Source organism: Streptomyces sp. NPDC007205, from assembly GCF_040634095.1.
GTDB lineage: Bacteria > Actinomycetota > Actinomycetes > Streptomycetales > Streptomycetaceae > Streptomyces.
In genome coordinates this window covers 285,928-342,820 of the sequence record NZ_JBEYEW010000004.1, presented here as the reverse complement: position 1 = coordinate 342,820, position 56,893 = coordinate 285,928, and the positions used below count along the sequence as shown (strand labels likewise).

At 71.2% G+C, this 56,893-nt stretch carries 52 protein-coding genes and 1 tRNA gene (2 of these 53 running past the window's edge); 25 read left to right on the top strand and 28 right to left on the bottom strand.

Annotated elements, in window-relative coordinates; translation table 11 throughout:
* Positions 1–409, top strand: partial view of a Bro-N domain-containing protein gene (locus tag ABZ624_RS10285; RefSeq protein ID WP_360084810.1) — the end only. Its footprint begins 590 nt before the window's first position; the window shows 409 of its 999 coding nt (coding positions 591–999); its start codon lies off the left edge, out of view; the stop codon is at positions 407–409.
* A gap of 89 nt (positions 410–498) precedes the next feature.
* Here ABZ624_RS10285 and ABZ624_RS10280 read toward each other — a convergent pair whose 3' ends face one another.
* Genes ABZ624_RS10280 through pdhA (ABZ624_RS10270) form a run of 3 tightly spaced genes read right to left on the bottom strand, consistent with a single transcriptional unit; the run spans position 499 to position 4,085 of the window.
* On the bottom strand, positions 499–1,887 hold the full coding sequence (locus ABZ624_RS10280; protein ID WP_360084807.1) for a dihydrolipoamide acetyltransferase family protein: 1,389 nt from the start codon (positions 1,885–1,887) through the stop codon (positions 499–501).
* Positions 1,888–1,897: 10 nt separating this feature from the next.
* Positions 1,898–2,875, bottom strand: coding sequence for an alpha-ketoacid dehydrogenase subunit beta (locus ABZ624_RS10275; RefSeq protein WP_360084804.1), 978 nt, complete (start codon positions 2,873–2,875; stop codon positions 1,898–1,900).
* A 1-nt stretch (position 2,876) separates the two neighbouring features.
* Complete coding sequence (pdhA, locus tag ABZ624_RS10270; protein ID WP_360084801.1) at positions 2,877–4,085, bottom strand: pyruvate dehydrogenase (acetyl-transferring) E1 component subunit alpha; 1,209 nt, start codon at positions 4,083–4,085, stop codon at positions 2,877–2,879.
* 308 nt (positions 4,086–4,393) lie between these two features.
* Here pdhA (ABZ624_RS10270) and ABZ624_RS10265 point away from each other — a divergent pair, with 308 nt between their 5' ends.
* Complete coding sequence (locus ABZ624_RS10265; RefSeq protein WP_360084798.1) at positions 4,394–4,564, top strand: hypothetical protein; 171 nt, start codon at positions 4,394–4,396, stop codon at positions 4,562–4,564.
* Positions 4,565–4,656: 92 nt separating this feature from the next.
* Entirely contained in the window at positions 4,657–5,700 is a 1,044-nt protein-coding gene (locus ABZ624_RS10260; RefSeq protein WP_360084795.1) for a phosphotransferase, read from the top strand.
* Positions 5,701–5,807: 107 nt separating this feature from the next.
* On the opposite strand, the gene ABZ624_RS10255 is transcribed toward ABZ624_RS10260, so the two are convergent.
* A complete protein-coding gene (locus ABZ624_RS10255) occupies positions 5,808–7,463 on the bottom strand; it encodes a protein kinase (RefSeq protein ID WP_360084792.1) in 1,656 nt (551 codons plus the stop codon).
* Positions 7,464–7,806: 343 nt separating this feature from the next.
* Between ABZ624_RS10255 and ABZ624_RS10250 the strand changes: the two genes are divergently transcribed.
* Positions 7,807–9,432, top strand: coding sequence for a protein kinase (locus ABZ624_RS10250; protein ID WP_360084789.1), 1,626 nt, complete (start codon positions 7,807–7,809; stop codon positions 9,430–9,432).
* Between the two features lie 107 nt (positions 9,433–9,539).
* Here ABZ624_RS10250 and ABZ624_RS10245 read toward each other — a convergent pair whose 3' ends face one another.
* The gene (locus ABZ624_RS10245) at positions 9,540–10,085 is read right to left on the bottom strand and encodes a bacterial proteasome activator family protein (RefSeq protein ID WP_360084786.1); all 546 of its coding nucleotides are present in this window, start codon (positions 10,083–10,085) and stop codon (positions 9,540–9,542) included.
* A gap of 175 nt (positions 10,086–10,260) precedes the next feature.
* Between ABZ624_RS10245 and ABZ624_RS10240 the strand changes: the two genes are divergently transcribed.
* The gene (locus ABZ624_RS10240; RefSeq protein WP_360084783.1) at positions 10,261–10,953 is read left to right on the top strand and encodes a hypothetical protein; all 693 of its coding nucleotides are present in this window, start codon (positions 10,261–10,263) and stop codon (positions 10,951–10,953) included.
* A 73-nt stretch (positions 10,954–11,026) separates the two neighbouring features.
* Here ABZ624_RS10240 and ABZ624_RS10235 read toward each other — a convergent pair whose 3' ends face one another.
* From ABZ624_RS10235 to pdhA (ABZ624_RS10210), 6 genes are all read right to left on the bottom strand, one after another.
* A complete protein-coding gene (locus ABZ624_RS10235; protein WP_360084780.1) occupies positions 11,027–12,007 on the bottom strand; it encodes an NAD(P)H-quinone oxidoreductase in 981 nt (326 codons plus the stop codon).
* Positions 12,008–12,076: 69 nt separating this feature from the next.
* Positions 12,077–13,435, bottom strand: coding sequence for a molybdopterin molybdotransferase MoeA (locus ABZ624_RS10230; protein ID WP_360084777.1), 1,359 nt, complete (start codon positions 13,433–13,435; stop codon positions 12,077–12,079).
* Positions 13,435–14,334, bottom strand: a complete 900-nt coding sequence (locus ABZ624_RS10225) for an NTP transferase domain-containing protein (RefSeq protein WP_360084775.1) — start codon at positions 14,332–14,334, stop codon at positions 13,435–13,437. The genes ABZ624_RS10230 and ABZ624_RS10225 overlap by 1 nt, the downstream gene beginning before the upstream one ends.
* 94 nt (positions 14,335–14,428) lie before the next feature.
* Complete coding sequence (locus ABZ624_RS10220) at positions 14,429–15,799, bottom strand: dihydrolipoamide acetyltransferase family protein (RefSeq protein ID WP_360084772.1); 1,371 nt, start codon at positions 15,797–15,799, stop codon at positions 14,429–14,431.
* The gene (locus ABZ624_RS10215) at positions 15,799–16,803 is read right to left on the bottom strand and encodes an alpha-ketoacid dehydrogenase subunit beta (RefSeq protein WP_360084769.1); all 1,005 of its coding nucleotides are present in this window, start codon (positions 16,801–16,803) and stop codon (positions 15,799–15,801) included. Before ABZ624_RS10215 ends, ABZ624_RS10220 begins: the two co-directional genes overlap by 1 nt.
* Positions 16,800–17,954, bottom strand: a complete 1,155-nt coding sequence (pdhA, locus tag ABZ624_RS10210) for a pyruvate dehydrogenase (acetyl-transferring) E1 component subunit alpha (protein WP_360084766.1) — start codon at positions 17,952–17,954, stop codon at positions 16,800–16,802. Before pdhA (ABZ624_RS10210) ends, ABZ624_RS10215 begins: the two co-directional genes overlap by 4 nt.
* Positions 17,955–18,144: 190 nt before the next feature.
* Between pdhA (ABZ624_RS10210) and ABZ624_RS10205 the strand changes: the two genes are divergently transcribed.
* Entirely contained in the window at positions 18,145–18,627 is a 483-nt protein-coding gene (locus tag ABZ624_RS10205) for an Lrp/AsnC family transcriptional regulator (RefSeq protein ID WP_360085205.1), read from the top strand.
* A 93-nt stretch (positions 18,628–18,720) separates the two neighbouring features.
* On the opposite strand, the gene ABZ624_RS10200 is transcribed toward ABZ624_RS10205, so the two are convergent.
* Both ABZ624_RS10200 and ABZ624_RS10195 read right to left on the bottom strand, forming a co-directional pair.
* Positions 18,721–19,308, bottom strand: a complete 588-nt coding sequence (locus tag ABZ624_RS10200; protein WP_360084763.1) for a TetR/AcrR family transcriptional regulator — start codon at positions 19,306–19,308, stop codon at positions 18,721–18,723.
* Positions 19,305–20,822, bottom strand: a complete 1,518-nt coding sequence (locus ABZ624_RS10195; protein ID WP_360084760.1) for a 3-hydroxyacyl-CoA dehydrogenase — start codon at positions 20,820–20,822, stop codon at positions 19,305–19,307. Before ABZ624_RS10195 ends, ABZ624_RS10200 begins: the two co-directional genes overlap by 4 nt.
* A 160-nt stretch (positions 20,823–20,982) precedes the next feature.
* On the opposite strand from ABZ624_RS10195, the gene paaN reads away from it, so the two are divergent.
* Positions 20,983–22,674 carry a phenylacetic acid degradation protein PaaN gene (gene paaN, locus ABZ624_RS10190; protein ID WP_360084757.1) on the top strand — a complete coding sequence of 564 codons (1,692 nt, stop codon included), beginning with the start codon at positions 20,983–20,985 and terminating at the stop codon, positions 22,672–22,674.
* Here the strand turns inward: paaN and ABZ624_RS10185 are convergent.
* From ABZ624_RS10185 to ABZ624_RS10175, 3 genes are read right to left on the bottom strand one after another with little or no spacing between them, the layout of a single operon-like run.
* A complete protein-coding gene (locus ABZ624_RS10185) occupies positions 22,671–23,426 on the bottom strand; it encodes a TrmH family RNA methyltransferase (protein ID WP_360084754.1) in 756 nt (251 codons plus the stop codon). The genes paaN and ABZ624_RS10185 overlap by 4 nt on opposite strands.
* Positions 23,423–24,730, bottom strand: a complete 1,308-nt coding sequence (locus ABZ624_RS10180; protein WP_360084751.1) for an HTTM domain-containing protein — start codon at positions 24,728–24,730, stop codon at positions 23,423–23,425. The genes ABZ624_RS10185 and ABZ624_RS10180 overlap by 4 nt, the downstream gene beginning before the upstream one ends.
* Complete coding sequence (locus ABZ624_RS10175; RefSeq protein ID WP_360084748.1) at positions 24,727–25,791, bottom strand: DUF5819 family protein; 1,065 nt, start codon at positions 25,789–25,791, stop codon at positions 24,727–24,729. The genes ABZ624_RS10180 and ABZ624_RS10175 overlap by 4 nt, the downstream gene beginning before the upstream one ends.
* Positions 25,792–26,162: 371 nt before the next feature.
* Here ABZ624_RS10175 and paaA point away from each other — a divergent pair, with 371 nt between their 5' ends.
* From paaA to ABZ624_RS10145, 6 genes are all read left to right on the top strand, one after another.
* Positions 26,163–27,200 carry a 1,2-phenylacetyl-CoA epoxidase subunit PaaA gene (gene paaA / locus ABZ624_RS10170; protein ID WP_360084745.1) on the top strand — a complete coding sequence of 346 codons (1,038 nt, stop codon included), beginning with the start codon at positions 26,163–26,165 and terminating at the stop codon, positions 27,198–27,200.
* Positions 27,197–27,484 carry a 1,2-phenylacetyl-CoA epoxidase subunit PaaB gene (gene paaB / locus ABZ624_RS10165; protein WP_014673816.1) on the top strand — a complete coding sequence of 96 codons (288 nt, stop codon included), beginning with the start codon at positions 27,197–27,199 and terminating at the stop codon, positions 27,482–27,484. The genes paaA and paaB overlap by 4 nt, the downstream gene beginning before the upstream one ends.
* Complete coding sequence (paaC, locus tag ABZ624_RS10160) at positions 27,481–28,212, top strand: 1,2-phenylacetyl-CoA epoxidase subunit PaaC (RefSeq protein WP_360084742.1); 732 nt, start codon at positions 27,481–27,483, stop codon at positions 28,210–28,212. Before paaB ends, paaC begins: the two co-directional genes overlap by 4 nt.
* Positions 28,206–28,733 (top strand): 1,2-phenylacetyl-CoA epoxidase subunit PaaD, encoded by a 528-nt coding sequence (paaD, locus tag ABZ624_RS10155; protein WP_360084739.1) that lies wholly within the window; start codon positions 28,206–28,208, stop codon positions 28,731–28,733. Before paaC ends, paaD begins: the two co-directional genes overlap by 7 nt.
* Positions 28,733–29,797, top strand: coding sequence for a 2Fe-2S iron-sulfur cluster-binding protein (locus ABZ624_RS10150; RefSeq protein WP_360084736.1), 1,065 nt, complete (start codon positions 28,733–28,735; stop codon positions 29,795–29,797). The genes paaD and ABZ624_RS10150 overlap by 1 nt, the downstream gene beginning before the upstream one ends.
* A 178-nt stretch (positions 29,798–29,975) precedes the next feature.
* Positions 29,976–31,118, top strand: coding sequence for an acyl-CoA dehydrogenase family protein (locus tag ABZ624_RS10145; protein ID WP_360084733.1), 1,143 nt, complete (start codon positions 29,976–29,978; stop codon positions 31,116–31,118).
* Positions 31,119–31,354: 236 nt separating this feature from the next.
* Here ABZ624_RS10145 and ABZ624_RS10140 read toward each other — a convergent pair whose 3' ends face one another.
* The 4 genes from ABZ624_RS10140 to ABZ624_RS10125 all read right to left on the bottom strand — a co-directional run bounded on the left by ABZ624_RS10140 (position 31,355) and on the right by ABZ624_RS10125 (position 34,884).
* The gene (locus ABZ624_RS10140; protein WP_360085202.1) at positions 31,355–31,684 is read right to left on the bottom strand and encodes a rhodanese-like domain-containing protein; all 330 of its coding nucleotides are present in this window, start codon (positions 31,682–31,684) and stop codon (positions 31,355–31,357) included.
* 69 nt (positions 31,685–31,753) lie between these two features.
* The gene (locus ABZ624_RS10135) at positions 31,754–32,563 is read right to left on the bottom strand and encodes a hypothetical protein (RefSeq protein WP_360084730.1); all 810 of its coding nucleotides are present in this window, start codon (positions 32,561–32,563) and stop codon (positions 31,754–31,756) included.
* 77 nt (positions 32,564–32,640) lie between these two features.
* Positions 32,641–34,065 (bottom strand): DUF2252 domain-containing protein, encoded by a 1,425-nt coding sequence (locus ABZ624_RS10130; RefSeq protein ID WP_360084727.1) that lies wholly within the window; start codon positions 34,063–34,065, stop codon positions 32,641–32,643.
* 735 nt (positions 34,066–34,800) lie between these two features.
* Positions 34,801–34,884: transfer RNA gene (locus ABZ624_RS10125), tRNA-Leu, on the bottom strand.
* A gap of 504 nt (positions 34,885–35,388) precedes the next feature.
* Here ABZ624_RS10125 and ABZ624_RS10120 point away from each other — a divergent pair.
* From ABZ624_RS10120 to pknB, 6 genes are all read left to right on the top strand, one after another.
* Positions 35,389–36,258 (top strand): DUF3662 and FHA domain-containing protein, encoded by an 870-nt coding sequence (locus ABZ624_RS10120; protein WP_360084724.1) that lies wholly within the window; start codon positions 35,389–35,391, stop codon positions 36,256–36,258.
* A gap of 10 nt (positions 36,259–36,268) precedes the next feature.
* Entirely contained in the window at positions 36,269–36,799 is a 531-nt protein-coding gene (locus ABZ624_RS10115) for an FHA domain-containing protein (RefSeq protein ID WP_360084721.1), read from the top strand.
* Between the two features lie 132 nt (positions 36,800–36,931).
* The gene (locus tag ABZ624_RS10110) at positions 36,932–38,485 is read left to right on the top strand and encodes a Stp1/IreP family PP2C-type Ser/Thr phosphatase (RefSeq protein WP_360084718.1); all 1,554 of its coding nucleotides are present in this window, start codon (positions 36,932–36,934) and stop codon (positions 38,483–38,485) included.
* A gap of 27 nt (positions 38,486–38,512) precedes the next feature.
* A complete protein-coding gene (locus ABZ624_RS10105; protein WP_360084715.1) occupies positions 38,513–39,982 on the top strand; it encodes an FtsW/RodA/SpoVE family cell cycle protein in 1,470 nt (489 codons plus the stop codon).
* A 115-nt stretch (positions 39,983–40,097) separates the two neighbouring features.
* Positions 40,098–41,576 (top strand): penicillin-binding protein 2, encoded by a 1,479-nt coding sequence (locus ABZ624_RS10100; RefSeq protein WP_360084712.1) that lies wholly within the window; start codon positions 40,098–40,100, stop codon positions 41,574–41,576.
* Positions 41,577–41,782: 206 nt separating this feature from the next.
* Positions 41,783–43,768: a Stk1 family PASTA domain-containing Ser/Thr kinase gene (pknB, locus tag ABZ624_RS10095; RefSeq protein ID WP_360084709.1), complete on the top strand. Its 1,986-nt coding sequence runs from the start codon at positions 41,783–41,785 to the stop codon at positions 43,766–43,768.
* Between the two features lie 82 nt (positions 43,769–43,850).
* On the opposite strand, the gene ABZ624_RS10090 is transcribed toward pknB, so the two are convergent.
* Genes ABZ624_RS10090 through ABZ624_RS10065 form a run of 6 tightly spaced genes read right to left on the bottom strand, consistent with a single transcriptional unit; the run spans position 43,851 to position 48,060 of the window.
* Entirely contained in the window at positions 43,851–44,606 is a 756-nt protein-coding gene (locus ABZ624_RS10090) for a class E sortase (protein WP_360084706.1), read from the bottom strand.
* A gap of 37 nt (positions 44,607–44,643) precedes the next feature.
* Positions 44,644–45,735, bottom strand: coding sequence for a class E sortase (locus ABZ624_RS10085; protein WP_360084703.1), 1,092 nt, complete (start codon positions 45,733–45,735; stop codon positions 44,644–44,646).
* Positions 45,732–46,370: an aminodeoxychorismate/anthranilate synthase component II gene (locus ABZ624_RS10080; protein ID WP_360084700.1), complete on the bottom strand. Its 639-nt coding sequence runs from the start codon at positions 46,368–46,370 to the stop codon at positions 45,732–45,734. The genes ABZ624_RS10085 and ABZ624_RS10080 overlap by 4 nt, the downstream gene beginning before the upstream one ends.
* Positions 46,367–46,528 (bottom strand): hypothetical protein, encoded by a 162-nt coding sequence (locus ABZ624_RS10075; RefSeq protein ID WP_360084697.1) that lies wholly within the window; start codon positions 46,526–46,528, stop codon positions 46,367–46,369. Before ABZ624_RS10075 ends, ABZ624_RS10080 begins: the two co-directional genes overlap by 4 nt.
* Positions 46,529–46,580: 52 nt before the next feature.
* A complete protein-coding gene (locus tag ABZ624_RS10070; protein WP_360084694.1) occupies positions 46,581–47,246 on the bottom strand; it encodes a class E sortase in 666 nt (221 codons plus the stop codon).
* A 25-nt stretch (positions 47,247–47,271) separates the two neighbouring features.
* Complete coding sequence (locus ABZ624_RS10065; protein ID WP_360084691.1) at positions 47,272–48,060, bottom strand: DUF881 domain-containing protein; 789 nt, start codon at positions 48,058–48,060, stop codon at positions 47,272–47,274.
* Positions 48,061–48,162: 102 nt separating this feature from the next.
* Between ABZ624_RS10065 and crgA the strand changes: the two genes are divergently transcribed.
* On the top strand, positions 48,163–48,417 hold the full coding sequence (gene crgA, locus ABZ624_RS10060) for a cell division protein CrgA (RefSeq protein WP_360084689.1): 255 nt from the start codon (positions 48,163–48,165) through the stop codon (positions 48,415–48,417).
* A 243-nt stretch (positions 48,418–48,660) separates the two neighbouring features.
* Here crgA and ABZ624_RS10055 read toward each other — a convergent pair whose 3' ends face one another.
* Complete coding sequence (locus tag ABZ624_RS10055) at positions 48,661–49,548, bottom strand: rhomboid family intramembrane serine protease (protein WP_360084687.1); 888 nt, start codon at positions 49,546–49,548, stop codon at positions 48,661–48,663.
* A 144-nt stretch (positions 49,549–49,692) separates the two neighbouring features.
* Positions 49,693–50,223 (bottom strand): peptidylprolyl isomerase, encoded by a 531-nt coding sequence (locus ABZ624_RS10050; RefSeq protein WP_360084685.1) that lies wholly within the window; start codon positions 50,221–50,223, stop codon positions 49,693–49,695.
* 277 nt (positions 50,224–50,500) lie between these two features.
* Here ABZ624_RS10050 and ABZ624_RS10045 point away from each other — a divergent pair, with 277 nt between their 5' ends.
* The 5 genes from ABZ624_RS10045 to ABZ624_RS10025 form a co-directional block, all read left to right on the top strand.
* Positions 50,501–51,202 (top strand): DUF5324 family protein, encoded by a 702-nt coding sequence (locus ABZ624_RS10045; protein WP_360084682.1) that lies wholly within the window; start codon positions 50,501–50,503, stop codon positions 51,200–51,202.
* Between the two features lie 224 nt (positions 51,203–51,426).
* On the top strand, positions 51,427–52,035 hold the full coding sequence (locus ABZ624_RS10040; RefSeq protein WP_360084680.1) for a hypothetical protein: 609 nt from the start codon (positions 51,427–51,429) through the stop codon (positions 52,033–52,035).
* 108 nt (positions 52,036–52,143) lie between these two features.
* Complete coding sequence (locus ABZ624_RS10035; protein ID WP_360084677.1) at positions 52,144–55,590, top strand: CHAT domain-containing protein; 3,447 nt, start codon at positions 52,144–52,146, stop codon at positions 55,588–55,590.
* On the top strand, positions 55,587–56,282 hold the full coding sequence (locus ABZ624_RS10030; RefSeq protein ID WP_360084674.1) for a hypothetical protein: 696 nt from the start codon (positions 55,587–55,589) through the stop codon (positions 56,280–56,282). The genes ABZ624_RS10035 and ABZ624_RS10030 overlap by 4 nt, the downstream gene beginning before the upstream one ends.
* Positions 56,282–56,893, top strand: the 5' portion of a protein-coding gene (locus ABZ624_RS10025) for an RES family NAD+ phosphorylase (RefSeq protein WP_360084671.1). It continues 66 nt past the right edge of the window; the window shows 612 of its 678 coding nt (coding positions 1–612); the start codon lies at positions 56,282–56,284; its stop codon lies off the right edge, out of view. The genes ABZ624_RS10030 and ABZ624_RS10025 overlap by 1 nt, the downstream gene beginning before the upstream one ends.

The following is a 56,893-nucleotide window of genomic DNA, read 5'->3' as shown; positions in this document are numbered from 1 at the left end:
ACTGACCCTGCAGCGGGAGATGCTGGCCACCCAGAAAGCCACCCTCGCCGTGCAGCAGGCCATGGTCCGGGCGATGGAACGGATCGCGGACCGGCTCGACGCCCTGGTGCCGGGCCGCTGGACGCCTGGTGAGCGCGGCAGGGAACTGCCCACCACGGCCTCCGTACTGGCCGACTGGCGGCAACGTCTCTCCGTGACAGAGGACGTGTGGGCCGTGGCCGTAGTGATCGCCCCCGTTCTCGTCGAAACGGGCGAGCTGCGAGAGCCGCTGGAATCCATCGCGGCCCGTACGGGACTCTCCGTGCACCGCGTCAACGAATGTCTGCGTCTGCTGCGCAAACACGCCTGCATCCGATCGCGCGGCGGAGCCGAGGACGGAGCGCCGGTGTACGTGCTCCACCAGGCCTGAGAGCCGGGCCTCAAAAAAGAAGAAGGGGCGGCCGCAAGTCGATGTTGCGGCCGTCCCTTCAACGCGTCGAGGCTACCCACCCGGGACCGTCACGCCCAAGTAATCAACCTCTTCGGCTGCTCCAGAATCGCCGCCACATCCGCCAGCACCTTGGAACCCAGCTCGCCGTCGACCAGGCGGTGGTCGAAGCTCAGCGCCAGGGTGGTGACCTGACGGGGCTTCACCTTCCCCTTGTGGACCCACGGCTGGAGCTTGATCGCGCCGACCGCGAGGATCGCCGACTCGCCGGGGTTGAGGATCGGCGTGCCGGTGTCGACACCGAAGACACCCACATTGGTGATCGTCACCGTGCCGCCCTGCATGGCCGCGGGCGAGGTCTTGCCCTCCCGCGCCGTCGACACCAGCTCGCCGAGTGCGGAGGCCAGTTGCGGGAGCGTCTTGTCGTGCGCGTCCTTGATGTTCGGCACGATCAAGCCGCGCGGGGTGGCCGCCGCGATGCCCAGGTTGACGTAGTGCTTCTGCACGATCTCCTGGGCCGCCTCGTCCCAGGACGCGTTGATCTCCGGGTTCCGCTTGATCGCGACCAGCAGGGCCTTGGCGATCAGCAGGAGCGGGTTGACCCGCAGGCCCTGCATCTCCTTGTCCTGCTTGAGCTCCTCGACCAGCTTCATCGTGCGGGTCACGTCGACCGTCACGAACTCCGTGACGTGCGGAGCCGTGAACGCCGAGCCGACCATCGCCGCCGCCGTGGCCTTGCGGACGCCCTTCACCGGGATGCGGGTCTCGCGCGCGCCGTCGTACGAGGCGACCGGCGCCGGCGTCACGGCGGAGGCCGGAGCGACCGGAGCCGGCACCGGTTCAGCCGGCTTCGGCGTGGCCGCCGCGTGGACGTCCTCGCGCGTGATGACGCCGTCGGGGCCTGACGGGTTGACCGTGTGCAGGTCGACGCCGAGGTCCTTGGCCAGCTTGCGCACCGGCGGCTTGGCCAGCGGGCGGGGCTTCTCGGTGGCCGGCGCGTGGCCGTTCAGCTCGGACTGGATCGCCTGGGCGGGGGCCGGGACGGTGACCTCCGGGCCCTTGCGGGGGCGGCGCTTGGTGGAGGAGGTCGCCACGCCGTAGCCGACGAGGACCGGCTGGCGGCCCTGCGGCTTCGGTTCTTCCTCGGCCGGCTGAGCGGGCTCGGCCTCGGGCTGTTCCGCCACCGGTGCCGCCGCGCCGCCCGCCACGTCCACCGCGATGATGGACGTGCCCACGTCCACCGTGGTGCCCTCGGGGAAGTGCAGGGCGCGGACCACACCGTCGTAGGGGATGGGGAGCTCGACGGCCGCCTTGGCGGTCTCGACCTCGCACACCACCTGACCGTCGGTGACCGTGTCACCCGGCTGGACATACCACTTGAGGATCTCGGCCTCGGTGAGTCCCTCGCCGACGTCCGGCATCTTGAACTCGCGTACGGACGCTTCCGTCATCGTCGTCACGACCCTCTCCTCAGTACGCCAGCGAGCGGTCGACGGCGTCGAGCACGCGGTCCAGGTCCGGCAGGTACTCCTCCTCCAGGCGCGCCGGCGGGTAAGGGGCGTGGTAGCCGCCGACCCGGAGCACGGGGGCTTCGAGGTGGTAGAAGCAGCGCTCGGTGATCCGGGCGGCGATCTCCGCGCCGGAGCCGAAGAACACCGGGGCCTCGTGGACCACGACGAGGCGACGGGTCTTCTCCACCGAGGCCTGGATGGCGTCGAAGTCGAGGGGGGATACCGAGCGCAGGTCCAGGACCTCCAGGGACTTGCCCTCCTCGGCCGCCGCGGCGGCGACCTCCTGGCAGAGCTTCACCATTGGGCCGTAGGCGGCCAGGGTCAGGTCGGTGCCCTCGCGGACGACCTGCGCCTTGTGGAGCGGGGCCGGGATCGCCTCGACGTCCACCTCCGACTTGTCCCAGTAACGCCGCTTGGGCTCGAAGTAGATCACCGGGTCGTCGCTCTGGATGGCCTGCTGCATCATCCAGTACGCGTCCGACGCGTTCGACGGGGACACGATCTTCAGGCCCGCCACGTGCGCGAACAGGGCCTCGGGGGACTCCGAGTGGTGCTCGACCGCGCCGATGCCGCCGCCGTAGGGGATGCGGACGACGACCGGCATCTTGACCTTGCCCAGCGAACGCGCGTGCATCTTGGCGAGCTGGGTGACGATCTGGTCGTAGGCCGGGAAGACGAAGCCGTCGAACTGGATCTCCACCACCGGGCGGTAGCCGCGCAGGGCGAGGCCGATCGCGGTGCCGACGATGCCGGACTCGGCGAGGGGGGTGTCGATGACGCGGCTTTCGCCGAAGTCCTTCTGCAGGCCGTCCGTCACCCGGAACACGCCACCGAGCTTGCCGACGTCCTCGCCCATGACGAGGACCTTGGGGTCGGTGTCCAGGGCGCGGCGCAGCGACTCGTTGATGGCCTTGGCCATCGCCATCTTCTCGGCCATCTCAGTGACCCCCTTCTGCGTCCGCGAACGACGCCTGGTAGGCGGCGAACTGGGCTCGCTCCTCGTCGACGAGCGCGTGCCCGTCCGCGTACACGTTCTCGAAGATGGCGAAGTGGTCCGGGTCGGGCATGGCGCGGACCGCTTCGCGCACTCGTTTGCCCAACGTCTCGGACTCGGCCTCGAGTTCCGCGAAGAATCCCTCGTCCGCGTGGTTTGAGGCCTCCAGGTACCGGCGAAGGCGCAGGATCGGGTCCTTCGCCTCCCAGGCGAGGCGCTCCTCGTCGCCCCGGTAGCGGGAGGGGTCGTCGGAGGTGGTGTGGGCGCCCATACGGTAGGTGTACGCCTCGACCAGGGTGGGGCCCTCGCCGTCGCGGGCGCGCTCCAGCGCCCACTTGGTGACCGCCAGGCAGGCCAGCACGTCGTTGCCGTCCACGCGCACGCCGGGGAAGCCGAAGCCCTGCGCGCGCTGGTAGAGCGGCACGCGGGTCTGCTTCTCGGTGGGCTCGGAGATCGCCCACTGGTTGTTCTGGCAGAAGAACACCACGGGCGCGTTGTAGACCGCGGAGAAGGTGAACGATTCGGCGACGTCGCCCTGGCTGGAGGCACCGTCGCCGAAGTAGGCGATCACCGCGCTGTCCGCGCCGTCCTTGGCGACGCCCATCGCGTAACCGGTGGCGTGCAGCGTCTGGGAGCCGATGACGATCGTGTACAGGTGGAAGTTGTTGCCGTTGGGGTCCCAGCCGCCGTTGTTCACACCGCGGAACATGCCGAGCAGGTTCGTCGGGTCGACCCCGCGGCACCAGGCGACGCCGTGCTCGCGGTAGGTCGGGAAGACGTAGTCGTCGTCGCGCAGCGCCCGGCCCGAGCCGATCTGGGCGGCCTCCTGGCCCAGCAGGGAGGCCCACAGGCCCAGCTCGCCCTGGCGCTGCAGGGCGGTGGCCTCGGCGTCGAAGCGGCGGGTGAGCACCATGTCGCGGTACAGGCCGCGCAGGTCTTCGGGGGTGACGCCGGCGACGTAGGCGTCGTACTCGGCGTTCTTGACCCGCTTGCCCTCGGGCGTCAGCAGCTGTACGAGCTCCGGCTCGGTGTCCTTCTTCGCGCGCGTGGCGCGCCCGGCGGTGCTGCGGGTGCCGGTCTTGGTGCCGGTGGTGCCGGCCTTGCCTGCGGCGCTGCGTCGCGGCTTGCGCGCGGCACTGCTGTCCACGGTCACGTGTGCTCCTCCGTCGTTCCGGCCCCCGGGGTTGCCGGTAGGCCAGTGCGGCTCACCTGTTTCGACCACCGGGCACGGGGTGGGTGCCACTCGGCCGGGAACAGGCGTGACAGGTGCCCCGGCGAGCGCCCTGCAACCAACACGTTACCCAGTGCTCCACATTTCTGTGAAACCTCACCTGACCTGCGATTTTGCTTGGATTTCCAAGTAAATCGGAGAGGGCTGGAAGCGCGCTGGTCACAGCCTTGCGGAAGGCCGGAGCAACGGCACGTTATCCCGCTGACCCAGCTCACGGGAAGAGTTTGCGTGTGAGAGTCATTCCGGGCGTGAAGAGGGAAAAACCAGAGCATTTCTCCTCGGCGACCGTCAGCGAGGCCTCTACGGTGGCCGACGCGCTGGCGCGCATTCCGGCCACCCGCCGAGAAGACGATCAAGAATTACGCGCAGGCGGAAAGAGCGGAATTGACGGAACTCTCTGATAAAGCCTGCCGCGTGACCGAAAGCGATCATCGGCGACTGCCTGTGACAAGCCCCAGCTCACAGCGGCTTTTCGTGCCCTAGCATCTGCGGCGTGCCGCGCTCTTGTGTACCACCTGCCGTACCCCACGCGCCCCCTCTCAGCGCCCTGCTCCGCCTGTACGCCGCCGGTACCGCTCTCACCTGTGAACCCGTCGACCAGGGCCTGCTGAACCGGGGTTACCGGTTGTGCACCACCCGCGGCCGCTACTTCCTCAAGCACCACTTCGACCCCGACACCGCCGACCCGGCCGCCATCGAGCGCCGCCACCGCGCCACCCAGCGCCTGGCCGATCTCGGCGTCCCGGTCTCCGTACCGCTCGCGCACCGCGAGGGCCGTACGGTCGCCGTCGTCGGCGGCCATGCCTACGCCCTGCACCCCTGGATCGACGGCAGGCACCGCCACGGCGGCCAGCTCACCCGCGGGGAGAGCGCACGGCTCGGGGCGCTCCTGGGCGCCGTGCACGCCTGCCTGGAGCGCGTGATGCCGCCCAAGGGGCGCACGCGGCCGGCCACAAGCCCCCACCCCGTGGAGAGCGCCGATCCGGACGACACCTTCGCCCTCATCGACGATCTGCTCGCCCAGGTGCGCCGGCACCGCCCCGCCGACGCCTTCGACGAACTCGCCCGGCACCGCCTGCTGGAACGCCGCGCGCTCCTGGAGCAGCACGCGGACCGGCGCCCGCCGCGCGGCGGCTCGGTGGGCTGGGTGCACGGCGACTTCCACCCGTTCAACCTGCTCTACAAGGACGACGCCCCGGCGGCCATCGTCGACTGGGACCGGCTCGGCGTGCAGCCCCGCGCCGAGGAGGCCGTACGCGCCGCCGCGATCTTCTTCGTACGGCCCGCGGGCGCCCTGGACCTGCCGAAAGTGCGCGCCTACGCGCGCGCGTACCGGCGCGCGGCCGGCGCCACGCCCTCGGAGCTGGCGGCGGCCGTGCACCGCGTGTGGTGGGAGCGGCTGAACGACTTCTGGATGCTGCGCTGGCACTACGAACGCGGTGACACGCGCGCGGACTGCCAGTTCCCGGCCGCGTCGGCGCTCGCGGTGTGGTGGACCCGCGAGTACGACGCGGTCTGCGACGCGTTCGTGCGGTGAGCGCCCGCGGCCACCGGCCGGGTCACCTCGGCGCGACCACGACCGCGACCGCGGCCGCGCCCCGGGTCACCTCACGGTGACGCCGTCACGGGCGCGGTGGGTGTCCTTCAACCGGTGGGGTCGCCCGTGCCGCCGTCCGCGGTGTTCCCGGCGGTGGTGCCACCGTCGGTGGTGCCCGCGTCCGTGCCGCCGTCCGCGGTGTTCCCGGCGGTGGTGCCGCCGTCGGCGGTACCCGCGTCCGTGCCGCCGGCGTCGGTGCCCCCGATCGTGCCGCCGGTCGTGGGGTCCGTGGACTGCGACGGGGACGTCTGCGGGTCCGACGGCTCGTCGGTGGGCCCCGTGGACTGCGACTGCGAGGTCTGCGGGTCCGACGGCGTGTAGCCGGAGCCGCCCGAGGTCGTGTCCGAGCCGTTCTCGGTGGTGGGGTCCGAGGGCTGGTCGGTGTTGTCGTCCGACGGGGTCGGGGAGTCCGAGTGCGTCTTCGTGGGCTTCGAGTGCGTCGTCGGCGACTTGGTGTCCGTGCCGTTGCTGCCCCCGCCGTTGCCCATGCCCTGGAGCGCGTACGCGACGCCCGCCGCGATCGCGATGACCGCGAGGACGGCGAGGATCCACACCCTGCCCCGGCCGCTGCCCCTGTTGCCGTGCCCCTCGAAGCCGCCGTCGTCGCCGCTGCCGTAGCCCTGCGGCAGGATCGGCTGCGGGATCTGCGCGGTGCCGTGGCCGAACCCGCCCGGGTGCTGCATCGCGGTGGTGCCCGTGAAGCCGCCCGCCGGGGTGTGCCGGCCGTCGTGCGCCTCCACCAGGCCGGTGTTCCAGGTACCGGTGTGGCCGCCCGCCTCGTAGAGCATCTGCAGGCCGTACTGGACCAGACCGCGCATCTCCTCGGCCGTCTGGAACCGGTCGTCCGGCTCCTTGGCGAGCGAGCGCATGACCAGGCCGTCCAGCTCCGGCGGGCAGCCGTCGCAGACCTGCGAGGGCGGGGTCGGGATGTCCTGGACGTGCTGGTAGACCACCGACAGCGGGGTCTCGCCGGTGAACGGGGGCCGCAGCGCGAGGAGTTCGTACAGCAGGCAGCCGGTCGCGTACAGGTCGGAACGGTGGTCCACGGCCTTGCCGAGCGCCTGCTCCGGGGAGAGGTACTGCGGCGTGCCCATGACCATGCCGGTCTGCGTCATCGTTGTCGAGGCGCCGTGCAGGGCGCGCGCGATGCCGAAGTCCATCACCTTGACGGCACCGCTGTCGGTGATGATCACGTTGGCGGGCTTGATGTCGCGGTGCACGATGCCGTGCTGGTGCGAGTAGGCAAGCGCTTCCAGCACCCCGGATACGATGATCAGGGCCTGCTCGGGACCCGGCGCCTCGGCGTTCATCAGCAGATCGCGGATGGTACGGCCCTCGACCAGCTCCATCACGATGTACGGCACGGACTGGCCGCCGACGACGTCCTCGCCGGAGTCGTACACGGCGACGATCGCGTGGTGGTTGAGGCCGGCGACGGACTGCGCCTCACGCGTGAAGCGGGCCTTGGAGATCGGGTCCTCGGCGAGGTCGGCGCGGAGCAGCTTGACCGCGACCGTGCGGCCCAGACGGACGTCCTCGGCCGCGAACACCTCGGCCATGCCGCCCCGGCCGAGCCGGTGGGTCAGCCGGTACCGGCCGTCGCCGACGAGCCCGCCGTTGCCCCACATCTCCGGCGCGTCCGACATACCGCCGCCACTCGCCTCGGGGTCGGACGGGCCCTGGGCGCGCTGCGTCTGTGCCATCAGTCCTCGCCGTCGTTTCTGCCCGCGGTGCGCGCGGTGTTGTTACGGTCTCCGTCGGCCACGCTACAGCCTCCACGCGAGCCACCGGTTCGGAACCGGAACCCGGACCGGCCGGAGCCAGACCGGCCATGAAACCCGTAGCACGCGCTGTCGTGCAAATTCTGTGCACCCGTCGTACGCCCCCTGTAACGCTTGCGCGACGCTTCTTGCGCGTACGGTCACGGAACGGGCACCGCGCTTGACGTGTCAGTGCCCTGGGGCAGACTTGGCCGGGAATGAGACATTCGATCAAGGACCGTGCGACGAGCGAACGCGCCGGACGGCCAGTGGGGGACGCGGAGAGATGAGCCAGGACGGCGCACACGGGCGGTACGCGGGGCAGGCGCTGGCCGGCGGCCGCTACCAGCTGCGCGACTTGCTCGGCGAGGGCGGCATGGCCTCGGTGCACCTGGCGTACGACGCCGTGCTCGACCGCCAGGTCGCGATCAAGACGCTCCACACGGAACTCGGCCGGGAACAGGCCTTCCGTGAGCGCTTTCGCCGCGAGGCCCAGGCCGTGGCCAAGCTCACGCACACCAATATCGTCTCGGTCTTCGACACCGGCGAGGACGACCTCGGTGGTCTGACGACTCCCTACATCGTCATGGAGTACGTCGAGGGCCGCCCGCTGGGGTCGGCCCTCGATGAGGACATCCGGCAGTACGGCGCGATGCCCGCCGACAAGGCGCTCAAGGTCACCGCGGACGTGCTGGCGGCGCTGGAGATCAGCCACGAGATGGGGCTGGTCCACCGCGACATCAAGCCGGGCAACGTGATGGTGACCAAGCGCGGCGTGGTCAAGGTCATGGACTTCGGCATCGCCCGCGCCATGCAGTCCGGTGTCACGTCCATGACGCAGACCGGCATGGTCGTCGGCACCCCCCAGTACCTCTCGCCCGAGCAGGCCCTCGGCCGCGGCGTGGACGCCCGCTCCGACCTGTACTCGGTCGGCATCATGCTGTTCCAGCTGGTCACCGGGCGGCTGCCGTTCGAGGCGGACTCGCCGCTGGCGATCGCCTACGCGCATGTCCAGGAGGAGCCGGTGACTCCTTCGTCGATCAACCGGTCCCTGCCGCCGGCGGTGGACGCCCTGGTCGCCCGCGCGCTGAAGAAGAATCCGAACGAGCGTTTCCCGACCGCCGAGGCCATGCGCGACGAGTGCCTGCGCGTCGCCGCCTCCTTCCAGGCGGCCGCGCCCAGCATCGTGCCGGGCGCCGCGCCGGTGCAGAGCGGCGCGGGCGTCGGCTCCGCGGTGTTCCCGCCGGTCGACCAGACCGCCCAGGCGGCCCCCGGCCCGGTCCAGACGCCGTACACGACAGGCCCGTACGGTGCGCCGCAGACGCCCGCCCCCTCTTACGGCTACCCGCAGCAGGGCGGCTACCGGACGCCGCCTCCGATGGGTTACGGCCCGCAGGCTCCGCAGGCCGCCCCGACCCCGCCGTACACGATCTCGCCGCAGCCGTCCGCGCCGGGCTCCGGCGCGAGCAAGAGCAACAAGCCGGTGATCATCGGATCGGTCGCGGTGTCGCTCGTCGCGGTCATCGCCCTGGTGGTCGCCCTGACGCTGAACAACGGCAGTGACGACAAGGGAGGCCAGGGCGGGTCGAGTGCCTCCGCGTCCAGCTCCCACAAGCCGGGCTATCGCGGGCCGGACACAAGCCGGGTGATCGACAAGGAGAAGTGCACGGAGCCCGAGGAGTCCGCCCTCGACCCCTCCAAGGTGGAAGTGCCCAACTTCCAGTACAAGGACATCAACTCGGTGAAGGCGTGCCTCCAGGCCGCGAAGTGGGAGTACACGATCAAGCACGTGCCCGACAACACCTGGGGCGACGGCGCGGTGCTGGACCAGTTCCCCTCCGCGGGCACGGACGTGGACCCGAAGAAGCCGGGCACCATCGAGTTGAGCGTCTCGACCGGCAATCCCGCCTGAAAACACCGCGGATCAGAGGCCGCCGGCACACAAAGGCTTCCTGTCCCAAGCTTCGGGCCCGGCACTTTCCGTGCCGGGCCCCGCTCGTTCCAGGTGGTGTCGGCTGGTTACAGGTACGGTCCGCCCGAACGGCCGCCGGCGCGGTGGTCGTCGCCGCCCTCGGGGCCGGTCACGCCCGGCGGGAGCGCGCGGCGCATCTGTTCCAGCTGGGCCCGCGCGGCCATCTGCTGGGCGAACAGCGTCGTCTGGATCCCGTGGAAGAGGCCTTCCAGCCAGCCCACCAACTGCGCCTGAGCGATCCGCAGTTCCGCGTCGCTCGGGGTCACGTCGTCGGTGAACGGCAAGGAGAGCCGCTCGAGTTCCTCGACCAGCTCCGGCGCTAGACCGTCCTCCAGCTCCTTCACCGAGCTGGCATGGATCTCCTTCAGCCGCACCCGGCTCGCCTCGTCCAGAGGAGCCGCGCGCACCTCCTCCAGGAGCTGCTTGATCATGCTGCCGATCCGCATGACCTTGGCAGGCTGCTCGACCTGCTCCGTCAGCGGAGTCTCTCGGGAGTCGTCGTCCCCGTTACCGCCGCCGAGCGCCATCCCGTCCTGGCCCACGACGAGGATCTGGGGGTTCTCCGGCGACCGTTCGTTCCTCGGCATCTCCATGCCGCCATTCTCTCGCACCCGTACACCTCATCACCGTCGTGCCCCCTCATGGGGCTGATCCACCGTTTAGACCCAACGGCGCATTCTGAAATGCCCTGTTTGCCATCAGATGTGAGGCTTATTTCCGTCGGTTATTCCATCGACCACGACATCCGGGCTCCGGGAGGTCACCGACGTGACTCCATGGCTGCGTATCACGTTCCCCTGCGCACGGCTGCTGCTCGTCCTCGGAGCGGCCTTTCCCTCGTACGGCGCCGTCACCCAGTACGCCACGGCCGCATACGCCGCCGAGCCCGCTCCCGTGGAGCACCCGGGGCCCTCAGGGCCTTCGGAGCCCTCGGTCCATGAACACTCGGGGGGTGCCGCTGCAGGTGCCGCTGCCGAGCGTCCGGAACACCCGGAGCGTCCGAAGCCACCCGGTCACGATCACGATCACCCGGGCGTGCCCACCGCCGGCCCCACGCTCATCCCCATACCCTCCGACTCCGCCTCCGCCTCGTACCGCCCGGCGGCCATCGAGCCGACCCGTGCGGGCAGCCGCGCCGGCGAGGGCCGGATGCGGCCGGGCCGGCCGGACGGGCCCGCGGCCGAGGTGGAGGGCGACGACGACCCCGTGCCGCCTCCCCGGACATCGGACTCCGGCCGGCCGGAGGAGCCGGAAACCGCGGACCTCCCGGCCGCGACGCCGTCGGCCGCCCCCCACGAGGCGGGCCTCGACCCCGCCAGGGCCCCGGCCCGGAACGCCGCCCAGCAGAACGAGAACACCACCGAGCCGGTCCTGCAGATCCTTCCTCTGGGCAGCGGCCTGGTCCTGATCGGCCTCGGCCTGGCCCTGGCCTTCCTGGCCCTCAGACTCCGCAGAGACTGAGGCGGCGCCCGCCGTAGCTGCGGCCAGTCGTGCCTTCCCGGCCGCAGCAGGGCGCCGTACCGGCACCCCAGCGTTACGGCGTCACCAGCAGCACCTTGCCGACATGCCCGCTCTCCTCCACCACCCGGTGCCCCTCAGCCGCCTCCGGCATCGCCAGCTCCCGGTCCACAACCGGCCGGACATGCCCCCCGGCAAACAGCGGCCACACATGCTCCCGCACCGCAGCCACGATCGCCGCCTTCTCGGTCAGCGGCCGCGCCCGCAGCGAGGTCGCACTGATCGCGGCCCGCTTGCCGAGCAGCGTGCCGATGTTCAACTCGCCCTTGACGCCGCCCTGCAGACCGATGATCGCGAGGCGTCCGCTGACGGCGAGCGCCTGGACATTGCGGTCCAGGTACTTCGCGCCCATGTTGTCGAGGATCACATCGGCCCCCGCGCCCCCGGTGGCCTGCTTGATCTCGGTGACGAAGTCCTGCTCGCGGTAGTTGATGAGGATGTCCGCGCCCAGCCCGGCACAGCGCTCCAGCTTCTCCTTGGTACCGGCCGTCACCGCGACCTTGGCCCCGACGGCCTTGGCGAGCTGGATGGCCATGGTCCCGATACCGCTGGACCCCCCGTGCACGAGCAGCGTCTCCCCGGGCAGCAGGTGGGCGATCATGAACACGTTGGACCAGACCGTGCAGATCACCTCGGGCAGCGCAGCCGCCTGCCTGAGGTCGATGCCCTCGGGCACGGGCAGCAGCTGCCCGGCCGGTACGACGACCTTCTCGGCGTAACCGCCGCCCGCGAGGAGCGCACACACCTCGTCGCCCACGGCCCAGCCGGATACGCCGGAGCCGAGCGCGGCGATCCTGCCGGAGCACTCCAGGCCCGGGTAGGGGGAGGCGCCGGGCGGCGGGTCGTAGAAGCCCTTGCGCTGCATGATGTCGGCGCGGTTGACGGCGCTGGCCACCACCTCGACCAGCACCTCGCCCTCGCCGGGCTCCGGGTCGGGGACCTCCGCCCACACCAGCGCCTCGGGACCACCAGGTTCAGGAATCGTGATCGCATGCATGCGCGTGACGCTACTCCCCACCCAATGCGTCTTCGGGACGGACCCGCTTCCTCCCGGATGCCGGGTGTTTCACGTGAAACACACCCCGATTCCGGCCGCCGCCCACGGCAGATCGATCAGCTCCGCCTCCTCACCCTGCCGGGCCCCGCCCGGCGGTACGACGGCCAGCGCGTCGGCGGCGGCGATACCGCGGAGCATGGCCGGACCGTTGTAGTGCAGCGGTACGGCAAGGTCCCCGCGCAGCACCACGGGGATGAGCCGGGTGTCGTACGGGTGCCCCTGGACCGCCTCCCTCAGCGGCAGCGTGTACGGCTCGGGGGCCGGATGGGCGGCGAGGGTGCGCAGCAGCGGCTCGGCGAGCGTGAGCAGGCCGGAGACGGCCGCGAGGGGATTGCCGGGCAGGCCGACGAGGTGCTGGTTGTCCTTGGTGCGGGCCAGCAGCATGGGGTGGCCGGGTCGCACCTTGACGCCGTCGACGAGGAGTTCGGCGCCGATGCGTTCCAGAATGGGATGGACGTGGTCGACGGGGCCGCCCGCCGTGCCGCCGGTGGTGACGATGAGGTCGGCTTCGGAGCCGGTGACGGCCCGGTGCAGGGCTTCGGCGTCGTCGCCGATCCGGCGCACCGCGACGACCTCGGCGCCGAGCGCGCGCAGCCAGGGCGGCAGCATGGGGCCGAGCGCGTCCCGGATCAGCCCGTCGTACGGCAGGCCCTCGGTCAGCAATTCGTCGCCGAGCACGAGGACTTCGGCACGCGGACGCGGTACGGCGGTGACGGTGTCGTATCCGGCCGCCGCGGCCAGGCCGAGGACGGCAGGGGTGACCACGGTGCCGAGGGGCAGCAACTGGTCACCGCTGCGGCACTCCTGGGCGCGCGGGCGGATGTCCTGGCCGTGCGCCATCTCCCGGGTGGCGTGGAGCCGGCCCTGGGCGTCCACCCGGCCGTGCTCGCTGCGCAGGACGGCCGTGGTGTCGGCCGGGATACGGGCGCCAGTCGCGATGCGGACCGCCTCGCCGTCGGTGAGCGGCTCGGGCTGCGCATGCCCGGCGAGCACTCCCTCGTCCCGTACGTCCCAGGGGCCCGGTCCGGCGACCGCCCAGCCGTCCATCGCGGAGGTGTCGAAGGAGGGCAGGTCGGTCAGCGCGTTGAGAGGGGCGGCCAGGGCAAGGCCGAGGGCGTCGGCGAGCGGCACGGTGACGGGGGCGGGACGGACGCGGGCGCGGGCGGCGCGAGCGGCGATCTCACGGGCCTGGGGCCAGGGGATGGCCCGATGCCGCTCGCCATGTGCGTCAGGCGCCGGGGCGGGCACCTGGCCCTGGTTCCCGTGGTCGTCGTCCTTGTCTTCCCTCACCAGGGCCAGGGCCTCCTCGACATCGAGGTCGTCGCTGTCCTCGGCGGGCGCGCCGGCCCGCGTTCCGGGGGCGGTCATCAGGCGTCCGGGGCGCTCGGGCCCCCGCTGTCGCCTCGGTCGTTCTCCTCTTCCCAGCGCAGCGCGAGCGCGGCCGCCTTGCGTGCGGCCTCGGCGACGGCCTCGGGACCTCCCTTGCCCTGGGCCGCGGCGTAGCCGACGAGGAAGGTGGTCAGCGGGGCGGCGGGGCGGGCCACGCCGTGCGCGGCGTCCCGGGCCAGGTCGAGCAGGACGCCGGTGTCGACATCCAGGTCGATACCCAGTTCGTCCTTGACTGCGGAGATCCATTCATCCAACACGTGCCCATGCTCCCTGATGTGTGCCCTGGCGTCGGCGATGTCGTCCCAGGTGTCGCAGTCGAAGGACGCCAGCGGGTCCGCGACGCGGGTGAGGCGGAGGGCGCCGGTCAGCCGGCGCAGAGGCAGTCCGGTCAGGCCGTCCGGTCCGGCCGCGAGGGCGGCCAGCTCGCGGCGGAGCGCGGCGGTGCGATAGGCGGCCACGAGCGGCTGATCGCGGCCGTCGGCGTCGGTGAGCAGCGCGCCGTCGGCCCCGGTGCCGCTCAGGGCGGTCAGCAGGCGCCGCAGCGTGTCCGGCTGGAGAAAGGGCAGGTCGGCGGAGAGGACGACGGCGTGCTCGGCGGTGGTGAGCCCGAGGCCGGCCGCCAGCGCGGCGACCGGTCCGGCGCCGGGCGGCTCCTCGCGCGCCCAGCGGACCGGCCGCACGGTGGGCCGCCGGTCGGCCACCACAACGGTCGTACGGGCGCCCGCGCAGGCCGTGAGGACCCGGTCGAGCAGCGCCCGGCCGCCGACCCGCAGACCGGGCTTGTCGGCCCCGCCGAGCCGCCGGGCGGCGCCGCCGGCCAGCACGACGGCGTCGTACGGCACCGGCGTTCCGGGGGCGGCAAGGGCATGGTCGGTCACCCCCCGAGTATGTCCCGGGGAGCCCTGCTTGTGTCTGCCGGACCAGCTCCCGTTGTATCTCCCGCGGGGCCTTCCTTTCGGGGCCCCGCGGGCGTCACAGCGTGCGCAGGAGCACCGCCGGCTGTTCCACGCAGTCCGCCACGTACCGCAGGAATCCGCCCGCTGTGCCGCCGTCGCACACCCGGTGGTCGAAGGTGAGCGAAAGCTGGACGACCTGCCGCACCGCCAGCTCTCCTTCGTGGACCCAGGGTTTGGGGACGATCCGGCCGACGCCGAGCATGGCCGCCTCGGGGTGGTTGATGATCGGCGTGGAGCCGTCGACGCCGAAGACCCCGTAGTTGTTCAACGTGAAGGTCCCGCCGGTGAGTTCCCCGGGTGTCAGCTTTCCGGCGCGGGCGGCCTCGGTGAGCCGGGCGAACTCGCCGGTCAGCGACTCCGCGTCACGTGCGTGGGCGTCGCGCACGACGGGCACGACGAGCCCGCGCTCGGTCTGTGCGGCGAAGCCGAGGTGGACATGGTCGAGCTGGACGACCTCGCGGGCCTCGGCGTCGACGTAGGAGTTCAGCTCCGGGAACCGGGCGAGCGCGGCCGTGCAGATACGGGCGAGCAACGCGAGCAGGGCGATCTTCGGCCCTCCCGCGGTGTTCATCGCGGCACGCGCGCGCATGAGTTCGGTCGCGTCGGCGTCGACCCAGCAGGTGGCGTCCGGGATCTCCCGGCGGCTGCGGGAGAGCTTGTCGGCGACGGCACCGCGCACGCCCTTGAGGGGGATGCGGATGCCCGCGTCGCGCACGCCCGAAGCGGCGGCGGGTGCCGGCCGGGCCGCGGCGGGCCTGTGCGTCGTGATGGCGGGCGCCTCGGCCGTACGGCTGCCCAGGGCCGCCCTGGTCCGCAGGGCGTCCTCCACGTCCGCGCGCAGGATCAGCCCGTCCGGGCCGGAGCCCGCCAGCTGCCGCAGGTCCACACCGCCCTCGCGGGCCAGCCGGCGCACCAGCGGGGAGATCACGGGCGCCGGGCCCTCGGTGTGGAGGGCACCCACGCGCGCATGGGCCACCCCGTCGAGCGCCGCACCCGCAAAGGCCCCGGTTCCTTCCGGTCGCCCCGCCTGGGAGGCCGCAGCCGGCGTCGGCCGTACTCTCCGGCGCCGGGCCGGCGTCTCCGAGGTGCCGTATCCGACCAGGACGTTGCCGGATCCCTGCGACTCCGTGTGCGCGGCCGGTTCACCCACGGCCACCGTCAACAGCGGTGCGCCGACCGGAAGTTCCGTACCCTCCTCGCCGAAGCGGGCGGTGACGACACCGCCGTAGGGGCAGGGCACCTCGACCATCGCCTTGGCCGTCTCGACCTCGACGACCGGCTGGTCGACGGCGACGACGTCGCCGACCTGGACCAGCCAGCGGACGATCTCCGCCTCGGTGAGTCCCTCACCGAGGTCGGGGAGCTTGAACTCCAGCACCTGTGCCATCAGCCCTCGGCCTCCCACTGCAGCCGGGCCACGGCATCCAGGATGCGGTCGACGCCGGGCAGGTGGTGCCGCTCCAGCATGGGCGGCGGGTAGGGGATGTCGAAGCCGGCCACGCGCAGCACCGGCGCCTCCAGGTGGTGGAAGCAGCGCTCGGTGATCCGGGCCGCGATCTCGCCGCCCGGCCCGCCGAAGCCGGTGGCCTCGTGGACGACGACCGCGCGTCCGGTGCGCCGTACGGCCGCGCAGACCGTCTCGTCGTCGAACGGCACCAGCGAGCGCAGGTCGACCACTTCCAGGTCCCACCCCTCGGCCTGCGCGGCCTCGGCGGCCTCCAGACAGACCGGCAGGGAGGGACCGTAGGTGATGAGCGTCGCGCTGCTGCCGGGGCGGCGCACCACCGCGCGGCCGATGGGCTCGACGTCCGTGGGCTGCTCGGGGTTCCAGGTGCCCTTGGACCAGTACAGCCGCTTGGGCTCCAGGAAGACGACCGGGTCGTCGGAGGCGATGGCCTGGCGCAGCAGGCCGTAAGCGTCGGCGACGGTCGCGGGCGTGACCACGTGCAGGCCCGGGGTGGCCATGTAGTAGGCCTCGGAGGAGTCGCTGTGGTGCTCGACGCCGCCGATGCCGCCGCCGTAGGGGACGCGGACGGTGATCGGCAGCGGCATCCTCCCGCGGGTGCGGTTGCGCATCCGGGAGACATGGCTGATGAGCTGCTCGAACGCCGGGTAGGCGAAGGCGTCGAACTGCATCTCCACCACCGGGCGCAGGCCGTACATGGCCATCCCTACGGCGGTGCCGAGGATGCCGGCCTCGGCGAGCGGGGTGTCGGTGCAGCGGTCCTCGCCGAACTCCTTGGCGAGGCCGTCGGTGACCCGGAAGACACCGCCGAGGGTGCCGACGTCCTCGCCCATGACGTGCACGGTCGGGTCGGCGGCCATCGCGTCGCGCAGCGCGCGCGTGAGGGCCTGCGCCATGGTGGCGGGCTTGACGGCGACGGTGGTCATCGGGGACCGCCTTCCTGCGCGCCGTGCTGCTCCTGCTCGGCTTCGAGCTCGGCGCGCAGCAGGGCGCGCTGTTCGCGCAGCTGCGCGGTGGTCTCGGCGTAGACGTGGTCGAAGAGGGCCATGGGGTCCAGTTCGGGGTCGCGGTTCATGCGTTCACGCAGATCGGCGGCCATCGCCTCGGCGTCCTGCCGGGCGGCCTCCATCCCGGCGTCGTCGAGCAGCCCGCGCGCGGTGAGCTCGGATTCCAGCAGACGGATCGGGTCGTGGGCGCGCCAGGCCTCGATCTCGGCGTCGCCCCGGTAGCGGGTGGCGTCGTCGGCGTTGGTGTGGGCGTCCATCCGGTACGTCACCGCCTCCACCAGGGTCGGACCGCCGCCCGCACGCGCGTGCCGTACCGCGTCGCTGAGGACCTCGTGCACGGCCGCCGCGTCGTTGCCGTCGACCAGCCGGCCCGGCATGCCGTATCCCACGGCCTTGTGGGCCAGGGAGGGCGCGGCGGTCTGCTTGGCGAGCGGGACGGAGATGGCGAAGCCGTTGTTCTGCACGAGGAAGACGACCGGCGCCTGCCACACGGCGGCGAAGTTCAGCGCCTCGTGGAAGTCGCCCTCGCTGGTGCCGCCGTCGCCGACCAGGGCGAGCGCGACCACGTCGTCGCCCTTGAGGCGGGCGGCGTGGGCGAGGCCGACGGCGTGCGGGAGCTGGGTGGCCAGCGGGGTGGAGAGGGGGGCCACACGGTGGGTGTGGGGGTCGTAGCCGCTGTGCCAGTCGCCGCGCAGCAGGGTGAGTGCCTCGACGGGATCGACGCCGCGGGCGACGACGGCGAGGGTGTCCCGGTAGCTGGGGAAGAGCCAGTCGCGGTCTTCGAGCGCCAGGGCGGCGGCGACCTCGCAGGCCTCCTGGCCGGTGCTGGAGGGGTAGACGGCGAGGCGGCCCTGCTTGGTGAGCGCCGTGGCCTGCGTGTTGTAGCGGCGGCCGCGCACCAGCTGGGCGTACAACCGGCGCAGCAGGTCCGGGTCGGCCTTCGCGGCCGCCTCGGTGCCGAGGACGCGGTAGGGCTCGGCGTCGGGCAGCAGCGGCGCGGGGTCCATACGGGGCTGCCAGGCGGGCGGCGGCGATGGCCGGTACGCGCCCCGCTGCTCCAGAACCGTCATGACGGCACCTCCTCGTGGGAGCGGCTACGGGAGGCGCGTCGGCTGTGAGGCGCCTCACCAACCGATTGTTCGGTCGTCGGCACATTTTGGCTACAGGCACCTCCAGGCTGTGGACAAACGGTTCTCCACAGCCTGGAATGAACGCAGGACGTCCACGGCGAGGGAGCGGGGGGCAATGGCAGCTGAACAAATGGCCGACGGACCGCAGAACGGCGGCCCCCTGCCGCCGCGCCCGCTGGACGCCATCGACCAGGACATCCTGAAGATCCTCCAGGCCGACGGCCGCGCCTCGATACGGTCCGTCGCCGAACGCGTCCACGTCTCACGCGCCAACGCCTACGCGCGCATCAACCGGCTCGTCGAGGACGGCGTCATCCGCGGGTTCAGCGCGCGCGTGGACCACGAGCGAGCGGGCCACAGCACGTCGGCGTACATCACGCTGAAGATCGTGCAGAACACCTGGCGCACGGTCCGCGAGCAGCTCAGACAGCTGCCCGGCGCCTCGCACATCGCCCTCGTGGGCGGTGACTTCGACGTGCTGCTGCTGGTGCACACGTCCGACAACAGGGCGCTGCGCGAGCTGGTCCTCACCCGGCTCCAGGCGATCCCCGAGGTGCTCAGCACCCGCACGCTGCTGGTGTTCGAGGAGGAGGACCTGGAGCCGGAGGCGTAAGGAAAAAGTGCGCCGGAGGCGTAAAGGAAAAAGTGCACCTGAGGCGTAAGAAAGGGTGCGCCGGAGGCGTGAAGGTGTGCCCGAGGGCTGAGGTCAGCTCTTTTTGAGACCCGCGAAGACCAGCCGGACCACCGCGTCGGCCACCTCGCGGTCGCCGGCGCCCCGCGGGTCCGGCCGGTACCACTCCACGATCGAGTTGATCATTCCGAAGACCAGCCGGGTGGCCAGGCGGACCTCGACGTCGCCGCGTACGTCCCCGTCGGCCGCCGCGGCCTTCAGCAGTTCCGCGACCCGGTGGTCGAAGTCGCGCCGCCGCTCCAGCGCCCACCGCTCGGTCGCGGTGTTGCCGCGCACGCGCAGCAGCAGTGTCACGTACGGCAGGTCGCCTATGAGCACCTCGACCATGCGCCGCACGACGTGTTCCAGCCGGTCGACGGGCCGCCCCACGCACGCGTGCTCCTCGTCCAGGATGGCGAACAGGCCGTCCAGGGCGCGGCTGACGGCCCGGCGCAGCAGCTCTTCCTTGCCGCTGACGTGGTGGTAGATCGACGACTTGGAGATGCCGGCCGCCTTGGACAGGTGCTCCATGGAGGTGCCGTCGTAACCGCGCTCGTTGAAGACCCGCACGGCCACCGAGAGCAGCGTCTCGGGCGTGTACGTGTCGCGCTTGGCCGTGGTCATGAGGTGCCCTCCCGCTTGTCGTCGATGGCGTACGCGTGGCGGTAGAGCGCGAGGGAGGGTGCGTAACGTCCGGAGGGGTCGCGCTCGTGCATCTGGTCCAGGACGTCGAACGCGAACTCGCGGCCGAGCCTGCGGTCCCACTCGAACGGGCCGAGCGGGTAGTTCACCCCGAGGCGCATGGCCGTGTCCACGTCCTCCTCGGTGGCGACGCCCTTGGCGACGGCGTCGTGGGCGAGGTCGATGATCCTCGCGACCGTGCGCGCGACGATCATGCCGGGGACGTCGCCGATGACGCTGACGTCCTTGCCGAGGGCCTGGAAGAGGCCGGTGGCCTCGGCGAGGGTCTGCGGCGAGGTGTCGTGGCAGGCGGACAGCGCAATGCGGCCGGCCGCGCGGTAGTCCAGGGCGAGGTCGAAGTAGACGACGTCCCGGAACTCCACACAGGTCTGCCCGTCGGCGAGGACCAGCTGGCCACCGCTCGGCAGCACCAGACGGGTGCCGTTGTCCTCGTCCTCCTCGCGGACCTGGATGCCCGCCTCGCGGATCAGCCTGAGCAGCTCGGCCGCGGGGCCGAGGCCGCCCTCGGCGACGACGTACGCGGGCGGCTGCTCCTTGTCGGCGGTGTGCGGCTCGGGCCGCTCGGCGCCTTCGGCGTGGTCGTACCAGCCGTGCCCGCTCTTGCGGCCGAGACGGCCGGACTCCACCAGCCGGCGCTGGGCCAGGGACGGGGTGAAACGCACGTCCTGGAAGAAGGACTGCCACACGGAGTGGGTCACGGACTCGTTGACGTCCTGCCCGATCAGGTCGGTCAGCTCGAAGGCGCCCATCCTGAAGCCGCCGGACTCGCGCAGGACCGCGTCGATGGTGGCCGGGTCGGCGGCCTGGGCCTCGTAGACCGCGAAGGCCTCGGCGTAGAACGGCCGGGCGATCCGGTTGACGATGAAACCGGGGGTGTCGGCGCAGGCCACCGGGGTCTTGCCCCAGGCACGGGCGGTCTCGTACGCGCGCGTGGCCGACGTGACGTCGGTGGCGAACCCGGAGACGACCTCGACCAGCGGCATGAGCGGCGCCGGGTTGAAGAAGTGCAGGCCCAGAAAGCGGCCGGGATGGCGCAGGGCGCCGCCGATGGCCGTCACCGACAGCGAGGAGGTGTTGGTGGCGAGCAGGCAGTCCTCGGCGACGGTCTCCTCCAGCTCGCCGAAGAGCTGCTGTTTGACGTCCAGCCGCTCCACGACGGCCTCGACGACCAGGCCGCAGTCCGCCAGTTCCGCAAGGCTCTGCGCCGGCTGGAGGCGGGCGCGGGCCGCGTCCCGGGCGGCGTCGGTGATCTTTCCCTTCTCCACGAGCCGGTCGAGGCGGGCGCCGATCGCTGCGGCCGCGTCCCGGGCGCGCCCGGCGACGGCGTCGTACAGCCGCACGGGGTGGCCGGCGACCAGCGCGACCTGGGCGATGCCCTGGCCCATGGTGCCGGTGCCGACGACGGCCACGGGGCTGCTGAGGTCGAGTGCTGTCATGTGCGCGATCCTCCCGCACGGCGTTTTCCACAGATGCGGCGGACCCCCTTGTCCCGACCGATCGTTCGGTTACTCTAGCCCTGACCGGCCTTCCCTGCCCATGTTTCTGTCCAGGTCATGAACTCGACGAAGAGTTCTCCAGACGAGGAGTTGGTCCCGTATGGCCGCCGAACTGACCGTGCACGAGCTGATCGCCAAGCACCGGCCCACCCTGGACCAGGCGCTGGAAGCGATCCGTACGCGCGCGTACTGGTCCCCGCATCCCGAGCACCCCAAGGCCTACGGCGAGAACGGCAGTCTGGACGCGGCGGCGGGCAAGGCCGCCTTCGACGCCCTGCTGAACAGCCGCCTCGACCTCGGCCAGCCCGGCACGGACGACTGGGTGGGCGGTGAGGTCTCGCCGTACGGCATCGAGCTGGGCGTGACCTACCCGCACGCGGACATCGACACTCTGCTGCCCGCGATGAAGGCCGGGCAGCAGGCCTGGCGGGACGCGGGCGCCGAGCTGCGGGCCGCGGTCTGCGTGGAGATCCTCAAGCGGATCAGCGACCGGACGCACGAGTTCGCGCACGCGGTCATGCACACCAGCGGCCAGGCGTTCATGATGGCGTTCCAGGCGGGCGGCCCGCACGCCCAGGACCGCGGCCTGGAGGCGGTGGCCTACGCCTACGCGGAGCAGGTCCGCACGCCCGGAACGGCGGAGTGGAACAAGCCGCAGGGCAAGCGCGACCCGCTCGTCCTGAGCAAGCAGTTCACACCGGTGCCGCGCGGCATCGGCCTGGTCATCGGCTGCAACACCTTCCCGACCTGGAACGGCTATCCGGGCCTGTTCGCCTCCCTGGCCACCGGCAACGCGGTGCTGGTCAAGCCGCACCCGCGCGCGGTGCTGCCGCTCGCCCTGACCGTGCAGGTGGCCCGGGACGTGCTCGCCGCGGCCGGCTTCGACCCGAACCTGGTGGCGCTGGCCGCCGAGCGCCCCGGCGAGGGCATCGCCAAGACCCTCGCCACCCGCCCCGAGATCCGGGTCATCGACTACACCGGGTCGACGTCCTTCGGCGACTGGCTGGAGGCCAACGCCCGCCAGGCACAGGTCTACACCGAGAAGGCCGGCGTCAACACGGTGATCGTGCACTCCACGGACAACTACAAGGGCATGCTGTCCAACCTGGCGTTCTCGCTGTCCCTGTACAGCGGCCAGATGTGCACCACCCCGCAGAACCTGCTGATCCCCCGGGACGGCATCCGGACCGAGCAGGGCTCCAAGACCTTCGACGAGGTCAGCGCCGACATCGCCCGCGCGGTCGACGGCCTGCTCGGCGACGACACGCGCGCGAACGCGCTGCTGGGCGCCATCGTCAACCCCGACGTCAAGGCCCGCCTGGAAGCCGCCGCCGGCCTCGGTGAAGTCGCCCTCGCCTCCCGCGAGATCACCAACCCGGAGTTCCCGGACGCGGTGGTCCGCACCCCCGTCCTCGTCAAGCTGGACGGCGCCAAACCGGACGACGAGGCCGCCTACATGAGCGAGTGCTTCGGCCCGGTCTCCTTCGCCGTCGCCGTCGACTCGGTGACCGACGCGGTGGAGCTGCTGCGCCGCACGGTCCGCGAGAAGGGCGCGATGACGGTCGGCGCCTACACCACCGACCCCGAGGTCGAGCAGGCCGTCGAGGAGGTGTGCCTGGAGGAGGCGGCCCAGCTGTCGCTCAACCTGACCGGCGGGGTGTACGTCAACCAGACGGCCGCTTTCTCCGACTTCCATGGCTCGGGCGGCAACCCGGCGGCGAACGCCGCGCTGTGCGACGGCGCGTTCGTGGCCAACCGGTTCCGGGTGGTCGAGGTGCGTCGGGAGGTCTAGGGAGCCGGGACCGCGCCCCCGGTGGCACTCCAGTGGTACAGCGTCATCGCCACGCTGGTGGCGAGGTTGTAGCTGGAGACCTGGGGGCGCATCGGCAGGGCCAGCAGATGGTCGGCACGCGCGCGCAGCTCGGCCGACAGCCCGCTGCGCTCGGAGCCGAACGCGAGCACGGCGTCGTCGGGCAGCTCGGTGCCGCGGATGTCCTCGCCGTCCGGGTCGAGCGCGAACAGCGGCCCGGCCGGCAGCTCGTCGACGCCGAGGCGCTCCACCGCGGTCGCGAAGTGCAGGCCGGCGCCGCCGCGGACCACCGTCGGGTGCCAGGGGTCGAGTGTGCCCGTGGTGACGACCCCGGTCGCCCCGAAACCGGCGGCCAGCCTGATCACGGCACCGGCGTTGCCCAGATTGCGGGGGTTGTCCAGGACCACGACCGGCGCCGTGCGCGGGATACGGGCCAGCGCACGCAGGTTGGCCTCACGTGACGGCCGTACGGCGAGCGCGGCCACGCCGGTCGGGTGGGGCCGCGGGACGAGGGAGGCGTAGGTCTCCGCGGACACCTCCGTGAGCAGCGCGTCCAGCGCCTCCCGTACGTCTTCGGCCAGTTCCCCGGCGAGGGCGAGCGCGGCCCGCCGGTCGGTGGTGACCGCCACCGGGACCCGGGCCCCGAAGCGCAGCGCGTGCTTGAGGGCATGGAAGCCGTCGAGCAGCACGGCGGCATCGGCGTGCTCGCGCCAGTGGGTCAGCGGGTCGGTCATGCGGTGAACCCTCCCCCGTGCTCGGCCGCGCTCGCGCGGGCGGACCCCCACCGGCCCTGCGCGCTCTTCTCGGGCGTGTCTTCGGGCGTCTGTTCAGGCGTCTGTTCAAGCGTCTCTTCGGGCGCCTCTTCAGGAGAGCGGGGCGGGGGTACCGTACGGTCGCCACGCCGGACGATCCGCGCACACGCGCGTGCCGCCAGCGCGCCCAGCCGGCGCAGGAACGACGTGGGAAGGAAGACCGCGTCCGCGGTGATCATCGCCAGCGAGAAGAACGGCAGCCCGAGAACGACCGCGATCACCGCGTGCTCGAGCATCATCACCACCAGCAGGACGTTCTTGACCCGCCGGTTGAACAGGGTGAACGGGAAGGCGACCTGCACCATGACCGTGCCGTAGGCAGCGGCCATCATGATCGTGCCACTGGAGGACATCAGGTCGGCGAGTCCGGGCCAGGGCGAGAAGTAGTCCAGGTGGAGCGGGTAGTAGACGGCGGTGCCGTCCTGCCAGCGCGAGCCCTGGATCTTGTACCAGCCGGCCGTCGCGTAGATCAGACAGGCCTCCGCCATGATCACGAACAGGGCGCCGTTGTGCAGGACGTTGGCGATGACGTCCAGCAGCGTCCGCGGCTCGGGGGACTCCGTCCAGCGGCCGACGGCCCACCACAGGCCGAGCACGCCCCAGACCGTCCACAGCAGCGCCGGGATCAGCCAGTCGTTGTCGAAGCGGCCGGTGAACGTCGCCAGGAGCAGCGCCAGGCCGAGCACCGCCCACAGGGCCGGTCCCGTCCGGTCGGCGGAAACCCGCTCCCCACGCGCGCGTGCCGCCCCGGCGCGCGCCGCCCGCCGTGCGTCCAGGGACCACACCTGTCCGCACCGTGTGAACACGAGATACAAGGACATCAGGTGCAGTACGTTGTCGCCGCCGTCGCCGACGAAGACGCTGCGGTTCTGCAGCGACAGCACACCCACCATGAACAGCACGGACGCCGTCCGGGTACGCCAGCCGAGCAGCAGCGCCGCACTGGCGAGGACCGCCAGCGCGTAGCAGCACTCGAACCACAGCTGCCCGTCGGACCACAGCAGAGCAGAGAAGGCGTGGTTGTCGGCGGTCAGCTGCTTGGCCAGGTTCCAGCCCCACGGCCCGGCCGGGCCGTACAGCTCCTGGCGGTGGGGGAACTCGCGCAGCAGGAACAGCAGCCAGGTCCCGGCGAAGCCGATACGGATCACGGCGCTCTGGTACGGCCCCAGGGCCGCCCCGGTGACGCGGGCGATCCCGCGCGAGAGATTCAGGGACAACTGGTTCACCGCGCACCTCCGGCGGCCTCGTCGGCGGGCACCGTCCACCAGGACACCACGCGGTAGACCGGCTTGTCGGACACCCGCTCATGGCTCCAGGCGGGCGGCTGCACATTGGTGGTGCCGGAGCGGACCTGCACCCGCTGGATGACGCCGTCGCGGCTGATCGGATCGGTCCGGTACAGGCGCATCACGACAATCCGGCGCACGTACTGCTCGGAGAGGGAACCGCGCATGCCGACGGGGCGGTTGTCAGCGGTGTGTGTGGCGACGAAGAAGTCCCAGGCGCGGCGCAGCTCGTTCTGCTGGGTGTGGCTGGGCACCGGGTTGCCGTCTATGGCGGCGCCGTCCTGCGCGGACAGGTCGGTCCAGCCGGTGGTGCGCAGGCCGCCGTCCTTCATCCGCACCTCGGCCCGCACCTGGACGGAGATGTTCTGCTGCAGCGGGTTCGGGGCGAACAGCTTCCAGTTCTGCTCGAACTCCGGGTACACCCACTGCTCCACCGCCTTGCCGTGCTGCTTGGTGACCGTGTTCTCAGGGGCAAGGCTGAGAAACACCATCAGTACATGCACACAGGCGGCGACACCGACCACCGCGAGCGCCAGCGCCGCGGCGACCTGGTAGCGAGTCGAGAGGGCGGCTACGCCGGTACCGGGGGCGGGGGGCGGAGTGGCATCGGACGCGGCCGCTGTCACCGGGGGTACGGGCACACCGGGGACGTCCGGCCGGGCCGCCCCAGCCGGCGTGACCGGCGTGGCTGATATGGCCGCCTGGTCGTCTTTCCGCGCTGCCTGGGCCCGCAGGGCCGCCTGGTTCCTCCGGGCCGCTTGAGAAGGCAGGGCAGCCGCGACCCCTCGCCCTCCCGGCGCCGCCTGGGCCGACTGCACACCGTCCGCGTCGCGCGGGTCGTCGCCCGACGCCGCATCCTCACGGGCCGGCGCACCCGCATCCTCCGGGGCGTTGGCATCCTCCGGGGAGTCGGCGTCGGCCGGGGATTTCTCCGGGAGACGCGCCCCCGCCGACCCGCCGGGCCCGGGCCGGGCCCCCGGATCCTCGTCGTACGCGTCCATTCCGCCCCGTACCCCGTTTCGGCTCAGTCGTTCGGCTCAGTCGTTCGGCTCAGTGGTCCAGCTCCGTGATGCGGCGCCTGCCACGAACGCTCCATGATTCACGTACGCCACTCTCGGCGTCCACGGAACGGTACTCAGCCCCGGCCGCCGGGCGCAGCCCCGGGTACGGGCCACCGGCCGTGGTCCTCGCCACGCCGTACCGCTCCAGTACCGGCCGTACCCGTCCTGCCACTCCCTTGTCCACAGGCCGCCCACCGAGTTTTCCACAGCGGTTGACACCCCACGGCGGCCCGGCACACCATTGATTTCGCACGGACCGAACGATCGGTCGGGAAGAGGTTCACCGAAGAGCCCGAGGTCAGGGGGACCGCATGGCCACAGCAGCCGCGCAGCGCACGGCCCGCACAGAGGCGGACGGCACACCGGACACCGTCGACACAGCGGCCTACCAGCACACCTTCGAGGCGGCCGTCGCCGCAGACGAACGCATCGAACCCCGCGACTGGATGCCAGACGCCTACCGCGCGACGCTGGTCCGGCAGATCGCCCAGCACGCCCACTCCGAAATCATCGGCATGCAGCCGGAGGCCAACTGGATCACCCGCGCGCCCTCCCTGCGGCGCAAGGCGATCCTGATGGCCAAGGTCCAGGACGAAGCCGGCCACGGCCTGTATCTCTACAGCGCGGCCGAGACCCTCGGCACCAGCCGCGCCGAGCTGCTCGACAAGCTGCACAGCGGCCGCCAGAAGTACTCCTCGATCTTCAACTACCCGACGCTGACCTGGGCCGACGTCGGTGCGATCGGCTGGCTGGTGGACGGCGCCGCGATCACCAACCAGGTGCCGCTGTGCCGCTGCTCCTACGGCCCGTACGCCCGCGCGATGGTGCGGATCTGCAAGGAGGAGTCCTTCCACCAGCGCCAGGGCTACGAGCTGCTGCTGGCCCTCAGCAAGGGCACCCCCGAACAGCACGCGATGGCACAGGACGCCGTCGACCGCTGGTGGTGGCCCTCGCTGATGATGTTCGGCCCGCCCGACGACGAGTCCCAGCACTCGGCGCAGTCGATGGAATGGAAGATCAAGCGCCACTCCAACGACGAGCTGCGCCAGCGCTTCGTCGACATCTGCGTCCCCCAGGCCGAGTCCCTGGGCCTCACCCTCCCCGACCCGGACCTGCGGTGGAACGAGGAACGCGGGCAGCACGACTTCGGCCCGATCGACTGGACGGAGTTCTGGGAGGTCCTCAAGGGCAACGGCCCGTGCAACGAACAGCGGATCACCCAGCGCCGGCGCGCCCACGCCGAGGGCGCATGGGTGCGGGAAGCGGCCGCCGCCTACGCGGCCAAGCACACCGGCGGCACAGACGGCACCGGTGAGGCAGCACACGAGACAGGAGCGGAGCGAGCATGAGCACCACCGACTGGCCCCTGTGGGAGGTCTTCGTGCGCTCCCGGCGCGGCCTCTCCCACACCCACGCCGGCAGCCTGCACGCCCCCGACGCGGAGCTGGCCCTGCGCAATGCCCGCGACCTTTACACCCGCCGCGGCGAGGGCGTGTCGATCTGGGTCGTCCCGGCCGCCGCGATCACCGCGTCCTCGCCGGACGAGAAGGACCCGTTCTTCGAACCGGCCGCCGACAAGCCCTACCGGCACCCGACCTTCTACGAGATCCCGGAAGGGGTGAAGCACCTGTGACCGCCACCGGCTCCGGCACCGTCCCGGTGACCGCCGCGCTCGCCCTCGGCGACGACGCCCTGGTGCTCTCCCACCGGCTGGGGGAGTGGGCCGGGCAGGCCCCCGCCCTGGAGGAGGAGGTCGCCCTCGCCAACATCGCCCTCGACCTGCTCGGACAGGCCCGGGTGCTGCTGTCCCTGGCCGGCGACGAGGACGAACTCGCCTACCTGCGCGAGGAGCGGGCCTTCCGCAACCTCCAGCTGGTCGAGCAGCCGAACGGCGACTTCGCCCACACGATCGCCCGCCAGCTGTACTTCTCCACCTACCAGCAGCTGCTCTACGCCGAACTGGCCGCCGGCGACGGCCCGTTCGCACCCCTCGCCGCGAAGGCGGTCAAGGAGGTCGCCTACCACCGCGACCACGCCGAGCAGTGGACGCTCCGCCTCGGTGACGGCACGGAGACCAGCCACGAGCGGATGCGCGACGCCTGCGAGGCGCTGTGGAAGTTCACCGGTGAGCCGTTCCAGCCGGTGGAGGGCCTCGACGCCGACTGGGCCGCCCTGGACGCACGCTGGCAGGAGTCCGTCGCAGACGTCCTCACCCGTGCGGCCCTCCCCGTCCCCGAGGGCCCTCGCACCGGCGCCTGGTCGGCCGGTGCCGGCCGGCAGGGTCTGCACACCGAGCCGTTCGGACGGATGCTCGCCGAGATGCAGCACCTGCACCGCAGTCACCCGGGGGCGTCATGGTGACCGCGACCGCCCTGGAGGCGGAGCTGCTGGAGCTGGCCGGCTCGGTGCCCGACCCCGAACTGCCGGTGCTCACGCTCCAGGAGCTGGGCGTGGTGCGCGCGGTACGTCTCCACGGCAGCGACACGGCCGAGGTCGATCTGACCCCCACCTACACCGGCTGTCCCGCCATCGAGGCCATGAGCGTGGACATCGAACGGGTGCTGCGGGCCCACGGCATGCGCGAGGTCACGGTCCGCACAGTGCTCGCTCCGGCCTGGACGACCGATGACATCAGCCCCGAAGGGCGCCGCAAATTGCGGGAGTTCGGTATCGCTCCCCCACGCATGCGCAGCGCCTCCGGCCCGGTTCCGCTCACCCTCGGCCCGACGCGCACCCACGCGACGGAGACCGAACCGGTCCGCTGTCCGCACTGCGGATCCGCCGACACCGAGCTGCTGAGCAGGTTCTCCTCCACCGCGTGCAAGGCCCTGCGCCGCTGCCTCGCCTGCCGTGAACCGTTCGACCACTTCAAGGAGTTGTGATGGCGCGCTTCCACCCGCTCCCGGTGGCCGCGGTCGACCGGATCACCGACGACTCCGTCGCCCTGACCTTCACCGTCCCACCCGGACTGCGCGAGGAGTACCGGCACTCGGCCGGACAGCACCTGGCGCTGCGCCGACGGGTCGACGGCACTGAGATCCGGCGCACGTACTCGATCTGCTCCCCCGCGCCCGACCCGGCCGGCGCGGGCCCGGACAGCCTGAGAGTGGGTGTGCGGCTGGTGGAAGGAGGGGCCTTCTCCGCCTACGCGCTGAAGGAGATCAACGTCGGTGACGAGCTGGAGGTGATGACCCCCGCCGGTCGCTTCACCCTGGAGCCGGCGCCGGGACGGTACGCGGCGATCGTCGGCGGCAGCGGCATCACCCCGGTACTGTCCATCGTCGCCACGCTGCTGGCACGAGAGCCGACGTCCCGGTTCTGCCTGATACGCGGCGACCGCACGGCCGCCTCGACGATGTTCCTGGAGGAGGTCGCCGATCTGAAGGACCGCTACCCCGAGCGGCTTCAGCTGGTGACCGTGCTCTCCCGCGAGGAGCAGCAGGCGGGCCTGCCGTCAGGCCGGCTCGACCGGGAGCGGCTCACCGGGCTGCTGCCCGCGCTGCTGCCGGTCGGCGAGGTGGCGGGCTGGTTCCTGTGCGGGCCGTTCGGTCTGGTGCAGGGCGCGGAGAAGGCGCTGCGCGAGCTGGGCGTGGACCGGTCCCGTATCCACCAGGAGATCTTCCATGTGGACGCGGGCTCGCCACCGGCCGCCACTGCGCAGGCGCCCGCGCACAGCATGGTCACCGCGCGGCTCGACGGACGCGGAGGCACCTGGCCGGTGCGGGAGGGCGAGTCCCTGCTGGAGGCGGTCCTGCGCAACCGTACCGACGCGCCCTACGCCTGCAAGGGCGGAGTGTGCGGTACGTGCCGCGCCTTCCTGGTCTCCGGCGAGGTCCGCATGGACCGCAACTTCGCACTGGAGACGGAAGAGACGGAAGCCGGATATGTACTGGCCTGCCAGTCGCATCCGCTGACGGAGCAGGTGGAGCTTGACTTCGACCGCTGAGGCCTGCCCGGACCGGCTCGGCGTGAGGTGGGGAGGGGCGTGGGTTGGGGAGGGGTGGGGAGGGGGGAGGGGGAGGGAGGGGCCCCAGGAACCCAGCGACTCCGCACCGTTCCCTTCTCCTAGAACCTGTTCTATCTTGACGCCCCGTCAGATCTCCTCACCGTCGGAGGGACAGGCCGTGGACTTCACCTTCACCGAGGAACAGCGGGCGGCGGCCGAGGCGGCGCGCGGGGTGTTCGCCGGCGTGGTACCGGACGCGGTGCCCAGCCCGGCACTCACCACCGGTGCCGTGGCCGAGGGCTTCGACCGGGAGCTGTGGTCCCGGCTGGCCGGGGCGGACCTGCTGAGTCTGCTGCTCGACGAGGCACACGGCGGTTCCGGTCTGGACGCGATCGCGCTGTGCCTGGTGCTGCGTGAATCCGCCAAGGTCCTCGCCCGGGTGCCGCTGCTGGAGCACAGCGCGGCGGCAGCGGCCGTACAGGCCTACGGCGGTGCGGAGTTGACGGAGAGCCTGCTGGCCAGGGCCGGACGCGGCGAGCTGGTGCTGACCGTCGCGGCGAACGGCCGCAGTGGCCACGACCCGGCCGAACTGGCCGTCACCGCACGGCGCGAGGGCCCGGCCTGGGTGCTGGACGGTGTGCAGACGGCGGTGCCGTGGGCGTACGACGCGGACCTCGTCGTCGTACCGGCCCATGTCGAGGGCACGGCCGCCGACCGGACCGTGCTCGCGCTGGTACCGCGCGAGCAGGACGGGGTGGTCCTCGCCGAGCAGGTGTCCACCAGCGGGGAGCGGCTGGCCGAACTGCGGCTCACGTCGGTACGGATCGAGGCGGGCCAGGTCATCGAGGCCGACGGCGCCTGGCAGTGGCTGTATGCGCTGCTCGCCACGGGCACTTGCGCGCTGGCGCTCGGTCTGGGCGAGCGGGTGCTGCGCATGACCGCCGAGTACACCGGCAAACGGGAGCAGTTCGGGTATCCGATCGCGACCTTCCAGGCGGTGGCCGTGCAGGCCGCGGACCGGTACATCGATCTGCGCGCCATGGAGGCCACGCTCTGGCAGGCCGCCTGGCGGATCGCCTCGGGGGCATCGGGAGCGCTGCCCGCGGCCGGGGATGTGGCGGTGGCGAAGATCTGGGCGGCGGAGGGGGTACGCCGGGTGGTGCAGACGGCGCAGCATCTGCACGGCGGGTTCGGTGCCGACACCGACTGTCCGCTGCACCGCTATCACGCCTGGGCCAAGCATCTGGAGCTGGCGCTCGGTCCGGCGGCTGCGCATGAGGAGAGGCTCGGGGACCTGCTGGCCGCCCATCCGCTGGGCTGACCGCGCGGCCCCGGGCCACTGGGCGAGCTGCAGGACGAAGCCGGGCCGACCGCCGGGCCGGCCGGAGCACGAAACCGAGCCGCCCGTCAGAGCAGGCCACAGCACGGAACCACGGCGACCACCGGGGTGAGCTACAGCACGGAACCAGGCCGACCGCCGGAGTGAGCTACAGCACGAAGCCAGGCCGACCGCCGAGGTGAGCTACAGCACGAAGCCAGGCCGGCCGCCGGGGTGAGCTACAGCACGAAGCCGGGTCGGCCGTCGTCCGTGATCACCGGGCGGCCTGCGGCCTGCCAGACCTGCATACCGCCGTCGACGTTCACCGCGTCGATGCCCTGCTGGAACAGGTACATGGTGACCTGCGCCGAGCGGCCGCCGGAGCGGCAGATGACGTGGACGCGGCCGTCCTGCGGGGCGGCGTCGGTCAGCTCGCCGTAGCGGGCGACGAACTCGCTGATGGGGATGTGCAGTGCTCCCTCGGCGTGGCCCGCCTGCCACTCGTCGTCCTCGCGGACGTCCAGCAGGAAGTCGCCGTCCTTGAGGTCCGTGATCTCGACCGTGGGCACACGAGCTGCGAAATTCATGTCCCCGACGCTACCCGAAGGTCCCGGACACGACCGGAACCACGGTGTGGCTCACTCAGCCCGGCCCCGCAGGGCCGCCAGTTCCGCCTCCCGCTGGGCGATGTCGGCGCGCAGCCTGGCTGCGATCTCGTCGAGCAGCCCGTCGGGGTCGTCGGGGGCGAGCCGGAGCATGCCGGCGATCGCGCCCTCCTCCAGTTCGCGGGCGACGAGGGTGAGCAGCTCCTTGCGCTGGGCGAGCCATTCGAGGCGGACGTACAGCTCCTCGGCGGGGCTGGGGAGCCGCTCTGGCGGTACCGGGCCGGCTGCCCACTCCTCGGCCAGCTCCTTCAGCAGGGCCTCGTCACCGCGGGCGTAGGCGGCGTTGAGGCGGGTGAGGAATTCCTCACGCCGGCGGCGCTCCTCTTCCTCCTGTGCGAGGTCGGGGTGGGACTTGCGGGCCAGCTCGCGGTAGAGCTTGCGGGCCTCCTCGCTGGGCCGCACCCGCTGCGGGGGCCGTACGGCCTGGTCGGTCAGCATGGCGGCGGCTTCCGGGAACAGGCCCTGGCCGTCCATCCAGCCGTGCAGCAGTTCCTCCACGCCGGGCATCGGCATCACCCGGGCGCGGGCCTCCTCGGCGCGGCGGATGTCCTCCGGGTCGCCGGTGCGGGCGGCCTTGGCCTCGGCGATCTCGGCGTCCAGCTCCTCGATGCGGGCGTAGAGCGGGCCGAGTCTCTGGTCGTGCAGCCGGGAGAAGTTCTCGACCTCGACGCGGAACGTCTCGACGGCGATCTCGTACTCGATCAACGCCTGCTCGGCGGCCCGTACGGCCTGCTCGAGCCGTTCTTCGGGCCGCGGGGCCTGGTCGGCTTCCGGGGTCGTCACGCGACCAGAGTAGGCGATACAGCCGTGTGCCCCTTGGGGAGATGCAGTTCCGCCCCGCTGAGAACCCCGGCCAGGCCTCACACTCCCAGCTCAGCCGCGATCCGCCCCTCCCGGATCCCCTTGACGAGTTCGGTGTGGTCCGCCTCCGTGCGGTCGGCGTAGGCGACGGCGAAGGCGGCGGTCGCCTCGTCCAGTTCCTCGTTCTTGCCGCAGTACCCGGCGATCAGCCGTGGGTCGGCGCTGTGGGAGTGGGCGCGGGCCAGCAGGGCGCCGGTCATGCGGCCGTAGTCGTCGATCTGGTCGGCGGCGAGGGCGGCGGGGTCCACGCTGCCCTTGCGGTTGCGGAACTGGCGCACCTGGAAGGGGCGCCCGTCGACGGTCGTCCAGCCGAGCAGGATGTCGCTGACGACCTGCATGCGCTTCTGTCCGAGGACCACCCGGCGGCCCTCGTGTTGCGCCGGCGGCGCCTCGAACCCGGCCGTGGCCAGGTGCGGGACGAGTGCGGAGGGCCTGGCCTCCTTCACCTGGAGCACCAGTGGCTGCTCGCGGTGGTCGAGGAGGAGCAGGACGTAGGACCGGGTGCCGACGCTGCCGGTGCCGACGACCCGGAAGGCCACGTCGTGCACCGCGTGCCGGGCGAGCAGGGGGTGCCGGTCCTCAGACAGGGTCGTCAGGTATTCCTCCAGGGACGCGGCGACGGCGTGGGCCTCGGCGTCCGGGATGCGGCGCAGGACGGGTGAGGCGTCGACGAACCGGCGTCCGCCGTCCGCCACCGCCTCGGTCGACTTGGCCGCGAACCGGCCGCTGGTGTTGGCGCGGGCCTTCTCCGAGACGCGCTGCAGGGTGCCGAGCAGATCGTGGGCGTCGGTGTGGGAGACCAGTTCCTCGTCGGCGATGGCGTTCCACGCGTCGAGCACGGGCAGCCTGGCCAGCAGCCGCATGGTGCGGCGGTAGGCGCCGACCGCGTCCTGTGCGGCCGCGCGGCAGGTGTCCTCGTCGGCGCCGGCCTCTCGCCCGGCGAGCACCAGCGAGGCCGCGAGCCGCTTCAGATCCCACTCCCAGGGGCCGTGCACGGTCTCGTCGAAGTCGTTCAGGTCGATGACGAGGTCACCGCGGGCGTCGCCGTACAGGCCGAAGTTGGCCGCGTGCGCGTCTCCGCATATCTGGGTGCCGATCCTGGTCATGGGTGTGCGGGCCAGGTCGTAGGCCATGAGTCCGGCCGAGCCGCGCAGGAAGGCGAACGGGGTGGCCGCCATCCGCCCGACGCGTATGGGGGTCAGCTCCGGGATGCGGCCGGCGTTGGACGCGGTGACCGCGCTCACCGCGTCGGGGCGGGAGGAGTCCAGGTCGAGCCTGCGGTGCGCGGCGCGCGGCACGCTGGTCCGCAGCGCCTTGCCCTTTTCCTTGGGCGAGCCCTGGCGCGGCCACCGGGCGAATCCGCGCACCTGCGGCAGTCGGCGCGGCTGCCCGTCCGCGATCACTTCCCCACCGGTTCCGGTCACCGCGACCGCCTCCCCCGTACGCCTTTCGGCACGAACATCAACTCGTGCAGACCGTACAACCGGCGCCCGGAACGCGTCAGGCCCTGTGGACAAGCACGCACTGCTGACGATCGTTTCCCACCATCGGAGCATTTCCCACCGCCTGGTCAGCCGCCGCTTCGCCACCGTCACGGGGAGCACGGCAGGCGGGCGTGTGTGGCCTTCCGTACCGCGTCGATGTCCGTGTAGGGGACCCGCCACGAGCAGGTACGGCCGTTGCCGGCCGGTGCGCCGGTGCAGGGAGCCGCCTGCCGCCTGCCGCCTGCCGCCTGCCGCCTGCCGCCTGCCGCCATGGTCAACTCGCCTTTGCGTGGGGGCCGGTGGGAATGTATCGGCGGACCGGGTCCTATCGCTCGGTGTGGGTGCCTTCTTCGAGTACGCGGCCCCGTGCGAGCACCACGATGTGGTGCCGGAGCGGCGCCATCTGCCCGGCGTCGACCGCATCCTGGACGCCGTGGCCCGGCCCGGCCCGGTCGGCTCGCCACCGTGCCCCTCCGGTACGGCTCCGAAGCCTGGCAGCGCGTCCACTTCCAACTCCGCAACAGCGTCGAGGGCATCAACGGCTTCACCGAAGCCCCCTCCGCACGCCCTGAGACCTTCCTCACACAACACACACACCCGGCGAAGCCCAGCCGAAGATCCACAACACAACAGAAATGGGCGGCATCGTGATCACGATGCCGCCCATTCCATCTGTGCGCGAGGGGGGAGTTGAACCCCCACGCCCTTGCGGGCACTGGAACCTGAATCCAGCGCGTCTGCCTATTCCGCCACCCGCGCATTGGGTGTGTCTTCCGGTCCCGTTCCCTTTCGGGCTGGCCCCTTCCGACATCCAGAACATTAGCACGTCGTACGGGGTGGCTTCACGTCCGTTCCCGCCCCCCGCCCGGCGGCCCCTCACCCCGCCGCCTCGGCCCGCCGCCTCCCCCCGGCCCCGCGTCCGCACCCGCCTCAACGCTCCCCGCCCTCATCCGCATCCGCGTCCGCGGCCGCATCCGCCGCCCAGGTATCAGGGAGACCTGCTTCACGTATCAACCTCGTACCGGTCCCGGGCATCTGCCCAGGAGGCGGGCCGGGTCCACAGCCGGGTGCGGGACACTGGTCTTCGCCCGCCTCTACGATCCATGGCAGCAGGACTGCGCGCCGGGAGTTCGAAGGGGAGTCGCTGGGGGAACCGGCTGATTGCCGGGCGCGTAGATACGATCAGTAAGCAGTACGAGCACAACCCGGCAAGGCAGCGCACACAGCAGGGCAAGGCAACGGCAGGGACGGAGGAGGTGCCCCATGGGAGTCCTGAAGAAGTTCGAGCAGCGTCTCGAAGGTCTGGTGAACGGCACCTTCGCCAAGGTCTTCAAGTCCGAGGTGCAGCCCGTGGAGATCGCCGGCGCGCTCCAGCGCGAGTGCGACAACAACGCCACGATCTGGAACCGTGACCGGACCGTCGTACCCAACGACTTCATCGTGGAGCTGAGCGCGCCGGACCACGAGCGCCTCAGCCCCTACTCCGGGCAGCTCGGCGACGAGCTGGCCGGCATGGTGCGTGACTACGCCAAGCAGCAGCGTTACACCTTCATGGGCCCCATCAAGGTCAACCTGGAGAAGGCCGACGACCTGGACACCGGCCTGTACCGAGTGCGCTCGCGCACCCTCGCCTCCTCCAGCAGCCAGCAGGCGGCACCGCAGGCCCCCGCGGCCCCGGCTCCCGGCCGTCCCGCGCAGGGCGCCCCGGGCGCCGGCTACGGCTACCCGCCGAGCACGCCCGCCGGAGCGCCCCCGATGCCGTCCGCGCCGCCGCCCGGCGCCCGCCCCGGCGGCTACGGCTACCCGCAGCCCGCCACCCAGCGGCCCGCGGCCGCCCCGATGAGCGGCGGGCACACCCGCTACTGGATCGAGATCAACGGCACCCGCCACCAGATCTCCCGCGCCACGCTGGTGATGGGCCGCAGCACCGACGCCGACGTACGGATCGACGACCCCGGCGTGTCCCGCCGGCACTGCGAGATCCGGACCGGAACGCCCTCGACGATCCAGGATCTCGGCTCCACCAACGGCATCGTGGTGGACGGGCAGCACACCACCCGCGCTACGCTCCGCGACGGCTCGCGGATCGTCGTGGGCAGCACCACCGTTATCTATAGGCAAGCCGAAGGGTGAAGCGGGGGCAATGTCAGAGCTGACCCTCACGGTCATGCGGCTGGGTTTCCTGGCCGTACTGTGGCTGTTCGTGATCGTGGCCGTGCAGGTCATCCGGAGCGACCTGTTCGGTACGCGCGTCACCCAGCGCGGATCGCGCAGGGAAGCCGGCCGCCAGCAGCAGGCGCCCCGGCAGCAGCCCGCCGCGCCCCCGCAACAGCGAGGCCAGCAGCGCGGCCAGCAGGGCGGCGGCCGACGGGGCCGCAACGCCCCCAGCAAGCTGGTCGTGACGGAAGGCACACTGACCGGCACCACGGTCGCGCTGCAGGGCCAGACGATCACCCTGGGCCGGGCACACGACTCCACGATCGTGCTGGACGACGACTACGCCTCCAGCCGTCATGCCAGGATCTATCCGGACCGCGACGGTCAGTGGATCGTCGAGGATCTCGGCTCCACCAACGGCACCTACCTGGACCGGTCCCGGCTGACGACTCCCACGCCGATCCCGCTGGGCGCGCCGATCCGCATCGGCAAGACCGTCATCGAGCTGCGGAAGTAGTACGACAATGAGCGAGCGGAGCGAGCACGCAGCGGCAGGCCGCACCCTGGTCTCCGGCGCGCTCCCGACCGGAGGGTGGGCAGTGTGGCTCGACACGACCGGCTGCATTCGGAGCCGACGGGCGAGGTGCGCATGAGTCTGTCACTGCGCTTTGCCGCCGGATCGCACGAAGGCATGATCCGCGGGCACAACGAGGACTCCGGTTACGCCGGCCCGCGGTTGCTCGCGATCGCCGACGGCATGGGCGGCCAGGCCGCCGGCGAGGTCGCCTCCTCCGAGGTGATCTCCACCCTGGTCACGCTCGACGACGACGTGCCCGGCTCCGACATCCTCACCTCCCTCGGCGCGGCCGTGCAGCACGCCAACGACCAGTTGCGCGCCATGGTCGCGGAGGACCCGCAGCTCGAAGGCATGGGGACGACCCTGACCGCGCTGCTGTGGACCGGGCAGCGGCTCGGTCTCGTGCACGTCGGTGACTCCCGGGCCTATCTGCTGCGTGACGGGGTCCTCACCCAGATCACCCAGGACCACACCTGGGTGCAGCGGCTCGTCGACGAGGGCCGGATCACCGAGGAGGAGGCGACCACGCATCCGCAGCGGTCCCTCCTCATGCGCGCGGTGGGCAGCAGCGACCATGTCGAGCCGGACCTGTCGATCCGCGAGGTGCGGGCCGGCGACCGCTATCTGATCTGCTCCGACGGGCTGTCCACCGTCGTCTCCCACCAGACGATCGAGGAGACCCTCGCCAGTTACCAGGGCCCGCAGGAGACCGTGCAGGAGCTGATCCAGCTGGCGCTGCGCGGCGGCGGCCCCGACAACATCACCGTCATCGTCGCCGACGTCCTCGACCTGGACACCGGTGACACCATGACCGGGCAGCTGTCCGACCAGCCGGTCGTGGTCGGCGCGGTCGCCGAGAACCAGCACCATCTGCACGACAACGGCATCATGCAGACCCCGGCCGGCCGCGCCTCCCACCTGGGCCGGCAGCACCACGGACACGGCGGCGGCGAGTTCGGCCCGCCCGGCTCCGGCGACACCACCGGGTACGCCCCGGCCGACAGCTTCGGCGACTACGCCGACGGCGACTTCACCAAGCCGCGCGGCGGGCGCAAGTGGCTGAAGAGATCCCTCTACAGCGCCCTCGCCCTCGCCGTCATCGGCGGCGGGCTCTACGGCGGCTACCGCTGGACGCAGACGCAGTACTACGTCGGCGCCAAGGGCGAGCACGTGGCCCTGTACCGGGGGATCAGCCAGGACCTGGCCTGGGTGTCGCTGTCGAAGGTGGAGAAGGACCACCCGGAGATCGAACTCAAGTACCTGCCGCCCTACCAGCAGAAGCAGGTCAAGAACACGATCACCGCGGGCGGTCTGCAGCAGGCCCAGGCGAAGATCGAGGCACTGTCCGTGCAGGCCTCCGCGTGCAGGAAGCACGCGGAGCGCCAGGCCACCGAGTCCGAGCGGAACGCGAAGACGGGCCAGGGCGAGGCCGGAGGCACCACGGGAACCACCCGTACCGCCTTCACGTCCAAGGCATCACCGACGCCGAACCCGTCGACGGGTACGTCGTCCAAGACGCCCCCGACATCGCCGTCGAAGCCCCCGTCCCCGTCCCACACTCCGAATCCCGGCCCGAGCCTCTCCGAGGATGAGCAGAAGGTCGTCGATCAGTGCGGCAAGCAGTAGCCGAGCCGCGAGAGGCACCGTCACACGATGAGCAGTACGACTAACTCACCGACGCACCACACGTCCACGATCGGCGCGATCGGCGCTCCGAGCCGCCGCAACACCGAGCTGGCCCTGCTGGTCTTCGCCGTGGTCATCCCGGTGTTCGCCTACGCCAACGTGGGCCTGGCCGTCAGCGGCAAGGTGCCCGCCGGGCTGCTGGAGTACGGCCTCGGTCTCGGCCTGCTGGCCGGCGTCGCCCACCTCGCCGTGCGGAAGTTCGCCCCGTACGCCGACCCGCTGCTTCTGCCGCTGGCCACGCTGCTCAACGGGCTCGGGCTCGTCGTCATCTGGCGGCTGGACCAGTCGAAGCTGCTGCAGTCGCTGCCCCACTTCGCCCCGGCCGCGCCTCGTCAGCTCCTGTACAGCGCGCTGGGCATCGCCATGTTCGCCGTGGTGCTGATCTTCCTGAAGGACCACCGGGTCCTGCAGCGCTACACCTACATCTCGATGGTCTGCGCCCTGGTCCTGCTCCTCCTGCCGCTGGTGCCGGGCCTCGGGGCCGACATCTACGGCGCCAAGATCTGGATCAACATCCCCGGCCTCGGCTCGCTGCAGCCCGGCGAGTTCGCGAAGATCGTCCTCGCCGTCTTCTTCGCCGGCTACCTGATGGTGAAGCGTGACGCCCTGGCCCTGGCCAGCCGCCGCTTCATGGGCCTGTACCTGCCGCGTGGGCGCGACCTCGGTCCGATCCTGGTCGTCTGGGCGATGTCGATCCTCATCCTGGTCTTCGAGACGGACCTCGGCACCTCGCTGCTGTTCTTCGGAATGTTCGTCATCATGCTGTACGTCGCCACCGAGCGGACCAGCTGGATCGTCTTCGGTCTGCTGATGTCCGCGGTCGGCGCCGTCGGCGTGGCGAGCTTCGAGTCGCACATCCAGACGCGTGTCCACGCCTGGCTCAACCCGATGCGCGAGTACCAGCTCAGCCGTCAGGTCACCCACGACGGCATCCTCCACTCCGACCAGCTGCAGCAGTCCCTGTGGGCGTTCGGCTCCGGCGGCACCCTCGGCACCGGCTGGGGCCAGGGCCACTCGGACCTGATCAAGTTCGCCGCCAACTCCGACTTCGTCTTCGCGACGTTCGGCGAGGAACTGGGCCTGGCGGGCATCATGGCGATGCTGCTGATCTACGGTCTGATCGTGGAGCGCGGCCTGCGCACCGCCCTCGCCGCCCGCGACCCGTTCGGCAAGCTGCTCGCCGTCGGCCTGTCCGGCGCCTTCGCGCTGCAGGTGTTCGTCGTGGCCGGCGGTGTGATGGGCCTCATCCCGCTGACCGGTATGACGATGCCGTTCCTCGCCTACGGCGGCTCCTCCGTGCTGGCCAACTGGGCGCTGATCGGCATCCTGATCCGCATCAGCGACACGGCCCGCCGCCCTGCTCCCAGCCCCGCCACGAACCCCGACGCCGAGATGACCCAGGTGGTCCGCCCCGGCGGCGCCGGTCCCGTCGAGTGACCCTGCTCACCCACGTCAGGGCCATCCCGGCCCGCCCGGGGCACACAGCCGCTGCCTCTAAACTGTGGGCGGCCAAGGATGAGCGCCAGCACCATTGCTTGTGGAAAGGCCGGATGTGAACAAGCCACTGCGCCGAATCGCGATCTTCTGCGGACTACTGGTCCTGGCACTGTTGATCCGTGACAACTGGCTTCAGTACGTCCAGGCCGACAAACTGCGCGCCGATCCGGACAACCGCCGGGTGATCATCGAGCGGTACGCGAACCAGCGCGGCGACATCATCGTCGACGGCAACCCCATAACCGGCTCGGTCGAGACCAAGCACGGCGACTTCAAGTACAAGCGCACCTACAAGGACGGGGCCATGTGGGCCCCGGTCACCGGCTACTCCTCGCAGGCCTTCGGCAGCAGCTTCCTGGAGGGCGTCGACGACGGCATCCTCACCGGCAACGACGACCGGCTCTTCTTCCGCAAGACGCTGGACATGGTCACCGGCAAGCGGCAGCAGGGCGGCAACGTCGTCACCACGCTGAACGCGGCCGCGCAGAAGGCGGCGTACGACGGGCTGGCCAAGCAGGGCGGCAAGGGCGCGGTCGTCGCCCTGGAGCCGTCCACCGGCAAGATCCTGGCGCTGGCCTCCTACCCGTCGTACGACCCCTCGACCTTCGCAGGGAACTCCACCAGCACGGACGCCAAGGCCTGGAACAAGCTCCAGAAGAAGAACAACCCGGCCGACCCGATGCTGAACCGGGCGCTGCGCGAGACCTACCCGCCCGGCTCCACCTTCAAGGTGGTCACCGCGGCGGCGGCGCTGGAGAACGGGCTGTACAAGTCGGACACCGAGCAGACGAACTCGCCGCTGCCCTGGATCATGCCGGGTACCAGGAGGCCGCTGAACAACGAAGGCAACATTCCCTGCAAGAACGCCTCCCTGAAGGAGGCGCTGCGCTGGTCCTGCAACTCGGTCTTCGGCAAGATCGGCTCCGACCTCGGCAACGACAAGATGCTGGCGGAGGCCAAGAAGTTCGGCTTCACCTCCGAGCAGTTCATCCCGGTCCGCGCCTACGCGTCGACGTTCTCCGACAACATGAACCAGTCGCAGACCGCGCTGTCCTCCATCGGCCAGTACAACACCGCCGCGACCCCGCTGCAGATGGCCATGGTCGCCTCGGCGGTCGCCAACGACGGCAAGCTGATGAAGCCGTACATGGTCGACGAGCTGGAGTCCTCCAACGTCGACCCGGTGGAGAAGACCGAGCCGAAGGAGATGAGCAGGCCGCTGTCGCCGGCCAACGCGCAGATCCTGCAGGACATGATGGAGACGGTCGTCAAGCAGGGCACCGGTACGAACGCGCAGATCCCGAACGTCGTCGTGGGCGGCAAGACCGGTACCGCGCAGCACGGTGTGGCGAACAGCGCCAACCCGTACGCGTGGTTCATCTCCTACGCGAAGCTGCCCGACGGCAGCTCGCCGGTCGCCGTGGCCGTGGTGATCGAGGACGAGAGCGCCCACCGCGACGACATCTCCGGTGGCGGTCTGGCGGCGCCGATCGCGAAGAACGTCATGCAGGCGGTCATCAGCTCCAAGAAGTGACCTCGCCCAAGTGACCTCGCCCACACCGGAAAGTGACGCCGCTCACGTCGTCTTCACATCGCCGCACGTTGTGATACCGGTCCTGTATCGGGTTCCGGGCTTGGCCAGGTCATACAAAGCGAGCCGGGTACCGTAGGCCCGGACGGCAGCCTCCGGCCGCACACCACTGTGCGGCCGAGACCGACGGAGAGGGCTGGTAGGTAGCTATGGAAGAGCCGCGTCGCCTCGGCGGCCGGTACGAGCTGGGCCAGGTGCTCGGCCGTGGTGGCATGGCGGAGGTCTACCTCGCGCATGACACCCGGCTCGGCCGCACCGTGGCGGTGAAGACGCTGCGCGCGGACCTCGCGCGTGATCCGTCCTTCCAGGCCCGGTTCCGCCGGGAGGCCCAGTCGGCCGCCTCGCTCAACCATCCCGCGATCGTCGCGGTCTACGACACGGGCGAGGACTACATCGACGGGGTCTCGATCCCGTACATCGTCATGGAGTACGTCGACGGCTCCACGCTCCGTGAGCTGCTCCACTCCGGCCGAAAGCTCCTGCCCGAGCGGGCGATGGAGATGACCATCGGCATTCTCCAGGGCCTGGAGTACGCCCACCGCAACGGCATCGTCCACCGCGACATCAAGCCGGCCAACGTCATGCTGACGCGTAACGGCCAGGTCAAGGTGATGGACTTCGGCATCGCCCGCGCCATGGGCGACGCCGGCATGACCATGACCCAGACGGCGGCGGTCATCGGCACGGCCCAGTACCTGTCGCCGGAGCAGGCGAAGGGTGAGCAGGTGGACGCCCGCTCGGACCTCTACTCGACGGGCTGCCTGCTCTACGAGCTGCTGACGGTACGGCCCCCCTTCGTGGGCGACTCCCCGGTGGCGGTGGCCTACCAGCACGTCCGCGAGGAGCCCCAGCCCCCGTCGGTCTTCGACCCCGAGATCACCCCCGAGATGGACGCGATCGTCCTGAAGGCGCTGGTCAAGGACCCGAACTACCGCTATCAGTCGGCCGACGAGATGCGCGCCGACATCGAGGCCTGTCTGGACGGCCAGCCGGTCGCGGCGACGGCCGCGATGGGCGCGGTGGGCTACGGCGGCTACCCCGACGACCAGCCGACGACGGCCCTGCGCCACGACGCCGGCGGGGGCGCCACGAGCATGCTCCCGCCGATGAACCCGGACGACGGCGGCTACGGCTACGACGACGGTTCCGGCCGCCGCGGCCGGCCGCAGAAGAAGTCCAGCACCTCCACGGTCCTCCTGGTGGTCGCGGGCATCCTCGTCCTGATCGGTGCGATCCTGATCGGCAAGTGGGTGGCGTCCGGCCACAACACCGACGACGGCAAGGTGCCGGTGCCGGCCTTCGTCGGCCAGCCCGAGAAAACGGCCCAGAAGATGGCCGCGAACGTCGACCTGAAGGTGTCGATCACCCGGAAGCCCTGCGACGACCAGCCGAAGGGCAACGTCTGCGACCAGGACCCGAAGAACGGGAAGGTGGCCAAGGGCAGCACGGTCGACCTGACCGTGTCGACCGGCGCACCCAAGGTCCAGGTACCGGACGTCCGCGGCATCCAGTTCGACGACGCTGCGTCCCAGCTGAAGGCGAAGGGCTTCGAGGTCGAGCAGCGGACCCAGGAGTCGGACCGGACCGCCGGCCTGGTCATCGAACAGGACCCGAAGGGCGGCACGAGCAAGCAGAAGGGCACCACGATCACCCTCACGGTCGCCAAGCCCGTGGAGAAGGTCACCGTCCCCAACGACCTCACCGGCCAGTCCTGCGACGCCGCCAAGGCCGAGCTGCAGAACATGGGCCTCTCCGCCACCTGCACCGACACCCCGACTCCCAACCAGGACGACGACGGCAAGGTCCTGTCGAGCAGCCCGCAGGCGAACCAGCAGGTGCCCAAGAACTCGGCCGTCACGCTCAACGTCGGCAAGTTCCAGGGCGGCCAGCAGACGCAGGGCCAGGTGCCGAGCGTCACGGGGAAGACCCTGAAGGAGGCCGAGCAGATCCTTCAGCAGAACGGCTACACGAACTTCCAGGTCAACGGACCGAACGACGACAAGGCACGGGTCATCCAGCAGAACCCGCCGCCCGGAACCCAGGCCGATCCGAGCACCCAGATCGCCCTGACCACCTTCGACTTCGGCGGCGGCGGAAACGGCAACGGCGGCATCCTCGGCGGCAACAACGGCTGACCGGCACCGCTCTTCGCCGTCACGACGGCCCCGGGGTTCGTGCGAACCCCGGGGCCGTCGTCGTCGTTCCGGAGGACCCCGGTCAGCCCTGCAGTTCCTTCGGCGGCGTCCGCTTGCCGTCCACCTTCTCCACCCGGACCAGTTCGCCCCACACCACGTAGCGGTACTCCGAGGTGTAGACGGGAGTGCAGGTCGTCAGGGTGATGTAGTGGCCCGGTTTCCTCTTGCCGGACTCCTTCGGGACCGGGGAGAGGACCTTGACGTCGTACTTCGAGGTCTCCGGGAGGACCGAGTAGACCTTGTAGACGAACCAGTCGTCCCGTGTCTCGAAGACGATCGGGTCACCCTTCTTGATCTTGTCGATGTTGTGGAACTTCGCGCCATGGCCGTCGCGGTGGGCGGCGAGGGCGAAGTTGCCGGTCTTGCCGGTCATGGGAAGGGCCGCCTTGACCGGGTCCGTGTAGTAGCCGGCCACGCCGTCGTTGAGGACGTCTATGCCCGTGCCCTTCTCGACCAGGACCTCGCCGTTGCGCATCGACGGCACATGCAGGAAGCCGATGCCGTCCTTGGTGTCCAGCGCGCCCGGAGTGGAGTCCGTCGCGTGGGCCCAGTGGGCGCGGACCTGGTCGGCCCGCTTGTCCGCCTTGCGATCCGCTATCACGTTCGTCCACCACAGGGAGTAGACGACGAAGAGAGCCAGCAACAGGCCCGCGGTGATGAGGATTTCCCCCAGGACGCTGACCGCCGTGGCGACACGGCCGGGACGCCGGCCGCGCGGGGTGGGATCCGGATCGGACGCGTCCGTGTGTTCTTCGGTGTCGTCGGCGGTCGCTGCCACAGTTCCTTGCCCTTACTCGCTTCGGCCCTACGATGCCCTACTCGATGAGCGCGTCCGGCTTGCCCTTGCTGCGCGGGCGTTCCTCGACCATCTTGCCCCAGACGATCAGCCGGTACTTGCTCGTGAACTCCGGCGTGCAGGTGGTGAGGGTGATGTAACGGCCCGGTTCGGTGAAACCGGAGCCCCTCGGGATGGGATTCAGCACGCTGGTGTTGGCCGGCGAGGTCACCGGCAGCATCGAGGTCACCTTGTACACGAAGTACGTGTCCTGTGTCTCGACCACGACCGCGTCGCCGGCCTTGAGCGTGTTGATGTACCGGAACGGCTCGCCGTGCGTGTTGCGGTGGGCGGCGAGTCCGAAGTTGCCGGTCCTGTCGCCGGGCATCGCCGTCTTCAGCGGGGGCTCGCCGTAGTGCCCGACCATGCCCTTGTCGAGCACCTTCCGGTTGCTGACGCCCTCCGCGATCGGCGCGACCACGTCCAGCTTGGGGATGTGCAGGATGGCGAAGCCCTGACCCGGCGCGAAGACACCCGGGCTGCGCTTGCCGCTGGCCCAGTCGTCCTGGAGCTGGTGCGTCTCACTGCCCGCCTGCGCATGGGCGCGGACGTTGGTCCACCACAGCTGGTAGGTGACGAACAGCAGCATCAGCACGCCGGTGGTGATGAACACCTCGCCGATCGCCCGGCTCGCGACGACGGCCGGGCCCGGCTTGCGGCGCCGCGCCCGCCGCCGCGCCTCCACCCGGGACAGTGGCCGGCCGGACTCCGGGGTCTCGGCGGGCGCCGCCTCCCGGCCGCCGCCGCCGTGGCGCCCACCGCGCCGCTTGGCGGCCTTCCTGCGGGCCGCACGCCCCCCGCCCGCGGTTCCCGTGGCTGAGGAACCGGAAGGGGCCGTAGAGGCCGCAGAGGGGCGTATGGGCCCGCTCTCCGGGGCCGGCGGCGGATCAGAGACCCGCAGCGCCATCGTCTCGTCGTCCAGAACAGGCCGGTACGACTCCTCGTACGGCTCCCCGTACGAATCCGGGTACGCCGCGCCCGCCGCGTCCCAGTTCCCAAGCGCACCGGAAGCCTCGTACGACTGATCCCCGTACGAGGCATCGGTCTCGCGCTCCGGGCGCAGTGCGGTCACGCCGTGGACCTGCCCACCACCGGGGCCAGCCCCGTCGACCTCGCCACGGCGCCCTGGTCGCCGCACTCCACCAGCCAGTTGGCCAGCATCCGGTGACCGTGCTCGGTCAGCACCGACTCGGGGTGGAACTGCACGCCCTCCACCGGGAGTTCCCGGTGCCGCAGGCCCATGATGATGCCGTCGTGCGTGCGGGCGGTCACCTCCAGCTCGGCCGGGACCGTCGTCGGCTCGGCGGCCAGGGAGTGGTAGCGGGTCGCCGTGAAGGGTGAGGGCAGGCCCGCGAAGACGCCCTTGCCCTCGTGCTCCACCAGCGAGGTCTTGCCGTGCAGCAGCTCGGGCGCCCGGTCCACCACACCGCCGTACGCCACCTGCATCGACTGCATGCCCAGGCACACGCCGAAGACCGGTACCCCGGTCGAGGCGCAGTGGCGGACCATGTCCACGCACACGCCCGCCTCCTCCGGTGTGCCCGGTCCGGGCGAGAGCAGCACGCCGTCGAAGCCGTCCTGGGCGTGCGCCGTCGACACCTGGTCGTTGCGCAGCACCTCGCACTCGGCACCCAGCTGGTACAGGTACTGGACGAGGTTGAAGACGAAGCTGTCGTAGTTGTCGACGACGAGAATCCGCGCACTCACTGGTTGTCCACCGTCACATCGTTGAAGGGCAGCAGCGGTTCGGCCCACGGGAAGACGTACTGGAAGAGGATGTAGATCACGGCCAGGACCAGGAGGAGGGAGATCAGGGCTTTCACCCATGCGTTTCCCGGCAGATGCCGCCAGATCCAGCCGTACATGCCGTTCCTTCCGTATCCCCACGGCACCAGACGCACGCCGTACGCCAACAGACTAACGGCGCAGAGCCCCCGGTTCGCCTGCCTCCACAGACTGTGTGGAGTCCAGGTGCGCCCACACGATCAGCCGGTGACTGTGCCCCCATTCCGGATCGCACGTGGTCAGCGTCAGATAGCGGCCCGGACGCGTGTAACCGGACTTACGTGGCACAGGGTCGATCACCTCAACGTCCGTCGGCACGGTTTTGTAGGGGCCTTTGTCGATCCGATACGTGAACCAGGTCGTCCCGTCCGTGAGGACGACGGCGTCCCCGGGCCGCAGCTCCGGGAAGTCCAGGAACGGGTCGCCGAACGTCCGCCGGTGCCCGGCCACCGCGAAGTTGCCCACCTGGCCGAGCCGGGCGGTCCCCTGGTAATGGGCGAGACCCTTCGCCAGCACGTCCCGGCCGGTGCCCTCCAGGACCGGCTTGTTCCACGTGAAACCGAGCCGCGGGATGTACATGATCGCGAAGGCCCTGCCGTGGTGGTAGCGCTCCGGTTCCGTCACGGCGACCGGCTGCGCGCTCCCCTTCGACCACTGCCGGTGCAGCTGATCGATCTGGTCGTTCATGGCGCTCTCGGCCCGCACACCCGTCCAGAACAGCACGTAGGCGACGAAGAGCACGATCAGGGCGCCGACGGTGATGCACAGCTCGCTGACGGTCCGGACGATCACGCGCACCGGCGCCTCCGGGACGGATGGCTGGCTACTGCACGGGCTTCGCGTAGTGCAGATCCACTGTGCCCGAGTAGCCCGGCAGAGTCACCGTCCCGTCGTCGGTGACTTTCCAGCCGAGGCCGTAGACGTTGACGTACACCATGTAGGTCTGGATCGCCTTGCTCGCCGCGAGCGCCTGCTGCAGCCTGTCCGGATCCCCGACCGCCGTGATCTTGTACGGCGGCGAGTAGACACGGCCCTGGAGAATCAGCGTGTTGCCGACGCAGCGCACCGCGCTGGTGGAGATCAGCCGCTGGTCCATGACCTTGATGCCCTGGGCACCGCCCTGCCAGAGCGCGTTCACCACGGCCTGCAGGTCCTGCTGGTGGATGACCAGGTAGTCGGGCTGCGGCTCGGGATAGCCGGGGAGCTTGGCCGTGGCGTTGGGCGGGGCGTCATTGAGGGTGACGGTGACGGCCCTGCCGGTGAGTTTCTGGGTGCCGGTGCTCTTCTCCAGCCCGCTGAGCCTGCGGTCCTGCGCCTTGGTGCTGCCGTCGTCGCTCTCGGCGAGGGACTCCACACTCCCGCGCAGGGCCGCGTTGGACTCGTCCAGCTCCTTGTTCTTACGGCTGCGCTGCTGGATCAGGTCGGACAGCTTCAGCAGGGAGCCGTCCTGCCGGATGTCCGTGCCCTTGGCCGTGTTGAAGCTGGTGAAGAAGATGAGCCCCGCGAGGGCGAAGACGGCTGCGGTGAGCACCCGCACCGGGCGGAAGCGCCGGCCGCGGTCCGGGCCGGAGCCCGTTGCCCCCGTCCCGGGGGAGTCGGCAGAATTGCTCAACGTACCCTTATCTCCTTCGGCGCCACGGAAGCACTACGCTAACGGACGCGCCCGACCCAGTTACCTGCGCGGCCACGCAGCGCATCGACAGGAGAGACCCTCGTGCCGAAGTCACGTATCCGCAAGAAGGCCGACTACACGCCGCCGCCGGCGAAGCAGGCACAGGCCATCAAGCTGAGCAGCGGCACCTGGGTCGCGCCAGTCATGCTGGCCATGTTCGTCATCGGCCTGGCCTGGATCGTCGTCTTCTACGTGACCGACGGATCGCTGCCCATCGACTCATGGGACAACTGGAACATCGTGGTCGGCTTCGGCTTCATCGCCGCCGGCTTCGGCGTTTCCACGCAGTGGAAGTAGCCCACTGAGTTATCCACAGGCTGTCCACTGGGAAAAGCACCTGGGGACAACACCTGGGGAAAAAGAACGACCATCTGTGGATAACTCATCGGGTGTTGACGCCGGTGTGACTGGTCCAACGTTCCCTATACATCTGTTCGCCCCCTGTCTGACCTGCGGAAACACATCCGCGCGACGGGGGGCGCAGCTGTGCCCGCACACCGTGCACAAGATTCGCCACAGCCTGTGGACAACGGTTCGGTATCAGGTGAGCTGTGCGGTCCTGACCAGCGTCAGAACCGCCACGACGGCGAGTACGACGGCACAGGTGCCGTACTGGACCAGGGTCCGCCTCTCGCGCGGGGCGTGGACCATGGCGTACCCGGTGACGACACCGGCGACCAGGCCGCCGATGTGGGCCTGCCAGGCGATGTTCGCCCAGGTGAAGGTGATGATCAGGTTGATCACCAGCAGGGCGATGAGCGGGCGCAGGTCGTAGTTGAGCCGGCGCATCAGCACGGCGGTCGCGCCGAAGAGGCCGAAGATCGCTCCGGAGGCGCCGAGGGAGGGCTGGTTGGGTGCGGCGAGCAGATAGGTGAGGGCGCTGCCGGCCAGGCCCGAGACGAAGTAGAGGGCGAGATAGCGGGCGCGGCCGAGGGCTGCTTCCAGGGGGCCGCCGATCCACCACAGGCTGAGCATGTTGAAGAGGATGTGGGCATAGCCGCCGTGCAGGAACATCGCGGTCAGCAGGCGGTAGTACTGGCCCTGGGCGATGCCCTGGACCCCGGGGAGCAGGGGCGTGTAGGCCTGGCCGATCAGCTCGAACCGGTTGGTGAAGCGGTCGCCGAGGGCGATCTGCACCAGGAACAAGGCGAGGTTGATCCCGATCAGGATCTTGGTGAGCAGTCGTGGGTCGGCCGTGAGCGTGCCGCCGGCGATCGTGCGCGGCCGGGCGGCGGCCGGCGGGTGTCCGGTGCCGCTGCCGGCGCGCACGCACTCGGGGCACTGGAAGCCGACCGAGGCACTGATCATGCACTCGGGGCAGATGGGGCGCTCACAGCGGGTGCAGCGCACGCCGGTCTCGCGGTCCGGGTGGCGGTAGCACATGGGCACCTGGTGGGCGCCCTGTGTGCCGGCTGCGGCCTCGTCCATCTGTTCCCCTTGCTCGTCGTGGGACTGCCCCCGGCAATGCCCCGCCCCGCTCATCCTTGGTACGGACGAGCGGGGCGATTGGTTCCCTGCGGGATGTGCCGGCCGGCCCGTGCGGGACATGCCGGCCGAGGAGCGGTGGGGCGCTCAGCCCTCGCGCTTCTCGACGACGACCGACTCGATGACGACGTCGTTGACCGGGCGGTCGTTGCGGCCGGTGGGCACGCTGATGATGGCGTCGACGACCTTCTGGCTGGCCGCGTCGGTGACCTCGCCGAAGATGGTGTGCTTGCGGTTCAGCCACGTCGTGGGGGCGACGGTGATGAAGAACTGCGAGCCGTTGGTGCCCGGGCCGGCGTTGGCCATGGCGAGCAGGTACGGCTTGTTGAAGGACAGGTCCGGGTGGAACTCGTCCCCGAACTGGTAGCCGGGGCCGCCGGTGCCGTTGCCCAGCGGGTCGCCGCCCTGGATCATGAAGCCGCTGATGACGCGGTGGAAGACCGTGCCGTCGTAGAGCGGCTTCTTGCTCTTCTCACCCGTGCGGGGGTGCGTCCACTCGCGCTCGCCCTGGGCCAGCTCGACGAAGTTCTCGACCGTCTTGGGCGCGTGGTCCGGGAAAAGGTGGACCACGATGTCGCCGTGGTTGGTCTTCAGGGTGGCGTAAAGCTGCTCGGCCACGATCTGCCTTCCGTTGTCTTTCTGTGACTCTCCGATCCTCGCACGGCCGGGCCCGCGCGTCGTCCGAGGCCACGAGTTCGCCCGCAGGGCAGCGCTGCGCGGTGATTCGTGGCAGGGTCGAGGAAGGCTCGGGTTGCCCGGGTATTGCCCGGATCGATCCGATGGAGCGGTCAGCACCCATATGCCCGCCCTCGCATGCCGTGTGGACCGTGGACAGGCATGATCCGTAAAAGGGTGGAAAGTCGAAATACCGTACGCCACCGAGGAGGAGGAACCCGTGACCCGCATCGACAGCGTGCGCGCCGCGACCGGCTCGGCAAAGGACAGCGTGCTGCACGCCGCGGAAGTGGTGGCGCCCTACGCCGACACGGCCAAGGAGCGTGCCGCGCTCTACGCGCAGGAGGCACGCGTACGGCTGGCGCCCGTGGTGTCGCAGGCCGCCGAACAGGCCCGCGAACAGTACGACGCCCGGCTCGCCCCACGTCTGGAACAGGCCCGTGCGCATGTGCCGCCGAAGGTGGACCTGGCGGCGCACGAGGCCGCCCTGCGCGCCCGTAAGGCGGCCCGGCAGGCCGCCGAGTACTCGCGTCCGAAGATCGAGCAGGCCGTGGCCGCGACCGGTCCGGTCCGCGACGAGGCGGCCGCGCGCGGTGCCGCCGCCCTGGCCGCGCTGCGTGGCCAGGTCTCGGCGGAGCAGATCCAGAAGCTGGCCCGCAGGAACGCCCGCCGGTCCAGGGCCGGCCGGGCGGTGAAGGTGCTGGCGGTGCTGACCGCGCTGGCCGGTGGTGCCTTCGCCGCGTGGAAGTGGTGGGACAAGCAGGCCAACCCCGACTGGCTGGTGGAACCGCCCGCCGCGACGGAGGTGCCCGAGGCGGGCGGCCGGCTCAGTTCGGTGGACGGCAGCGGTGCCTCGGGGCTGGATCCCGAGGTGCAGGCGAAGCAGGCGGAGGAGGATGCCGCGGACCAGGACGACCAGTAGCGGTCCTCCGGTCCGTGCGGGGTGCTCAGCGGCAGTCCGGGGCCCCTCCGGTCACCTCTCGGTGACCGGAGGGGCCTTGGGGGTTTCGGCCGGGTGCGCCGGTCACGGCGTCTGCCGCTCGGGCGGGGCCCGGGCGAAGGCCGGGCGGTGCCCGGTCGGGGGGTTCCCCACAGGGGTGCGGCCCCGGTTCGCTGGAGGGGGACGGCGATACGGGGGTGAGGGCGATGGACGTCAATGGCGCGGGTGCGCCGGTCATGGCGGTCGTCGGGGTGGTCGGGACCCTGCTGTCGGCGCTGCTCACCCAGCGCGCGGCCGAGCGCAGCCGGCAGCGTGAGCGGGAGCGCACCGAGCGGGCGCGGATGCGGGCCCGGGAGGCGGAGGAGCGGCGTACCTGTTACGTCGCCCTCAACACCGCCTCCCGGCAGTATCTGGCCGCCCTCACCGACCAGGTGCACGCCCTGAGCCGCACGGAGGATCCGCGCGCGGTACGGCAACGCCTCACGGAGGCCCGGGATCTGCACCGGGACGTGTACGCGGAGGCCCAGATGCGGCTGCCCGACTCCGTACTCGTCCTGGCCGGCGAGGTCACCCACGCGCTCGGCACCCTCTACGGCCGGCTCCGGCGCCTGGACGACGGCGTGCCCCGCCCGGGCGACTCGCTCGACGCCGCCCAGGAGGAGATCGGCGCGCTGTGGGAACGGCTGCGGGAGCTGCGGCGCGGGATGCGGGCGGATCTGTGGGCTTCGGGGGCGTCCCGCCCGGACATCTCCGGTGCCGGTCCACGCCCCTCGCGAACCGGTCCGGGCGCATCCCGGGCGGGTTCCGGGTGTTGATCGGGCGCCGGACGGAAAAGCTCGGTGATCGGGCGCCGTCGTGACGGAGATCTCGTCATCATGGAGACGGCGACGGGTTGTTGATGCCCTCGGAACGGAGGAGAGCCGGTGGGGGAAGAAGAGGAGAGCGGTGGCGTTCAGGCGTTGCGGGCCTGGGCCGGTGAGGCCGTCGGGCGGGTGAAGGCGTTGCTGCCGGCGCCGGACACGGTCGTCAAGCCCTCCCGCGCCCATGACGACTCGGTCACGGAACTCGACGCGCTCTCCCATCTGTTGGACCACGATCCACCGCTGCGCAGCTCGGTGAGCTTATGGCTCGGCGGTGCCCTCACCCTGCGGCATGCCGCCGGGGGCGGGACGCCCGAGGACCGGGACCGGGCGCGCGGTCTGCTGCGGGACGTACGGGACCCGGCGACGAGGACCGGGGCCGCGGCCTCCGTCGAGGACCGGCGGTGGGCCGCTCTGTTCCTGCTGACGCATGCGATGCCGCTGCAGGAGATGCTGGGCGGGCTCGCGCCGGAGCCGGACGCGACCGCCATGTTCGACATGATCATGCGGGAGGGGCCGAGGGGAATGGCCGCCTTCGCGGCCGAACTGCAGGAGCTGGTGACCGACGCGGCCGAACTCCCTTTGCCGCCGGAGACCTTGAGGCACCTGCGGCAGGTGCGCGACCTCTACGCCCGTCCCTCGGCCGACGGGATGGCCGACCTGTTCGACAGCCTCATACCCGACGACGGTCTGCCCGGCACCGATCAGATGCGGCAGATGATGGGGACCTGGCTGACGACGATGACCGGCGGCACGGGCCCGAAGAGCGGCACGGGCACGATGAACGGCCCAGGCACGAAGAGCGGCTCGGGCTCGACGAACAACCCGGGCACGACGAACGGCCCAAGCCCGAAGAGCGGCTCGGGCACGAAGAGCGGCTCGGGCGCGGCGCCCGGTGCCGGCCCGCGCGTGGGTGACGCGCACGCCACCCCGGCCCCCTCGGGCAGGTCCCCCGCCGACGCCGGCACCCCGGCCGGGCCCCGTACCCCCGAGGACTTCCGCCGGCTGATCGCCGCGTGGCAGGCCGTCCACACCACGTCCGTGGACTTCCTGGACCACGCCGGTGGCGGCGACCCCGCCGCCCTCGACCAGCAGCTCGGGCGGCTGCGCGAGGCGCTGGACGGGCTGCCGGACGGCATGCCGGGCAAGGACGCTCTGCAAGGGCAGATGGCCATGCTGCTCAACCTGAGCGACGGCGCCGGCGGCACCCTTCAGGACCAGGCGCTCGGTGTCGCGCACACCCGGACGGTCACCGACTACTTCCGGCGCCAGTCGGAGAGGTCGGTCCCCATGGCAGACGGCTTCGCGATCATGGCGGACGCGCTGGACCTGATGACCGACGTCCGTGCCGCCGGGCAGGCCGAGGACGTGGAGCGGCTCAGCGACCTGCTGCCCCGGGCCGAGGCCCTGGCCGACACCGTCCCCGAGGACCACGACTTCCGCGCTATCGCCCTCGCGACCCGTGCCATGGCCCGCCTCGTGCTCGGCTGGCTCACCAAGGAAAGGGAGCTGCTCCTGCGCGGCTTCGCGGACTTCGAGGACGCCAGGACCGCGGCGGCGCACAGCAGTCTCCCGATCGGGGACGAGGAGCTGGAGGCCATGATGCCCGCCCTCTCGGCCATGCGTTCCTACCTCGACGGCGACACGACGAACCTCCCGGACGGGGACGTGCCCCCACCGGACGCCCCCGCCGACCAGCTGCACACCGCCGCGAACCGCCTCGGCATCCGCTACAGCGTCACCGAGGACCCGGCGGACCTCGACGCCGCCATCGACACGCTGGAGCGGCTCCGCGAGCACATCCGGCAGGGCCGGGCACCGCGCGTCGCCGCCCAGTCCCTGTGGACGCTCGCCGAGTCCTACCGTGCCCGCTGGCACCGGGAGCAGAGCGAGTCCGACGCCGACGCCGCCACCGACGCGGCGAACGAAGCCCTGGCCACCCTCGCCGCCGACGTCCTCCTCCAGCACGGCGCCGAACACCGCCTGACGACCGCCCGCACCGGCGCCTCCCTCGGCGTACGGGCCGCCCTGTGGGCCGCCGCCCACGAGAGGGTGGACGACGCGGTCGCCGCCCTGGAGCTGGGCCGGGCGCTGGTGCTGCAGGCGGCGGCCACCTCCCGGGCCGTACCGGACCTGCTGGAGGAGCGCGGGCATCCCCGACTCGCCGCCGCCTGGCGGGAGTCCGGCGCCTCGGACACCGACGAGCTGCCCGCCGAGCTGCCCAGCACCCTGCGCCGGGAGGCCCTGGAGGCCCTCGGCTACCGGGAGCGGGGAGGCCTGCTCGGCACCCCCACCCTGCGCGAACTCGCGGACGGCGTCGGCGAGGCGGACGCGGACGCGCTGATCTATCTGGTCCCCGGCAGTGACGGCGCCCCGGGCATGGTGCTGGCCGTGGGGCCCGAGATCGGCATCGGCGTGGGCGGTCTGCCCATGCTGACCGAAGCGGAGAACGGGCCCCTGGAGCGGTACCTCGACGCGGCCTCGGCCCGCTCCCGGAACCACGGCGACGCCCAGGTGGAAGCGGCCTGGGAGGAGGCCCTGTCCGAGCTGTGCGACTGGGCGTACGAGGTGTTCGTCCATGTGCTCGCCGGGTTGCGCGCACACCTGCCGGACGAGCCCGGCCGCCGTACGCCCCGGGTCGTCCTGGTCCCCTGCGGCCGCCTCGGGATCGTCCCGTGGCACGCGGCCCGCTTCCCCGCGGACGCGCCGTACGACTACCTCTGCCAGGCCCTGGTGATCAGTTACGCGGCCTCCGGGAGCCAGTTCCTGAGGACGGTCAGGCGCGCGCCGCGCGATCCGGTCTCCGCCCCCGCCCTGGTGGCCGACCCGACCCTCGACCTGACGTTCGCCGAGCTGGAGGTTCTGGAGCTGCGCAACGCCTTCTATCCGGGGGCGCGGCTGTACGGCGACTTCGGCACCCTCCCGCCCGGCTCGGTGCCGGACGGGACACCCGACCAGTTGCTCGCCCTGCTCGCCCAGGACCACTCGATGGTCCATCTGGCCACGCACGGCATGGCGGGGGTACGACCGACGGAGTCGGCCCTGCTGCTCGCCCCCACCGAGCCGGGCAAGGAGTTCGCCCCGCTCACCGTGACCGGGCTCCTGGACCGGCCGCAGCCCGCCGGACCGGCGGCACCGGACGGCCCGCTGATCGTCCTGAGCGCCTGCGAGACCGACCTGAGCACCCGCGACCACGACGAGGCCCTGACCCTCACGACGGCGTTCGTCTCGGGCGGCGCACGCGATGTCGTGGGGTCGCGGTGGGTGGCCCGGGACGGTGTGTCGGCGCTGCTGATGGCGGTCTTCCACCACCATCTGCGGGCCGGGCTCAGCCCCGTCGACGCACTGCGGGCCGCGCAGCTGTGGATGCTCGACCCGGACCGGAAGGACCCGGGCCGGCTGAGCGACCGGCTGCGGCCGGACATCGGCCGACCCGACCTCGGGCGGCCCGCGCTCTGGGCCGCGTTCATCCACCAGGGCCACCCCGGCCGGGGAAGGGAGACCGTATGAACCCGGGTGAGGACAGCGGGACGAGGCTGCTCGGCCTCATCGACGAGCACCTCGACAGCATCCGCGCGCAGCTGACCGACGAGCAGTACCAACTCCTGCTGACCCGTCTGCGCGCGCTCGCCGACACCCCGGCGGAGGACTCCCGGGCCGTACGGCGGGCCTTCCAGGCCGTACGCGTCTGCCTGGTGCCGCTGCCCTTCGACCATCCGGTCCGGCAGGCGCTGGACTCCGTCCGGCTCGTCGTCACGACGGCTGCCGACTCCCCGGTCGTCCTGCGGACGCGGGATCTGCTGGCCCGGCTCACGGCCGTTCCGCACCCGGCCCCGCCCCCGGACACCGCGGCCGTCATCGCCGCGGTCGAGCGCAGGCTTCTCCAGGCCCCCGCCTTCTCGGCCGCCGAGCTCCGCGCCCGGTACGGGGCTTCGCCACCACCACCCGAACTGATCCGGCTGGTCGACCCCCGGTTCGGCGACCGCTACCCCGAGTTCCAGTTCCCGCCCGGCGGCGGAACGCCGTACGAGGTCGTCCTGCAGGTCAACCGGGTCCTGCTCGCCGACGCAGACCCCTGGGGCGCCGCGGACTGGTGGCTGAGCGACAACGCCTGGCTCGGCGGACCGCCCGCCTCCCTGCTCGGCGTGCTGCCGGACCGCGAACTGGTGGACGCGGCCGTGGCGTTGGTGGAGGGGGACTGATGCACGAGGAAACCGTGTCGCCCTCCGTGTACCGCTTCCGGCCGCACTGGGAGGTGCTGCCCGCCGGTACGCAGCTGTGGCGGATGCACTCGTCCCGGTTCGCGGCCGAGGAGTTCAAGCCGTTCAGCCCCGACGACCGCAGGCCGGGCCGTTTCCACGCCACGCCGGAGGATCCGTATCCCTGTCTGTACGCGGCGACGGACCCGGAGACCGCGCTCGCCGAGACCCTGCTGCGCTCGGTTCCCTTCCACCGCGAGACCGGTATGCGACTGGTTCCCTGGGCGTCGGTGCGGGGCAAGTCGCTGAACGTGGTGCGGACCCGGTGCGAACTGAAGCTGGTCTCGCTGTGCTCCGGAGCGGCCCTGGCCGCCGTCTGCCAGGACAACCGCCTGCTGGAGAACGAGGGGTCGAAGCATTACGACAGCACCCGGGACTGGGCGCGGGAGCTCCGGGCCCAGGTGCCCGAGGCCATGGGGATGATCTGGGGTTCGAAACGCAACCCGTCACGGCGGGCCCTGGTGCTCTTCGGGGACCGCCTCAGGGACCACGCGGACCGGCCGCTCGAGGCACTGCCGTACCGCAGCATCCCGGACCTCGGCTCCCCGGACGGC

Coding starts and splice junctions, on each gene's coding strand:
- ABZ624_RS10275 (WP_360084804.1), bottom strand. CDS start 2,875: ATGGCCGAGAAGATGGCGATGGCCAAGGCCATCAACGAGTCGCTGCGC.
- ABZ624_RS10255 (WP_360084792.1), bottom strand. CDS start 7,463: ATGGCACAGACGCAGCGCGCCCAGGGCCCGTCCGACCCCGAGGCGAGT.
- ABZ624_RS10250 (WP_360084789.1), top strand. CDS start 7,807: ATGAGCCAGGACGGCGCACACGGGCGGTACGCGGGGCAGGCGCTGGCC.
- ABZ624_RS10245 (WP_360084786.1), bottom strand. CDS start 10,085: ATGGAGATGCCGAGGAACGAACGGTCGCCGGAGAACCCCCAGATCCTC.
- ABZ624_RS10235 (WP_360084780.1), bottom strand. CDS start 12,007: ATGCATGCGATCACGATTCCTGAACCTGGTGGTCCCGAGGCGCTGGTG.
- ABZ624_RS10230 (WP_360084777.1), bottom strand. CDS start 13,435: ATGACCGCCCCCGGAACGCGGGCCGGCGCGCCCGCCGAGGACAGCGAC.
- ABZ624_RS10220 (WP_360084772.1), bottom strand. CDS start 15,799: ATGGCACAGGTGCTGGAGTTCAAGCTCCCCGACCTCGGTGAGGGACTC.
- ABZ624_RS10215 (WP_360084769.1), bottom strand. CDS start 16,803: ATGACCACCGTCGCCGTCAAGCCCGCCACCATGGCGCAGGCCCTCACG.
- pdhA (WP_360084766.1), bottom strand. CDS start 17,954: ATGACGGTTCTGGAGCAGCGGGGCGCGTACCGGCCATCGCCGCCGCCC.
- ABZ624_RS10205 (WP_360085205.1), top strand. CDS start 18,145: ATGGCCGACGGACCGCAGAACGGCGGCCCCCTGCCGCCGCGCCCGCTG.
- ABZ624_RS10200 (WP_360084763.1), bottom strand. CDS start 19,308: ATGACCACGGCCAAGCGCGACACGTACACGCCCGAGACGCTGCTCTCG.
- ABZ624_RS10195 (WP_360084760.1), bottom strand. CDS start 20,822: ATGACAGCACTCGACCTCAGCAGCCCCGTGGCCGTCGTCGGCACCGGC.
- paaN (WP_360084757.1), top strand. CDS start 20,983: ATGGCCGCCGAACTGACCGTGCACGAGCTGATCGCCAAGCACCGGCCC.
- ABZ624_RS10185 (WP_360084754.1), bottom strand. CDS start 23,426: ATGACCGACCCGCTGACCCACTGGCGCGAGCACGCCGATGCCGCCGTG.
- ABZ624_RS10175 (WP_360084748.1), bottom strand. CDS start 25,791: ATGGACGCGTACGACGAGGATCCGGGGGCCCGGCCCGGGCCCGGCGGG.
- paaA (WP_360084745.1), top strand. CDS start 26,163: ATGGCCACAGCAGCCGCGCAGCGCACGGCCCGCACAGAGGCGGACGGC.
- paaB (WP_014673816.1), top strand. CDS start 27,197: ATGAGCACCACCGACTGGCCCCTGTGGGAGGTCTTCGTGCGCTCCCGG.
- paaD (WP_360084739.1), top strand. CDS start 28,206: ATGGTGACCGCGACCGCCCTGGAGGCGGAGCTGCTGGAGCTGGCCGGC.
- ABZ624_RS10150 (WP_360084736.1), top strand. CDS start 28,733: ATGGCGCGCTTCCACCCGCTCCCGGTGGCCGCGGTCGACCGGATCACC.
- ABZ624_RS10120 (WP_360084724.1), top strand. CDS start 35,389: ATGGGAGTCCTGAAGAAGTTCGAGCAGCGTCTCGAAGGTCTGGTGAAC.
- ABZ624_RS10115 (WP_360084721.1), top strand. CDS start 36,269: ATGTCAGAGCTGACCCTCACGGTCATGCGGCTGGGTTTCCTGGCCGTA.
- ABZ624_RS10110 (WP_360084718.1), top strand. CDS start 36,932: ATGAGTCTGTCACTGCGCTTTGCCGCCGGATCGCACGAAGGCATGATC.
- ABZ624_RS10105 (WP_360084715.1), top strand. CDS start 38,513: ATGAGCAGTACGACTAACTCACCGACGCACCACACGTCCACGATCGGC.
- pknB (WP_360084709.1), top strand. CDS start 41,783: ATGGAAGAGCCGCGTCGCCTCGGCGGCCGGTACGAGCTGGGCCAGGTG.
- ABZ624_RS10075 (WP_360084697.1), bottom strand. CDS start 46,528: ATGTACGGCTGGATCTGGCGGCATCTGCCGGGAAACGCATGGGTGAAA.
- ABZ624_RS10055 (WP_360084687.1), bottom strand. CDS start 49,548: ATGGACGAGGCCGCAGCCGGCACACAGGGCGCCCACCAGGTGCCCATG.
- ABZ624_RS10040 (WP_360084680.1), top strand. CDS start 51,427: ATGGACGTCAATGGCGCGGGTGCGCCGGTCATGGCGGTCGTCGGGGTG.
- ABZ624_RS10030 (WP_360084674.1), top strand. CDS start 55,587: ATGAACCCGGGTGAGGACAGCGGGACGAGGCTGCTCGGCCTCATCGAC.